Origin of the sequence: Aureimonas psammosilenae, from assembly GCF_009176975.1 — a bacterium.
GTDB classification, from domain to species: domain Bacteria; phylum Pseudomonadota; class Alphaproteobacteria; order Rhizobiales; family Rhizobiaceae; genus Plantimonas; species Plantimonas psammosilenae.
The window spans coordinates 165,640-219,645 of record NZ_WEZG01000006.1 but is presented as its reverse complement, the minus strand read 5'-3'; the positions used below and the strand labels follow the sequence as shown (position 1 = coordinate 219,645).

Genomic DNA, 54,006 nt, shown 5'->3' with positions numbered 1-54,006 from the left:
GAACAGATGGGCGCAGCCGGAGATGTCGAGAACGAGGCCTTGGGCACCGTCCAGCGCGACCAGCGGCGTGTAGCGGTCGCACCAGTCGGCGACGGCTTCCAGAAGCCGCTGCTCGGGCGCTTCCTCCCTTTGCCGGAAGTCGAAGCGGGGAAAGCGGGCGCGCGCTTCGGCAAGCCCCAGGCCCGGCTGCAGGCCCGCCGCCAATGCCGCCTCGCAAAGCGCGACGACCCGGTCGGCATTGCCGATCCGCTCGAACAGGACGAGCGGCGCGACGTCCTGGTTTTCAGCGCGCGTTGCCGAGCGCCACGACGTCCCGATTTCGCGCCGCCGGAGCCGATCCGTCGCGAGAAAGGCGAAATGGATGGCGAGCATCCGCGTCGGCGGGGCCGGTACCGGATTCGAAGCGGCGGTCATGGGCGTTCCATTCGAGGAGGAGACGATAAACGGGGGTGCCGCGATGTTTCTCGACATCGAGCGCGAAGGCGGGACGGCCGACAAAGGAACTGGGCGAGGCGAGGTCCGGCGGCGGGCGCGAGGGGCCGGGGGCGATCCGCAACCGCAAGGGGGCGGCGGTGGATTCCGGCTGCCCGCTTTGGCGCAGGAGAACCACCGGCGCGCCGCCGTCCCGGCCCCGCAGATGCAGCCGCCGCGTGCCTTCCAGCGCCAGCATCGCCGGATTGCCGCGTGCTTCCAGAACGGTGAGGGCGGGAAGGCCCGAGCGCGCCGCTTCCTCCGCCGCCCAGACCGCATCGGCAAGGCAGCGGGCGCGCACGCAAAGAAGCGCGGCCGGATCGAGACCCGCTGCCAGAAGGCCCGGCGCGTAAAGCCGCCCCGCTTCGCCGAAGCCGAGACCGGTGCCGATCCACAGAAGCGGGCGGCTTGGGCGGGCGGCGGCCAGAACGCCCAGCGCCAGAACGAAGCCCGTCGCCGCCCCCATGCCGCGCGTTTCACTGCCATGGATTTCGGCAAGACCGGGCTTCAAGGCCGCTTCCAGCGTGGCCGATGCGGAAGGCGCACGCCTTGCGGCGACCGGGCGGGCGGGTGCGGGTCCTTCCGCCTCCGTCGGGGTTTCCGGCAGGACAAGGCGGGCCGGCGCGCCCTCGATCCGCGCCACCGCCGCTCGAAGGCTCGCGATCAGGTCGGCCGGGGGCGCCCGTTTTGGTTTCGCCTTGTCGGCGCTCGACGAAGACGCCATGCTTCCTCCTTCGGCCGCACGCTTGTCGCGCCACGGCCGTTCTTCCTCTCGCCCGAGGCGCGGCAAGGAAGCCCTGCAATCGTCGTGAAGCTTGTTTACGCGATGCGTGTCGCACCGGAGCGGCAAACCGGCTTCATAATCTAAGACTGCGAGGCGCCCTCCTGTTGTTCCTGATATGTTCTTAAGGTTTCCAGAGCGGTCGGAAAGAGTCAAGCAGTCCTATCAAAGGAAAAATTTCCTGTTGATAGCCGTGGATAAGTTCGGGAACCGCCATCCGTCGCAACCTGCGCGCCCTTTGTCCCGTTCGTGCTTCATCACTTGGAGGAGGTTCGGGAACATGCGCAAAACCTTGGTCGTCGCCGCTCTCGTCGCGGCTGGATGCGGGCTTGCCGCCTGCAACAACGACACGCCCACATCGCGCGTCGGCAGCGGCGCGGGGCAGACCGACAATGCCGGCGCGCCGAGCGGGCGCGTCACCACGCAAGGAGAAGCGCAGCAGTCCGGCGCGAACTGACGCGAGCGTTCGCGGAAGGGTCTTAACCTCTTCTTGCGCGCTGGCGTGCTAGCCCCTTGGCGAGGTTTCCGGCGCGGCCGGAAGGCGGCGAGCGGCAAGCGGGTGGGCTGATGGCGGCAGGGCCGGGACGGGAAACGCGAATCGACCTGATCCGGGGCCTGTCCCTTCTTCTGATCTTCGCCGCCCATTGCAATTTCGGCTTCTCCCTCGCCATCCAGCAAAGCCGGGGCTTTGCCGACGCTTCAGAGCTTTTCGTGATGATGGCCGGCATGTCGGCCGCGCTCGCCTACGGACCGCGCGGGGAAGGGGGGAGCGTTCCCACGGGGCGTATCCTGAAGCGGGCGTTCCGCCTTTACGCGGTGCATGTGCTTCTCGTTCTGGCCTTGGCGGTGGTCGTGCTTCTGCCATCGCCGCTCCATTCGGCGAGCTTCTGGATCACCGATCCCGGCACGCTGGCCGTTTGGCAGGTCGAACCCATACGCCAGGAGCCGGGCGCCTTCCTGATCGATGCCCTGACGCTGACGGCTCTGCCGGCCGATCTCGACATCCTGCCGCTCTACGTCGCGCTCCTGGCTGTTCTGCCGCTCATGCTGCTTCTGGCCGGGCGTTCAGTCAAAGCGCTTTTGTTTCTGTCGGCCGGCGTTTGGCTTCTGGCCGGGGCGACCCATGCCGATTTCGCCAACCACGCCCAGCCGAGCGGGCAATGGTATTTCGACCCCCTGTCCTGGCAGTTCGTCTTCGTGCTGGGGCTTTCCTTCGGCATGGCGATCAAGGCCGGCCGTGACCCCTTTCCTTATCGCCCCTGGCTTTTCCGGTTCGCGAGCGCCTTCGCGCTCCTTAGCATCCCGGCCAATCTGGTTCTGCATTTCACGGATTGGGGGCAGCTTCTCGATGGCCAGGCCCATGCGCTCTACGCGCTTTTCCTGTCGAAATCCTTTTGCGGCGTGCTTCGCCTTCTCGACGCGCTTGCCGTGGTCTACCTCCTTTGGAACATCGAACTCGTGCGCCGCGCCTGCCATCTTCCCTGGCTGCAGCCGGTGCTGGCGGCCGGGCGTCACAGCCTGCCGGTCTTCGCGACGGGTCTCGTCCTGTCGACGGCCATCCAGGGGCTGATCGCCTCTCGGATCGAAGTTCCGCTCGGGCTCCAGATCGTACTTCTTCTTCTTGGCTGCGGCGTTCAGCTCGGCATCGCCAAGGCGTTCGACCGGCGTCGTACGGCCAAGGCCGCGCCCGCCCCGCGCCCTCGCGCTTCGGCTGCGCTATAAGCTCTCCGCCAAGATTCGAAGGAGGAGCGGATGGCGCAACACGACTGGAGCCGGCGGCATGCGCCGAGCCTCGACGAGATCCAGGCCATGGCCGAGGAGGCCTATGCCGGGCTGCCGGAGGAGTTCCGCGCCCTGTCCGGCGACATCCGCCTGTTTGTCGCCGATTTTCCCGAGGACGAGGTGGTGGAGGCGATGGACCTCGAAAGCCCCTTCGACATCCTTGGCCTTTTCGAAGGGCGGCCGATCGGGGAAAGCGACGTGCCGGGAACCGGCGAGATGTCCAACCGCATCCTCCTTTATCGCCGGCCGATCCTCGATTACTGGGCCGAGCACGAGGAAGCGCTGGGCGACATCGTTTCCCACGTGCTGATCCACGAGATCGGCCACCATTTCGGCCTGTCCGACGAGGACATGGAGGCGATCGAGGCGGGGGTGGAGTGAGGAGGCGGTAAAGCAGATTTCCGTCGCTTGCGCCCAAGTCGCAAATGGTACTATATAGCGGTACTATAACGATGAAGAGGAAACACCGCGCCACGCTTGAACTGATCTTCCATCGTCCCGTCAGCGGTTCGGTGAGATGGTCGGATATCGAGGCCTTGTTCGTGGAATTGGGAGCCGAAGTTTCGGAGCGGGAAGGATCGCGTATCGGCGTCTTTCTGTTTGGCGAGGTTCGCGTCTTCCATCGCCCGCATCCTTCTCCCGATACCGACAAGGGAGCCGTCGCGAGCATTCGCAAGTGGTTCGAGTCCCATGGAGTGATGCCATGAAGAACATCATGACCATCGATGGCGAGAAGGCTCTCGTCTCGTTCGATCCGGAACTCGCAATGTTTCGCGGCGAGTTCGCCGGCCTCAGCGGAGGTGCCGACTTCTATTCAACCAGCGTCGAAGGCCTGCAGGAGGAAGGACGCAAGTCCCTTGCCCTTTATCTGGAGCTTTGCCGTGAAAAAGGGATCGAGCCGCGCCGGCGGTTCTCCGGCAAGTTCAACATCAGGATCGATCCGACCGTTCATGCGGCAGCCGTGCAGGCGGCGGCCGCCAACGACATGAGCCTCAACGAATGGATCGGCGAAGCCATTGTCGAGGCCGTCGGGAGCAGCCGCTGATTGACCGATCACAATAGGTCCCGGCCCCGTCCGCAAGATCAGGCACCAACTCGCCCCCATTCAGCCGAGACCGCCCCCTGGGCCAGCCTTCGCGCCGCCCTGGCGCGCGGCATGAGCGAAGATTTCCTGGCCGGAGGCCGCGAACAGCCCGAGGAGCAACTTCGCAAGGAACTGGAAGACTGGACCGTTTGATGGTTTTGCCCCTTCGCGCGCTCGGTGTTAAAGCGGCGGGAGTTCATTCGAAGGCTTGAGGCCCATGCAGAAGTTCGATCACCTGACGGGCGTCGCGGCGCCGATGCCGGTTGTGAATGTCGATACCGACATGATCATCCCGAAGGACTATCTGAAGACCATTAAGCGCACCGGTCTCGGCAAGGGCCTTTTCGCCAACCTGCGCTATGCCGAAGACGGGTCGGAAATCCCGGACTTCGTTCTGAATAAGCCGGCCTATCGCCGGGCCGAAATCCTCGTCGCCGGCGACAATTTCGGCTGCGGCTCCTCGCGCGAGCATGCGCCCTGGGCGCTTCTCGACTTCGGCATCCGCTGCGTGATCTCGACCTCCTTCGCCGACATCTTCTACAACAACTGCTTCAAGAACGGCATTCTGCCGATCACCGTTTCGCCGGAAGTGCTGCAACTTCTTCTCGACGATGCCGAGCGCGGCGCCAACGCGACCATCTCGGTGGATCTCGAAAAACAGGAGATCCGCGGACCGGACGGCGGTGTCGTCCATTTCGACATCGATCCTTTTCGCAAGCATTGCCTGCTCAACGGCCTCGACGACATCGGCCTGACCATGGAAAAAGCGAAGGGCATCGAGGGCTTCGAGAACCGTCTCGCGACGGACCGGCCCTGGGTTTGACCATGCGGCGCCTCATCTCTACCGGCTCGCCCTTCGAGCGCGAGGCCGGGTATTCGCGGGCCGTCGTCCAGGGCGACTGGTGCTTCGTGGCCGGCACAACCGGCTACGACTATGCGGCGATGGCCATGCCGGACAGCGCCGAGGCGCAGGCCGAGAACGCCTTCGCCACGATCGCCAAGGCGCTCGACGAGGCCGGTTTCTCGCTCGCCGACATCGTGCGCATCAACTATGTCGTCACCGATCCGGCTTTCGCGGGCGACCTCTTCAAAGTCTCTGGCCGCTACTTGAGCGAGATCAGGCCGGCGGCGATGCTCATCGTCGCCGATCTCCTGAAGCCGGAAATGAAGGTCGAGATCGAGGCCACCGCCTTTCGCGGCTGAGTTTAAAGCCGTCGCGCCTTCGCGCGCGTCGGCTGGCGCACCTCGCCGAAGGCGGGCACCGGGCGATGCGTGGTGCGCGCCGGCATCGCGGCGTCGATGGGACAAGGGCGGTGCGAAAGGGTCATCGTCTCGTCCTCAAGCGGCGTTGGAGCGGATCAGGGGCTGGGTGAGGCGCCGGGCGATTTCCGGCCAGACATCCGGCTGCTTGGTTTGGGCGGGCGCGGGAACTGCCACCTCCGCCGCTACGAACCGCGACAGAAAGGCAATCGTCACGGCTTGCTGAAGCTCGCGTGCGTCCTTGGCGAGGCAGTAGAGCATCACCGTGAACTGCAGCTTGCCGAGGTCGGTGGTGGTCACGCTCACCTCGTGCCCGGGGCCGGCGATCTCGAGCCCAAGCTTGGCCGTCGTCATCCGGTGGAAGCGCGCGGCGCGGTCGGCGTCGGCGGTCAGCGCTTCGGCGGCGGCGGCATTCAGCACCTCCAGGGCCGCCGCGACGGGCACGGGAAATTCCGCCACGAGGCAAAAGCGGTGCGGCGCGAAATGGCGCGGCTGCGCCTCGACCCGCACCGTGCCGTTGAGAAGCACCGAGTTCGGCAATGTCAGCCGCCGTCCGGTCGACAGGTGGCCGAGGCCGTGCGGCGGCAGTTCCATGATGGTGGTCGAGAACAACCCGTGATCCACCACCTCGCCATGCATTCCGGCGATCTCGATCCGGTCGCCGACCTTGAAGAGCTGGCCGCCGAAACGCAGGATCGCGCCCGCCGCGCACATGATGAGTTCCTTCGTCGCCACCACGAGCGCCACCATCACGGCGGCGAGCGAGAAGACGAGGTTCTGGATCTCGCTCATCCAAACGGCCAGAAGCGCGAAGGCGACGAGGAGGTTGGCGACCGCGCGCACCGTGAAGCGGCGCTGGCGCGCGGCCAGCCTGTCCGCCTTTCGCGTCACCGCCCATTCGGCGGCCCAGCGGCAGGCGAACATCGCGAGGAGGATGCAAAGGCTGATGCCGATATTGTCGGCGACCTTCTGGGTGATGAAGTTCGGCATGGAAACGGCTCTGACCTGTCTCGACCCGCCCGGCGAAGCTTCCAGTGGCGGCAATGTTTTCCCTTTTGGAAACATCGCCTTGGCCGGAAACGCCTTCTGGATCGGATAAACCGGTTATGTGCCGCGAGGCTTAAGAAAGGCTTGCCGGATCGTGGCGCTTTTCAGGCATTCTCAAGGAACCTGCCGTCATCGGAATGAACGCCCGGCTTGCGCCCTTGCATGTCCGGCACTACGGGAAACGCGACATTTCGTTGTGAAGGAATTTGTCATGGCGCGCAGCCTCCTCCTGCTTCCCGGCGACGGCATCGGCCCCGAAGCGATGGCTCCGGTGGAAAGCCTGATCGCGTTGTTGAACGAGCGCGTGGGCGCCGGCTTCACGCTGGAGCGGGGCCTTGTCGGCGGCTCGGCTCTCGACGCGCATGGCGAAGCCATCTCGGAAGAGGACATGGAAAAGGCCATGACCGCCGACGCCGTGCTGTTCGGCGCGGTCGGCGGTCCCCAATGGGACGGGGTGCCTTACGAGAAGCGCCCGGAAGCGGGGCTTCTGCGCTTGCGCAAGGACTTGGAGCTCTTCGCCAACCTTCGCCCCGCCATCTGCTATCCGGCGCTGGCCGACGCCTCCTCGCTGAAGCGGGAACTGGTGGACGGGCTCGACATCCTGATCGTGCGCGAACTGACCGGCGGCGTTTATTTCGGCGAGCCGAAGGAGATCGTGGATCTTGGCAACGGCCAGAAGCGCGGCATCGACACGCAAATCTACGACAGTCACGAGATCGACCGCATCGCGCGCGTCGCCTTCGAGCTCGCCCGGACGCGCCGGAACCGCGTGACCAGCATGGAAAAGCGCAACGTCATGAAGTCCGGCGTTCTTTGGAACGAGGTCGTGACGCAAACGGGCCGCGACTACGCCGACGTTTCGCTCGACCATATGCTGGCCGATGCCGGCGGCATGCAACTCGTGCGCGCCCCCAAACAGTTCGACGTGATCGTGACCGACAACCTCTTCGGCGACATGCTCTCCGACATCGCCGCCATGCTGACGGGCTCGCTCGGCATGCTGCCCTCCGCCTCGCTGGGCGCCCCCGACGAGACCACGGGCCGACGTCGCGCGATGTACGAGCCGGTCCATGGATCGGCTCCGGACATCGCTGGCAAAGGCATCGCCAACCCGATCGCGATGATCGCCTCCTTCGCCATGTGCCTGCGCTATTCCTTCGAGATGATCCGGGAGGCCGACGCGCTGGAAGCCTCGATCGCCGAGGTGCTGGAGAGTGGCATCCGCACCGCCGACATCATGGCCCCCGGCTGCCGGCAGGTCGGCACGGTGGAGATGGGCGAGGCGGTCGAGAAGGCGTTTGCGGCGAAGCTTGCGGGTTGAAATTGTATCATAGAATGATACGTTAAACTCGGTGCGGCCGTGATCCTTTCGATGAAAGGCAAGTTCGTTGGAGAGATCGCGGCCGGACGGGCGCCCAAAGGTTTCCCGACCAATCTCGTGGCGAGCGCCGAGCGCAGGCTCCGCGCGGTGAACAATGCCGTGGTCTTGGACGATCTGCGCTCGCCGCCCGGAAACCGGCTCGAAGGGTTGAAGGGCGATCGACAAGGGCAGCATTCGATCCGCATCAACGATCAATGGCGGATCTGCTTTCGTTGGACCGAGGCAGGTCCCGAGGATGTCGAGATCGTCGACTATCATTGAGGCTGGACGCAAAGATGCTGACCTTCGCCAGACCTATCCATCCCGGTGAATATCTACGCGAGGAATATCTTGTTCCGCTGGGATTGAGCGCCGGCGCGCTCGCGCGTCATCTCAATCTTCCTCGGACGCGGATCGAGCGGATCGTGAAGGAGGAGGTCGGCCTATCCTCGGACACCGCCCTGCGGCTCGCGCGCTACTTCCGCACCACGCCTCAGTTCTGGATGAACTTCCAGCAGGCCTTCGACTTGGAAACAGGCGCGCGGGCCCTGGCAAAGGAACTGGAAGCGATCAAGCCGCGAGAGACCGAGCAAGCGGCCGCCTGAAACTCGGAGAGCTCGTATTGAAAAGCGAAAGCCGCCGGATCGCTCCGGCGGCTTGTCTCGGCGTCGAAGCGCTGATCGTCAGACCGCGTCGATGTCGTTGTTCTTGGTTTCCTTCACGAAGATCATGCCGATCACGAAGGTGATGGCGGCGATCACGATCGGGTACCAAAGGCCGTAATAGATGTCGCCGGTGGCGGCCACCATGGCAAACGAGGTGGTGGGCAGGAAGCCGCCGAACCAGCCGTTGCCGATATGGTAGGGCAGGGACATCGAGGTGTAGCGGATGCGCGTCGGGAACATCTCCACCAGCATCGCCGCGATCGGCCCGTAGACCATGGTCACATAGAGAACGAGCACGAAAAGGAGCAGCGTCACCATCACGGTGTTGACGCGCGCCGGATCGGCCTTGGCCGGATATTGCGCCGTGTCGAGCGCGGCCTTGAGGCTGCCGTCGAAGGCGGTTGCAGGCGTCGGCGGAACCGGGGTCGCGCCGGCGGCCGGGGCGGGCGTGGAGGCGGCCGGGGCGGGACCATGGCCGAGATTGACCTCGGTCGCGGGGGCGGGCGTCGCCGTATAGGCCGGGATCACCGTTTCGCCGACCTTGATCGAGGCAAGCGTGCCGGCGGGCGCGGCCTCGTTCACGTAAGGCACGCCGCGCTTCACCAGGGCCGCCTTGGCGATGTCGCAGGAGGTGGTGAATTTCGAGGTGCCGACCGGGTTGAACTGGAACGAGCACTCGTTCGGATCGGCCGTCACGGTGACGGGCGCGCGGGCGATCGCTTCTTCCAGCGCCGGATTGGCGAAGTGGGTGATGCCCTTGAAGAGCGGGAAATAGGTGAGGCAGGCGAGCGCCAGACCCGCCATGATGATGGGCTTGCGGCCGATCCTGTCCGACAGCGAGCCGAAGATCACGAAGAAGGGCGTGGCGAGAAGAAGCGCCGCCGCGATCATCAGGTTGGCGGGCTGCGCGTCGACCTTCAGGGTCTGCGTCAGGAAGAACAGGGCGTAGAACTGGCCCGTATACCAGACGACGGCCTGACCGGCGACGACGCCGAACAAGGCCAGAAGCACGATCTTGAGGTTGCCCCAGCGCGCGAAGCTTTCCGTCAGCGGCGCCTTGGAAGTCTTTCCTTCGGACTTCATTTTCACGAAGGCCGGGCTTTCCGAGAGCATCATGCGAATCCAGACCGAGATGCCGAGAAGCACCACGGACAGAAGGAAGGGAATGCGCCAGCCCCAGGCATTGAAGTCTTCCGCCGACATGGAAACGCGGCAGCCGAGGATCACCAGCAGCGACAGGAAAAGGCCGAGCGTCGCCGTGGTCTGAATCCAGGACGTATAGGCGCCACGTTTGCCGTGGGGGGCGTGCTCGGCGACATAGGTCGCCGCGCCCCCGTATTCGCCGCCGAGCGCCAAGCCCTGGAGAAGGCGCAGCACGATCAGGATCACGGGCGCGGCGAAGCCGATCGCCTCGTAGTTCGGCAGGATGCCGACGATGAAGGTCGACAGGCCCATGATGAGGATGGTGACGAGGAAGGTGTATTTGCGCCCGATCATGTCGCCGAGCCGGCCAAAGACGAGGGCCCCGAAGGGGCGCACCGCGAAGCCCGCCGCAAAGGCCAGAAGCGCGAAGATGAAGCCGGCGGTCGGGTTGACGCCGGAAAAGAACTGCACGGCGATCACCGCCGAAAGCGAGCCGTAGAGATAGAAGTCGTACCATTCGAAGACGGTGCCGAGCGAGGAGGCGAAGATGACCTTCTTTTCCTCGCGCGTCATGTTGCGCGGCGCCTCATAGGCCGGGTTCATCGTGACCACGCTTGTTCCTCCCAAGCACTCCACGGGAACATTCGGCTTGCCTGCCGTCCGCCCCGTTTTCCTCCACAGACCGCCTCTCCCAAGACCGCCGACGGCGCCTGCCTTATTTTGGCCAAACACCGCTCAGTCGATTGATACGGTTTCCGCGGCCCGTTTCCAGCGAAAATTTGAGAAATCGAAACAGGAAGCCGTGATAAATACCGAGCCCGGCAACCCTTCGCCCTTCCCTGCATTCATCTCTCCAAAGCCGTTTCAAGGAGAAGATCATGATCAGGGGTATCCTCAAGGCGCTTATCGTCGGTTGGATCAGCAAGAAGTTTCTGGAGCGCCGCGCCGATCGCGAGCCCGTGCGCCGCGTCTGAGGCTGAAGGCCGAACCGTATTTCATGGTGGCGGTCGCGTGGACCACGCGGTCGGCTTTTTCGTTTGCGCTTCAGGCCGCCGTGCCCCAGCGCGGGAAGGGATCGGGAAGCCCGCGATAACGGGCCGCCTCGAAAGCGCTGTCGTCGGCTCCGACGAGACAGGCGTCGAGCGCCGCGCGGATCGCCGCCTCGTCCATCGTCCTGCCGATGAACACGATCTCCTGACGCCGGTCGCCCCAGACCGGGTTCCAGTGCCTGCCGACGAGTTCGCGCCATTGTGCCACGTCCGGCCAGCGTTCCTTCGGCACCGCCACCCACCAGCGCCCGAGGCCCGATACGCGTGCGACCGCGCCCGCCAGCGAGAACTCGCCCACCCATTCGGGGCGCGTCGCCAGCCAGAAATGGCCTTTGGCGCGGATGAGGCCGGGCCATATTTCCTTGACGAAGGCGTCGAAGCGCAGGGGATCGAAAGGCCGGCGGGCGCGGTAGACGAAGGAGGAGATGCCGTATTCCTCCGTTTCCGGCACATGGGCCGCATGGCCGTAGAGTTCCTTGAACCAGAGCGGATGCCCTTCAGCTTTCTCCTCGTCGAAGAAGCCGGTGTCGAGCACGAGATCGAGCGGCACGCGCGCCCAATCCGTTTCCAGAACGAGGGCGTCGGCGTTCAAGGCCGCCACCACTGCCCGCACCTTGGCTCGCCGCGCGGCATCGACTTCCGAGACCTTATTGACCACCACGACATCGGCGAACTCGATCTGCTCCACGAGAAGATCGACCAGCGTGCGCGCGTCTCCTTCGCCCGCCGTTTCGCCCCGATCGGCAAGGAAGTCGTGCGAACCGTAGTCCTTCAGGAGTGCCGAGGCGTCCACCACCGTCACCATCGTGTCGAGCCGCGCGACATCCGACAGGCTGAAGCCCGCCTCGTCGCGAAAGGAGAAGGTCGCGGCGACCGGCAGCGGCTCGGCGATGCCGGTGCCCTCGATCAGGAGATGGTCGAAGCGGTTCTGCGCGGTGAGGCGCTTCACCTCCTCCATCAGGTCGCCGCGCAGGGTGCAGCAGATGCAGCCATTGGTCATCTCCACCAGCGTCTCGTCGGTGCGCGACAGGTCGGCGCCGCCCCCGCGCACGAGATCGGCGTCGATATTCACCTCGCTCATGTCGTTGACGATCACCGCGACACGGCGGCCCTCGCGGTTGTTCAGGATGTGGTTGAGAAGCGTCGTCTTGCCGGCGCCCAGAAAGCCCGACAGGACGGTGACCGGCAGGCGGGGACGCGCTTCCACCTCGTCGCAACGATATCGGCTCATGATCGGGCTCCAGAATATGTAACTTTATAACATTTAAACTGGTGCCTGCTGATTGGCAAGCGATCCCGCCGGTCGCGCCGGCCCATCCCGAAACTGAGGCGATTGACTTCCCACCCTCCCGCGCTCATAGGGATCGGTCATGACGACGCGCTTCGCCCCGAAAACCATCATTACGTGATCCCGCCGCCCCGCTTGTCTCCCCGGGGTGGGCGAGAAGCGCGCATCCGCGAGGTTGGGGGACGAGGGTGGAATAAGATGGGTTACAAGGTAGCCGTGGTCGGCGCGACGGGCAATGTCGGTCGCGAAATGCTGTCCATTCTCGACGAGCGCGGCTTTCCCGCCGACGAGGTCGTGGCGCTCGCTTCGCGGCGCAGCCAGGGCACGGAAGTCGCCTTCGGCGACAAGACCCTCAAAGTTCAGTCCCTCGACACCTACGACTTCTCCGACACCGATATCTGCCTGATGTCGGCGGGCGGCGACATTTCCAAGGAATGGTCCCCGCGGATCGGCGCCAAGGGCTGCGTCGTGATCGATAATTCCTCGGCCTTCCGCTACGATCAGGACGTGCCCCTGATCGTGCCGGAAGTGAATGCCGACGCGGTGAAGGGCTTCACCCGCAAATACATCATCGCCAATCCGAACTGCTCCACCGCGCAGCTCGTCGTGGCGCTGAAGCCGCTCCACGAGAAGGCCACGATCAAGCGCGTCGTGGTGTCGACCTACCAGTCGGTCTCGGGCGCGGGCAAGGAAGGCATGGACGAGCTGTTCCAGCAGTCGCGCGCCGTGTTCGTGTCCGATCCCGTGGAGAACAAGAAGTTCACCAAGCGCATCGCCTTCAACGTCATCCCCCATATCGACGTCTTCATGGAAGACGGCTCCACCAAGGAGGAATGGAAGGTGATGGCCGAAACCAAGAAGATGCTGGACCCGAAGATCAAGGTCACCTGCACGGCGGTGCGCGTGCCGGTCTTCATCGGCCATTCGGAAGCCGTCAACATCGAGTTCGAGAACCCGATCACCGCCGACGAGGCACGCACGATCCTGCGCGAAGCCCCCGGCTGCCTCGTGATCGACAAGAGAGAGAACGGCGGCTACATCACGCCCCACGAGGCGGCCGGCGAGGACGCGACCTATATCAGCCGCATCCGCGAGGATCAGACCTTGGAAAACGGCCTCAACATCTGGGTCGTGTCGGACAACCTGCGCAAGGGCGCGGCATTGAACGCCGTTCAGATCGCCGAGCTTCTCGTCAACCGCAAGCTGCTCGGCGCCAAGAAGGCCGCCTGATCGCTCGGGCTCGAAGGCGGCTCCCCAAGGAGCCGCCTTTTCCATCCTCCACGCGTTTTTCCAGCCGATAGATCATTTCCGATGCCGGACAGCGTTCTTCTTCTGCCCCCCGCTCACCCGCTCCGGGGCCGGGTCGCGCCGCCCGGATCGAAGTCGATCACCAACCGCGCCCTGCCGCTCGCGGCGCTGGCCAAAGGCACGAGCCGGCTGACCGGCGCCCTGAAGAGCGACGACACGCGCCATATGGCCACCGCCCTCCGCGCCATGGGTGTCCGCATCGAGGAGCCCGACGAGACGAGCTTCACCGTCACCGGAACCGGCCGGCTCCAAGCGCCGGATTCGCCCTTGTTTCTAGGCAATGCCGGCACGGCGACGCGCTTCCTCACCGCCCTTTGCGCCCTGGTGGAAGGCACCGTCACCGTTTCCGGCGACGAGCACATGCAGAAGCGCCCGATCAGGCCCCTCGTGGACGCGCTCACCCGTCTCGGCGTGAGCGTCGACGCGCCGACCGGCTGCCCGCCGGTGACGATCCACGGGCGCGGCTCCTTCACCGGCACCCGCGTCGTGATCGATGCCGGCCTGTCGAGCCAGTACGTGTCCGCCCTTCTGATGCTCGCGCCCGCCGGCGCGAACCCGATCGAGGTGGCGCTGGAAGGCGACGATATCGGCGCGCGGGGTTACATTGATCTCACCTGCGCGGCCATGCGCGCCTTCGGCGCGGCGATCAGGCAAGAAGGCGCGGCACGCTGGATCGTGCAGCCAAGCGGCTACCGCGCCGCCGATTTCGCGATCGAACCGGACGCCTCGGCCGCGACCTATCTCTGGGCGGCGGAGGTTCTGACGGGCGGCGCGATCGACATCGGCACCGCGCCGGAGCGTTTCACGCAGCCGGACGCGAAGGCTTACGACATCATCCGCCAGTTCCCGCAGATGCCCCCTGTCATCGACGGGTCGCAGATGCAGGACGCCGTGCCGACGCTCGCCGCGCTCGCCGCCTTCAACGAAACGCCGGTGCGCTTCGTCGGCATCGCGAACCTGCGCGTCAAGGAATGCGACCGCATCGCCGCGATGGCAACGGAGCTTTCGCGCCTGTCGCCGGGATTGGCGCGGGAAGAAGGCGACGACCTTCTCGTGTCCCCGGTGTCGCTCGACCGGATGGGAAGCGCCGCCATCGAGACTTATGCCGACCACCGCATCGCGATGAGCATGGCGCTGACGGGGTTGCGCGTGCCGGGCGTGCGTATCCTCGATCCCGGCTGCGTGGCCAAGACCTACCCCGACTACTGGCGCGACCTTTCCCGCCTCGGGGTCGAGATGGGGCGGAGCGAGGTTTGATTTTACTAAGCTGGCTGATTTTGCGATGATGGCGGGGGCCAGACATGTCCAGCAATTATGGCAGGGCATTGGGTACCCCTTCATGGGATCAACGGCGTAACATCCTCTAAAAAGCATGGGTTGGGGATGGACATCCGGCGGGGTTGTGTCTGTCGCGGCGTTCCCGCACGATACTCTAAATATGGCCTGATTCCGGAAATGATCTCACATGGATGCGCCTGACGCGAGAGCACCCTATAGTATACTTATCGACGGTCACTGGACGTTTCATAACTTAAGTGAATATCCAAAATTGATCGATCAGGTATACCTTGCTCTATATGCTCTGAGTGACCGATCAAGCGACCATATTATGTCTAGCTTTGGCGGGATTGAAAAAATCTCAGATGGTGGCGGATACGGAACTGTAAATTTCTATAGTTATTTACGAAGGAATTCGCCTGGAGAGGCGACATTAAAAGTGAAATCGATCAAATACAATTCGCCAGGCTGGATTGAAATAATTGCTGATGCACCCACGATTGCAAAGGTTGCAGCATCGGTTAGTTCAGTTGCTGCTTCTATTGGTGTTTGTCATCAAGTATATATGAGAATTAGAAAGGGAGTATTTGAAATACGAAAGCGTCAACGAGAAGACAGAAAAGAGCTTTTTGATTTGCGTCGCGAAGAAATAAAATTCCTTAAAGAAGGAGCGAAGCAACTGGACAGCATTATGAAGATTGGAGGGTTGGAAAAAGCTGAGGCTTCGACGAAAGATCCAGAGGCAACAGTCCAAATATATTTAGGTCTCTATCGTCGAGTTGAGCAGCTAGTCGACTATAAGAAATCAGGGAAAGCCGAACTACCTTAAGTTTCACCGGATAAGCCCCGTCGTCAGCGCGAGGCAGATGCCGGCGGACACGGCGAAAAGCGCCGCATCCGCGTAAGGGGTGCGATGGACGGCGCGCCAGGCGAGCCGCAGTCGCTCTTCGAAACCCTCGTTCATATGCCTTCGCCCCCGTCCACGGTGCCGGGCGTGCGGGGCACGGGCTTCCTTTCCGTGCGGTCCACCAGAAGGCGCAGGAAGGGCCGAAGCGCGAAATCGGCGAGGCCGAGCGCGAACGCGCCACCGAAACCGAGGCCGAAGAAGAAGCCGAGAACGCCGACGAGCAGCGCGCCGAGAAGGCGGAAGCGCACCACGCCCCCGACCCGCTCCGGGTGCCGGCGCGCATCCGTGCCGAGCCAGGCATGGCCGATGCGCTCGGCGGCGTTGTCGGGCGCCGTGGCGGGCGCTTCGATTTCCGTCTCAGCCGTTTCGCTGGGGGCGACATCCGCGCCGACTTCGCGCACCAGACCGAGCGCCACCGTCTCGTTGGACAGTTGGTCGATCAGGATAAAGGCGCCGAGCTCGCGGTTCTCGGCATAGGGCAGGCACACGGTGGGGCGATCGAAGGCGACCGTCACGCGGCCGATCTCGTTCATCAGAAGGGCGCTGGCGGGGCGCGTGCCGTAGGTGTGGATGTCGACGGCGGCGTCGAGCGAGCGCACGGAAGCCGGCGACTGGGACGTGCCAAGGCGCGCGACGAGGCGCGAGCCGGCGATCAGGGGCCGGTCCACCATCCAGAGGATCTCGGCCTTGACGCTGCGATGGGGCGCGGCGTGGTCGCCCGCCGCCACGATCACGTCGCCGCGCGAGGCGTCGATCTCGTCGGTGAGCGTCAGCGTCACCGCCTCGCCGGCGGCAGCCTCCGCGACCTCGCCGTTCGGGCCGAAGATCGCCTTCACATGGGCCGAGCGGCCGGACGGGAGCGAGGTCACGGCCTCGCCCGTGCGGATGCGCCCGCCCGCCACAGTGCCGGCGAAACCCCGGAAGTCGAGGTTCGGGCGGTTCACCCATTGCACGGGCAGGCGGAAGGGCTCGTTCTCCTCGTCCAGCGTCGTCGGGCGCACGGTTTCCAGATGGTCGAGAAGCGTGCGGCCCTTGTACCAGGGCGTGTTGGCGGACGGCGCGATGATGTTGTCGCCGTTCTTGGCCGAGAGCGGAATATAGGCGACGTCGGTGAAGCCGAGCGAGGGAAGGATCGCCTCGTAATCGGCGACGATGCGCTCGAACGTGGCCTGGTCGAAATCGACGAGATCCATCTTGTTGATGGCGATCACGACGCTTTTGACGCCGAGCATCGAGGTGATGAAGGAATGGCGGCGCGTTTGGGGCAGGATGCCCTTCCTCGCGTCCACCAGGATCACGGCGAGTTCGGCGTCGGACGCGCCGGTGGCCATGTTGCGGGTATATTGCTCGTGGCCGGGCGTGTCGGCGATGATGAAGGCGCGCTTTTGCGTCGAGAAATAGCGGTAGGCGACGTCGATGGTGATGCCCTGCTCGCGCTCGGCCGACAGGCCATCGACGAGAAGCGCGAAGTCGAGCCCGCCGCCGGTGGTGCCGAACTTCTTGGAGTCGCGCTCCAGGGTCTCCAACTGGTCGTCGAAAACCGCGCCGGCGTCGTAAAGCAGGCGGCCGATCAGCGTCGACTTGCCGTCGTCCACCGAGCCGCAGGTGATGAAATGAAGAAGGGAACTCGGGCGGGCCCCAAGGGCCGGGGTGATCGCCTCGCGATCCGGCGCGGGGCCGGCGAACTCGGCGTCAAGAATCCGGACTGCAGCGGAAGTCATCGTCAGAAATAGCCTTCCTGCTTCTTTTCTTCCATGGAAGCGCCGCCGTCGCGGTCGATCACGCGGCCCTGGCGCTCGGAGGAACGCGAGGAACGCATTTCCTCGATGATGGCGGGCAGGGTCGCGGCATGGGACTCGACCGCTCCGGTCAGCGGATAATCGCCGAGCGTGCGGAAGCGTACCATGCGGTCCTCGACCACCTCGCCGGGCTTCAACTCCATGCGCTCGTCGTCGCGCATGATGAGCGTGCCGTCGCGCTCCACCACCGGCCTCGGCTTGGCGAAATAAAGCGGCACGACGTCGATGTTTTCCAGCGCGATATAGTCCCACACATCGCCTTCCGTCCAATTGGACAGGGGAAACACGCGGAAGCTCTCGCCGGCGCGCTTGCGGGTGTTGAAAAGGTGCCAGGGCTCGGGACGCTGGTTCTTCGGTTCCCAGCGATGCTCGGCCGAGCGCAAGGAGAACACGCGCTCCTTGGCGCGCGACTTCTCTTCGTCGCGCCGCGCGCCGCCGAAGGCCGCGTCGAACTTGTATTTCGTCAGCGCCTGCTTCAGCGCTTCGGTCTTCATCACGTCGGTATGGACGCGCGAACCGGACGCGAAGGGGTTGATGCCCGCCTTCAGGCCTTCCTGGTTGGTGTAGACGATCATTTTCACGCCGAGCCGTTCCGGCAGGCGGTCGCGATGCTCGATCATTTCCCGGAACTTCCAGGTCGTGTCGACATGCATCAAGGGAAAGGGCAGGGGGCCGGGCGCGAAGGCTTTCAGCGCCAGATGCAGCATCACGGCCGAATCCTTGCCGATGGAATACAGCATCACGGGGTTCTCGGCGGTCGCCGCGACTTCCCGGATGATATAGATCGACTCGGCTTCGAGCCGTTGGAGGTGGGTCATCGGCTTCATTGGGTCGGTCCCTCGAAGGCGGCGTCGCCGTGGTTTGTGCCGGGAACGAGCTTGGCGCGGGTGACGCGCCCGTCGGCCTCGACATGGAGACCGCATTCGCGCAGCGTCTCCTCTTCCCACCACCAGCGCCCCGCGCGCTCCGGCTCGCCCGGCTTCACAGCCCGCGTGCAGGGCGCGCAGCCGATGGACAGGAAGCCTTGTGCGTGAAGCGCGTTCACCGGCACTTTCTCTTCCTCGGTGAAGACGCGGATTTCCTCGCGCGTCCAATCGAAGAGCGGATTGGCCTTCAGAAGGCCCCGACCCTCGTCCCAGCCGACGAACTCCATGCCCTGGCGGTTGGCCGACTGGTCGCGGCGAAGGCCGGTGATCCAGCCGCTCGCGCCTTCCAGCGCACGAGCCAGCGGCTCCACCTTTCGGACGCCGCAGCAGGCCTTGCGAAATTCCGGCGCGTAGTAAAGGCCGTCGATGCCCTGGTCGTTGACGAGTTCCTCCAGCGCCGCGCCGTTCGGATAAACCGCCCGGATGCGCCGACCGTATTTTTCCTCGGTTTCGCGCCAGACCGTGTAGGCCTCGGGAAACAGGCGGCCGGTATCGAGCGTCTTCACCTCGACGGGAAGCTTCTGCGAGAAGATCAGATGCGTGATCATCTGGTCCTCGATGCCCAGACTCGTGGTGAACACCACGCGGCCCGGCACGCGCTCCACGAGGGCCGCGAGGCGCTCGGCCGGCGTCAGATGCGGAAAGGCGGCATCCAGCTCATGCGACAGGGCGCGAAGGTCGGCACTCATTCGGCGGCCTTTCGCGCGGCCATGCGCTGTTCGAGGATGCTTTGCCCCTCGCCGTAGCCGTTCTGGTAGTAGGCGGTGACGATCGACTTCTGGCGCAGCCATTGCTCGGGCGGCTGGCGGGCGGCCATCTCGTCCGGCAGTTCGACCTCGTCGAAGCCGCAGGCCAGCGCGTCGTAGAACTCGTCGGCAATGAGTGGCCCGCGGGCTCGCAGCGTGCCTTGGAAGCCTGCGCGACGCAGACGCCGGGCGAGCGTGAAGCCGCGCCCGTCCGAAAAGCTCGGGAAGGTGACGGCGATCAGCGACACGCTACCCAGATAATCGCGCACCGCGTCGACGCCGATATCGTTGGCGAGAAGGAGCCCGATGCGCTCGTTGCGGCGATGCGTCAGCGCTTCGTCGATGACGGTGAGCGGCACGAGAACCGGCCCGTCCGTGAGCGACAGGTCGGCGCAGTCCTCCACCGGCTGATAGGCGTCGGGTCTGACGCCCTCGGCGCCGATCAGAAGGCTCATGCGAGTTCTCCCGCAGGCGTTCCCGTCTTCTCGGCGACGTAGGAAGTGAAGCTTTCCTTGAAGGGATCGAGCCCGGCGCGCTTCACCGTATCGATGAAGGTCTCGCCGTCCTGGCGCTCGATCATGTAGCGGGCGACCAGCGCCTCGATCGCGCCCGGCACGTCGGCGCCGTCGATGCCCGGCCCGACGCGCTCGCCAAGTGCCGCGTTCTCCGAAGCGTCGCCGCCCACCGTGATCTGGTAGTTCTCCTTGCCGGACTTCTCGATCCCCAAGATTCCGATATGGCCGACATGGTGGTGGCCGCAAGCATTGATGCAGCCGGAAATCTTGATCTGCAGCGGCCCGACTTCGCGCTGGCGCGCTTCCTCGCCGAAGGTCTTGGAGATTTCCTGCGCGATGCCGATCGAGCGGGCGGTGGCCAGCGCGCAATAATCCAAGCCGGGGCAGGCGATGATGTCGGTGACGAGCCCGGCATTGGCCGTCTCTAGTCCCGCCGCCTTCAGCGCCGCGAAGACTTCGGCCACATCGTCCTGGCGCACATGCGGCAGAACGAGGTTCTGCGAATGGGTGACGCGCAGCTCGTCGAAGGAATAGCGTTCCGCGATGTCCGCGAAGGCGCGCATCTGCGCATCCGTCATGTCGCCCGGAATGCCGCCAACCGGCTTCAAGGACACGGTCAGCGCGATGTAACCCGGCTGCTTGTGCCTAAAGCCGTTCTGTTCCACGAAGCGGTCGAGCGTGGGATCGGCGCGGCGCGCGGCGGCGAGCTTCTCGGAGGTTTCCGGCAGCGTCTCGTAGGCGGGCGGGGCGAAGTAGCGGGCGATGCGCTCCACTTCCTCCATCGGCGCGTTGATCGTCGGACCATCGAGAAGGGCGTATTCCGCCTCGACGCGGCGCACGAATTCTTCCGTGCCCGTTTCGTGGACGAGGATCTTGACGCGCGCCTTGAACTTGTTGTCGCGCCGCCCTTCCGCGTTGTAAACGCGCATGATGGCTTCGAGATAGGCGAGCAGCTCGTCCTTGGGCAGGAACTCGCGCACCACCTTGCCGATCATCGGCGTGCGGCCGAGACCGCCGCCCACCAGCACCTGATAGCCGATCTCACCCGTCTCGGGATGGCGCCGGACCTTCAAGCCGATATCGTGCGCCTTGATCGCGGCGCGGTCGTGCTCGGCGCCCGTCACGGCGATCTTGAACTTGCGGGGAAGCCAAACGAATTCGGGATGAAGGCTCGACCATTGCCGGATCAGCTCAGCGGTCGGGCGCGGGTCCTCGACCTCGTCCAAGGCGACGCCGGAGAACTGGTCGGCGGTGACGTTGCGGATGCAGTTGCCAGACGTCTGGATGCAGTGCATCTCGACATCGGCGAGGAGATTGAGGATCTCCGGCACGTCCTTCAGCTTCGGCCAGTTGTATTGCAGGTTCTGGCGCGTGGTGAAGTGCGCGTAGCCCTTGTCGAACTTCTCGGCGATCAGCGCCAGTTGGCGCAACTGCTTGGAGTTCAGCGTGCCGTAGGGCACGGCGACGCGCAGCATATAGGCGTGAAGCTGGAGATAAAGGCCGTTCTTCAGGCGCAGCGGCTTGAACTCGTCGTCCGACAGGGAGCCGTCGAGACGGCGTTCCACCTGGTCCTTGAACTGGGCAACGCGCTCGCGCACGAAGCGCTCGTCGAATTCGTCGTAGCGGTACATCGACTTATCCCTCGACGCTGGAGGTCGGGTATTCGTTGCCGAACTCGGCCTTCTTGCCGAAATCGGGATGGACGGTCGGGCCCTTCTGGCGGATGGCCTCACGGAAATGCAGCGCGACGGCCAGACCGTTCGCCTCCACCTTCACGGGCACGAGATAGGGATCGACGATGCGGTTGGCGCGAAAGTCCACGGCCGCCTCGACCTGCATGGCCTCGGCGGCTTCCGGATCGTGCGCGACGCGGGCGAGCGCCGGATCGCGCGTCCACCCGCCCTTGTCCGCGCTCAGGAACACGACGTCGCCTTCCAGAAGGTCGTTGGCCGACAGAACCACGGGCAAGGGCGGTCCCTTGCTTTTCGGCGTCGCCTTCGGTCCTGCCTTGATGTCTTTGGCCATGCCCGGTCTTCGATCCTTCAAAGGACGCGAAAAGGCTCGGGCTGCGAGCGCCCAAGCTTGTATCGCTTCTAAATAGGGGCAAGCCGCGAAGGTTGCGCCGCAAGGATTTTCCTATGAGGGGCGATCCGGGGAAGATTTTGCCCCACGAAGGGCGCGGTTGGCCCGACGGCCGAGACCCAAGCCCGGCGGATCGTTCGAATTCGAACCAATCCCGCAACACAAAATCGAGGCTCCCGGCCCTATGAGTCGAACCACCAGCAGGGTCCGGCGTTCGATGCCCGACCTATTCTTCTCCCCCGTGAAGGATGATCGATGATCGCCACAAGCTATTCTCTTTTCGGCGCCGTCGCCTTCATGCCGGCAGGCCCCACGCCTGCCGTGCAAGGCAGCGGTGCCGCGCGAGAGCGGAGCGAGGCGAGGGTGGTTCCCGCCCCCGCGCCCTCTTCCGACAAGCAGGAGGAACGGGAAGCCGCCCTTCAAGAGCGCTATTTCGAAGAGATGATCTCGTCGGCGGCCGATCTTCTCCTGCGCACGCAGAACGGTGCGCCGGGCTCGCGCTTCGGCCTTTGAACGGCGAGGGGGTGGCGGTTCAGATCGCCTCCCCCTTCAGGAGCCTCGGGGCAGGCCCGCGTGTGCGCCCCGCCGCCTCGCCGATGAAATAATCCTTCAGCGCCGGGGCGCGGTCCACCAGGGACAGGCCGAAGGAGCGGATGGCGCGAACCGCCGGATTGTCGTTGGCGAAAAGCGTGTTGAGGACATCCGTGGTGACGCCCATGCGCACCGTGTCGAAGCGCCGCCAGCGCTGATAGGTTTCCAACGTGTCGAGCGCCCCGATGTCGCGCCCGATCCGCGCCGCTTCCACCACCACTTCGGCCAGCGCCGCCGCATCCTTGAAGCCGAGATTGAGGCCCTGGCCGGCGATCGGATGGATGGCGTGCGCGGCGTCGCCGACGAGCGCCACGCGCGGTTTCACGAAGTCGCGCGCGACGGTCAAGCCCAGCGGAAAAGCGCGGGGAGCGCCTTCCACCTCGATCCGGCCGAGCTCGCGGCCGAAGCGCTGTTCCAGCTCGATCTCGAACAAAAAGGCGTCGCCGGCCAGAAGCCGCTCGGCGTCGCGCCGCGATTCCGTCCAAACGAGCGACGAACGGTTGTTCCGCAAGGGCAGGATGGCGAAGGGGCCGGCCGGCAGGAAATGCTCCACCGCGCGCCCGTTGTGGGGGCGCTCGTGTTTCACCGTGCAGACGATGCCGGACTGCCCATAGTCGCGCGTCACCGTGCGGATGCCCGCCATGTCGCGGATCGTGGACTTCACCCCGTCGGCGGCAATGAGGAGGCGCGCGCGAAGGGTGGTGCGGTCCCCGAGTTCGATCGCAAGGCACGCGGGCTCTTGAATGAAGCCCGACACCGCGACGCCCTGGCGGATGGCGATGCCGAGCGCGGCCGCGCGCTCGCGCAAGGCGCCGTTCACCGCGACGTTCGGCACCATGTTGGCGAAGGGCTCGCCGGGCGAGGCCTCGCCGCCGAAGGTGAGAAAGACCGGCCGCACCACGTCGCCGGTCTTGGAATCGGTGACGATCATTTCCGTGATCGGCTGGGCCTCGTGCTCGATCCCCTGCCAAACGCCGAGACGCGTCAGCATCCGTATGGCGGCCGCCGCGACGGCGGAAGCGCGCGTGTCGCGCCGCCACGCCTCGTCCGGCGCGGCGTCCACCACGAGAATGCGCAAGGAGGGCGCGGCATCGGCGATCGCCACCGCCGTGGACAGGCCGACATAGCCGGCCCCCGCCACCACGATGTCGAATTCAGCGCCAACCGACCCGCCGTCCTGTGTTGCGTCCGCCATTCGTTCCCAAGCCTCGATCATGCTTCACGGACACTTAGGTTGATCGCAAGAGCGTGGCAATGAACAGGGCGGCTGCTGGGGCGACGATGACGAGCATGGAAGGGTTGATCGCCCTTCTCGATCTGGAGCGGATCGAGGAGAATCTCTTTCGCGGCATCAGCCTCGATCCCGGCTGGCAGCGCGTGTTCGGGGGGCAGGTGATCGCGCAAGCGCTGGTGGCCGCGCAGCGCACCGTCCCGCTTGAGCGTCCCGTTCATTCGCTCCACGGTTACTTCCTGCGGCCGGGCGATCCCGAAGCCCCGATCCTCTACGAGGTCGAGCGCATCCGCGACGGCGGCTCCTTCACGACGCGCCGTGTCGTGGCCGTGCAGCGGGCCCAGGCGATCTTCACCCTGTCCGCGTCCTTCCAGGTCGCCGAGCCGGGGCTGGAGCATCAGGCGGCCATGCCGGCGGTGCCGGGGCCAGAGGAACTGCCGGGTGGCGAGGACCTGACCCGGCTGCTTCTGCAGAACGCGCCCGAGCCGATCCGCCGCTATTGGACGCGGCCCCGCCCGATCGAGTTCCGCCCCGTTCTTCTCGACCACTATCTGACGACCGACAAGCTCGAGCCGGTGCAGCGGATCTGGGTGCGCACGCTGACGCCGTTCACGGGCGACCCGGCTCTCGGTGCGGCGGTTCTGGCCTATCTGTCCGACATGACGCTTCTCGACACGGCGCTGTTCGCCCATGGCCTGTCGGTGTTCGATGCGCGCATCCAGGCGGCGAGCCTCGATCATTCCATGTGGTTCCATCACCCGGTCGATCTGTCGGACTGGCTGCTTTACGCGCAGGACTCCCCGTCTTCCTCCGGCGGACGCGGCCTGACGCGCGGCTCGCTTTTCACGCGCAACGGCGTGCTGCTCGCTTCCGTCGCGCAGGAAGGTCTGATCCGCCCGAAGCGCGGCGCAAGCTTTTCATAACGCTACCGCGTCCGATGCCGCCTGATTGCGCGGCATCTGCCTAAATCGGAAGCACAAGCTCGGTTTCCAGGCGAGGCTGGCCGGCTTCTTTCGCCCCCGCCACCCCTTCGATGCCCACCTTTCGCGCGGCGAAACCGCAAAATGCGGTGTTGGCGGGGCGGGCACCCTCAGTTGGCACGAAGCTTGGATAGGGGAGGACATGGCGTGTCGCGCGAAAGCACGGCGCGTGAGGGTCCAGAAGCGGGCGACCGGGGGTCGCCGCCCAATGTTCGAGGTTCGCGAATGAAGATCGTGATGGCCATCATCAAGCCCTTCAAGCTGGACGAGGTGCGCGAAGCGCTGACCTCGATCGGCATCCAGGGGCTGACCGTCACCGAGGTGAAGGGCTACGGCCGCCAGAAGGGCCATACCGAGATCTACCGGGGCACGGAATATGCCGTGAGCTTCCTGCCCAAGCTGAAGATCGAGGTGGCCGTGCCCGCCGAACTCGTGGACCGCGCCGTCGAGGCGATCGGTGTTTCCGCCAAGACCGGCCAGATCGGCGACGGCAAGATCTTCGTCTTCGGCATCGAGCAGGCCGTGCGCATCCGCACGGGCGAAACCGACGCGAACGCGCTCTAAAGACCACGCGCAAGAACTCCAAGGGGCTGACGAGTTGATGAACTTGAACTGGAAGAAAGCGCTATTCGCCGGCGGGCTGCTGGCGGGCATGGCGGCGAGCGCGGCCTTCGCGCAGGATACGGGCATCGCCGGTGTGACCACCACGACGGCCGCTCCCGCCGATGTGGTGGAAAAGGGCGACGTGGCGTGGATGCTGATCTCCACCGCCCTCGTGCTTTTCATGACCCTGCCGGGTCTCGCCCTTTTCTATGGTGGCTTGGTGCGCGCCAAGAACATGCTGTCGGTCCTGATGCAGTGCACGGTGATCGCCGGCGTCGTGATGATCGTCTGGGTGCTTTGGGGCTATTCCTTCGCCTTCGGTGGCGGCACTAGCTACTTTTGGGGCGGAACGGCCAAGATGTTCCTGGCCGGCGTTACCAAGGAAACCACGGCGGCGACCTTCACCAAGGGCGTGGTGCTGCCTGAATACGTCTTCATCTGCTTCCAGATGACCTTCGCCGTGATCACGCCGGCCCTGATCGTCGGCGCCTTCGCCGAGCGCATCAAGTTCTCGGCCGTGGTGCTCTTCACCGTTCTCTGGATCACGCTGGTCTACTTCCCGATGGCCCACATGGTCTGGGATGCGGCGGGCCTCATCTTCACCGGCACACATGCCAATGGCGTCGCGGCGATCGATTTCGCCGGCGGCACGGTGGTCCACATCAATGCCGGCATCGCGGCGCTCGTCGGCTCGATCCTCGTCGGCAAGCGCACGGGCCTCGGGCGCGACAACATGGCGCCCCATTCCATGACGCTGACCATGGTCGGCGCCTGTATCCTGTGGGTGGGCTGGTTCGGCTTCAACGCCGGCTCCAATCTGGAGGCCACCTCCGGCGCGGCGCTCGCCATGATCAACACCTTCACCGCCACCGCCGGCGCGCTTGTCGCTTGGTGCGTGATCGAAACCGTGACGCGCGGCAAGGCTTCCATGCTCGGCGCGGTGTCCGGCATGGTGGCCGGCCTCGTCGCCGTGACGCCGGCCTGCGGCACGATCGGCCCGGTCGGCGCCATCGTTCTCGGCGCCTTCGCCAGCCTCGTCTGCTACTTCTTCGTGGCGGTCGTGAAGCCGAAGCTCGGCTACGACGACTCCCTCGACGTCTTCGGCATCCACGGCGTCGGCGGCATCATCGGCGCTGTCGGCACGGGCATCTTCACCTCCACCTCGCTCGGCGGCACCGGCTATCTGGAAGGCGTGACGATGGGCGCGCAGGTTTATTCGCAGATCGTCGCGGTTCTGATCACCGTGGTTTACTGCGGCGTGGTGTCGGCCATCCTCTACAAGGTGGTGGACCTCGCGGTGGGCCTGCGCCCGACGGTGGAAGCCGAGCGCGAAGGCCTCGACCTCACCTCGCACGGCGAAGCGGCCTATCACGCGTCCTGATCCGGGAATAACTTTCAAGACAGGGGCAGGCGGGCGACCGTCTGCCCTTTTTCCGTTTCCGGTGGCGGAACGGGCCATATCCGCGTGGAAGGAATTCTTAGGGTTAAACGGGATTTAACCAGCGCACCCTTAAGGTCGGGAACGGACGATGCCCGGCCGCTCCCGGCGGCGGGGCCAAGGCATGAACTGAACGGGCGGTTGAAGCATGGCCACCACGACGATCGGCAGAAACGGGACGAAGCAGGCGGCTCGCGTGGCAGCGCCCGTTCCCGCGCGCGAAGCGCCGAGCTTCCTGCACCGGCAGATGGAAATCGCGGGCGGGGCGGGGCTCACGCTTCTCGGCCTTTGGCAGGCGCTCGCCTTCGCCACCTGGAATGTCGGCGATCCGTCCTGGTCGCAATCCAACGATAAGGCCGTCGAGAATTTCGCGGGCGCGTCCGGAGCGGTCATGGCCGACCTCGCTATGCAGTGCTTCGGCCTCGGCGCCGTGCTTCTGGCCGCTTTGCCGATCATTTGGGGGCTGCAGATCGCCCTTGGCCGGTCCGTCGACCGCATCTGGCGCCGCGCCTGGTTCGCCATCGGCGGCATCGTGCTGAGCTCCGCCGCGCTCGGCTGCTTCGCCGCCCCTGCCGGCTGGCCGCTGCCGATCGGCCTCGGCGGTGTGGCCGGCGACATCGTCCTGAAGCTGCCCGCCGCCGTTATCGGTTCCTATCCGACGGGCACGCTCGGGCTGATCCTCGCCGCGATCCTCGCCGCCCCCGCCGCCTGGCTGTTCCTCAACGGCGCCGGCCTCATCGACCGCGCGCAACCCGGTGTGCCGACCCTTGCGCGGGACGGACGACGCATCGCCGTGGAGGATGACGCGGAAGACGACGAGCCGCGCGAGAACCGTCTCGCCCTGGCGCTCGGCGCAGCCGCCCATTTCATTTATTCCGCGAAAGCCGCCTTCGGCCGCCGCCGCGCCGAGTTCTCGTCCTCGCGCCGCGATCCGGGCGAGTTCGCCGACGGCTTCCGCGACTGGCGCGAGGAAGACATCGAGGACGCCGCTCCCATCCGCGAAGCGCCGCGCCCGGCGCGCGAGATCCGCGTCGCCGCGCCCTATCGCGGCGGTTACGTCGACCCGCTGGCCGACGAGGACGAGGGCGCGACGCTGAAGGACGCGCCCGAGCCCTTCCATTTCGACGCGCCGCCCGCGCGCCGTCCGCGCCCTCAGGCCGAGACGCCGATGGTGCCCGTCGCCGCGCAGCGTTCCGAGCCGGCCTTCGCCGGGGAGGAGGACGATCAGGACGAGTTCCGCCCCTTCGCCGAGCGTCATGAGGTGGACGGCGAGGACGAGCCGTTCTTCGACGAGGAAACGGCTGAGCCGGACGAGGACGCCATGCCGGTGATGGTGGCGGACGACCGCGTCGCCCCGGCCGCCGCGCCCGAAGCCGAGACCGGCTGGCTCGGCGGGATCGCCGCCAACATCGTCGCCTTTCCGGGCAAGCGCAAACCGAAGGCCGAGCCCGAAGCCCGCCGCACCGAGCCTGCCATGCGCGCTCCGGCCCCGCGTCCCGAACCCGCGCCCCGCGCCGCCGCCCCGGCGCCATCGTCCGGCGTTCGCGTCGTGCCGGCCGCCGCCCCGTCGCGTCCCGCCGCGCCCCAACGTTCGGGTGCCGCCGCCGCGATGGCCTATGCCCCGTCGCGTGAACTCGCGCCCTTCGAACTGCCGCCGCTCGATCTTCTGGCCCCCCCGAAGGCCAAGGGCCGCGACGCGAGCCTTGCCCCGGAAGTCCTGCAGGACAATGCCCGCCTCCTTGAAGGCGTTCTCGACGACTTCTCGGTGAAGGGCGAGATCATCGAGGTGCGCCCCGGCCCTGTGGTGACGCTCTACGAACTGGAGCCCGCGCCCGGCATCAAGTCGAGCCGCGTCATCGGCCTCGCCGACGACATCGCCCGCTCCATGTCGGCGATCGCTGCCCGCGTCGCCGTGATCCCCGGCAAGAACGCCATCGGCATCGAACTGCCGAACGCCAAGCGCGAGACCGTGTATTTCCGCGAGATGATCGCCTCGGAAAGCTTCTCCGGTAACAAGGCCAAGCTCCCGCTCGCGCTCGGCAAGACCATCGGCGGCGAGCCGGTGATCGCCGATCTTGCCAAGATGCCGCATCTTCTCGTCGCCGGCACCACGGGTTCGGGTAAGTCGGTGTCGATCAACACCATGATCCTGTCGCTCCTCTACCGGATGACGCCGGCCGAGTGCCGCCTCATCATGATCGACCCGAAGATGCTGGAACTCTCCATCTACGATGGCATCCCGCACCTTCTCGCGCCCGTCGTCACCGATCCGAAGAAGGCCGTGGTGGCGCTGAAATGGACGGTCCGCGAGATGGAGGACCGTTATCGCAAGATGTCGAAGCTCGGCGTGCGCAACATCGACGGCTTCAACCAGCGCCTCGCCACCGCCGCCGAGAAGGGCGAGACCATCTCGCGCACCGTGCAGACCGGCTTCGATCGCGAGACCGGCGAGCCGATCTTCGAGTCGGAGGAATTCGACCTCTCGCCGCTGCCCTATATCGTGGTCGTCATCGACGAGATGGCGGACCTCATGATGGTCGCCGGCAAGGAGATCGAAGGCACCGTCCAGCGCCTCGCCCAGATGGCGCGCGCCGCCGGCATCCACGTCATCATGGCGACGCAGCGCCCCTCCGTCGACGTCATCACCGGCACGATCAAGGCGAACTTCCCGACCCGCATTTCCTTCCAGGTGACCTCCAAGATCGACTCCCGCACCATTCTCCAGGAACAGGGCGCCGAGCAGCTTCTTGGGCAGGGCGACATGCTCTTCATGGCCGGCGGCGGGCGCATTCAGCGCGTCCACGGGCCTTTTGTGGCCGACGACGAGGTGGAGGAGATCGTCAAGCACCTGAAGACGCAGGGCGTGCCGGACTATCTCGACGCGATCCTTGAAGAAGAGGACGAGGACGGCGGTTCGGCTCCGGCCGGCGGCAAGGGCGGCGGCTCGGGCGAGGACGTGTCGGGCCTGGAGGAATCCACCGACCTCTACGATCAAGCGGTGGCCGTGGTCCTGCGCGACGGCAAGGCGTCCACGTCCTATGTCCAGCGCCGGCTCCAGATCGGCTACAACCGCGCTGCCTCGATCATCGAGCGGATGGAGCGCGAAGGCATCGTCGGCCCGGCCAACCATGCCGGCAAGCGCGAGATCCTGGTGCCGACCGAAGAAGACAAGATGTGACGGGGAGGGGCCTCATCCGCCCCCGGCCGGTCGCTCAAACGGCGATCGGCCAGCTATTCTCGCGGCGCTCCACCACCCGTACCTCGTCGCCGACCTTCAGTATGCCGATCCCACGCGGCACCGCGTTCCAGCCGAACAGAGCGCCGGGCGCTTGGCTGTCGCCCGAGCGGCGCGTTTTTCCAAGCGTCGCCAGAGGTTCCTTGCCGTCGCGCTTCCCCTGATCCTGATCCACCGTGGTCACGGCGCAGCGCGCGCAGGGCTTCACGAGATCGAAGACCACACCGCCCGCCTCGATCGCCGCCCAGCCATCCTCGGCGAAGGGCTCGGCACCGTCGATCACGAGGTTCGGGCGAAAACGGTTCATCGGCACCGCTTCGCCCCCGGCCGATACGATGCGGCGGCTGAGTTCGCGAAGCGAGGCCGTGGTGGCGACGAGAAGGGGAAAGCCGTCGGCGAAACCGACCGGCACGTCGCGGTCCGTCCAGTCGCGCGACACGAGCCGGCGCGAGGCGTCGTCGAAGAAAACGAGCCGCACCGAACGGCCGAGCCAAGCCGTGATCGCGGCGCTGTGGTCCGCGCCGGCATGGGCGGCATTCACCTCGTCGCTCCAGACCGTGACGGACAGGCGCTCCTCGCCATCGGGTGTCGGCACGAAACGCTCGCCGGCATCGGGAAAGGAAAGGTGGAGCCCGTCCTCGTCGGGCAGGACGTCGAGAAGTGCCAGCGGCGGGAACTCGCGCTGCGACACGAAGCGCCCCGTTTCGTCCACCAGCATCCAGCGCCGGTCGCCTTCGAGGCCCGCCGGCGTGCTTGCGGATTCGTCGGGAAAAAGACCCCGCGCACCCTTGATCGGATAGATGCCGAGTGAACTGATCCGCATGCGCTTTCCTTCCAACCGGCCGCTCGCTTTCGCGAGTTACCATCCGGAACGGGCGACGCAACCCGAAATTCGGACGTGGAGCGCGGGACTCAGAGAAGCTTCTTGTTCGTGGTCAGCTTGGCCGCCGCCTGATCGAGTTCGGCGAGCTTGTCCTGAAGCTCGGGCGGCAGCACATATTCGACCTGCCATGTCGGGAGGCGCTGAAGAACGCGCCTGACATCCGACTGTACGCGGTGATCCGCCGAGCGTTTCGCAGCCTCGCGCATGGACGGTTTCCCTGGCATCTCGCCGGCCGGTTCTCGTTTGCCGCCAGCAACTTAGTTAGAAAGCGAATGACTTGCGGAACGGTTCCACCATTCATCACGCCTTGGCGATGACGCCATCGCTTCGTTTCGCAAGGATGTGATCGGAAGGCGAACCCGCTCGCCCTTCGCGCGGCGGGTTCCAAAGCCCTATTGAAGACGGATTCATGCGCCACCAATAGAAGGGGAAGAGACGTGGCAAGCCCCGTGCCATGCGGCGGGGTCAAGCTGCATCCTGTCCGACGAGACGCTTTGTTGAGGAAATGATGATCGATCGCACGACCCGCTTTCTTCGCCGCCTGACGGCCCGTCGCTTGGCGGCCGTGACGCTCGCTTCCTCGCTCGCGCTCGGGGCGGCGCTTTTGCCGGGGGCGGCGGTGGCGCAGGGGCGCGACGTCGCGGCGGCGCAGGCCGTCGCCGATCACTTCTCCTCCATCCGGTCCATGAGCGGTGATTTCGTCCAGTTCGACGACAAGGGCCGCCAGACCGAAGGCAAGTTCTTCATCGAGCGCCCCGGCCGCATCCGCTTCGACTATGCGGGAACGCCGGTGCGCGTCGTCGCCGACGGCAACAACGTCGCCGTCAACAACCGCAAGCTGAACACCTGGGACCTTTATCCCCTGTCCAAGACCCCGATGAAGCTGCTTCTCGACCAGCGCATCGACCTGTCGGCCGCCAATATTCAGGACGTGAAGCAGGACAAGGACCTCACCACCATCGTCATGGGCGACAAGTCGATCTTCGGCAATTCGCGCATCACCATGATGTTCGACCCTTCCACCTACGATCTGCGGCAATGGACGATCCGCGACGGGCAGGGCAAGGACACGACCGTGATGGTCTACAACGTCAAGAACGGCGTGTCCGTGCAGGATTCCCTGTTCAAGATCCCCTATACGGCGATCGCGCAGGGCCAGACCGGCAACAAGTGAGCGAGGCCACCGCTTCGCCACGGATCGACCCCGCCCGCGCCGAGCATTTCATTCAAAGCAACACGAGCCCGCTCGCGCCTCCCCATGTTCCCGAAGTGACACTGCGCCTTGCCGACGAGGCGCACGATCTCTGGCTCAGGACGGAAGAGGAACTGGCGGCGATCGGACTGCCGCCGCCCTTCTGGGCCTTTGCCTGGGCGGGGGGCCAAGGCCTCTCGCGCCATCTTCTGGACCGCCCCGAAACGGTGCGGGGCAGGACCGTTCTCGATTTCGCGTCCGGCTCTGGCCTCGTCGCCATCGCCGCCGCCAAGGCCGGCGCGCGCGAAGTCACGGCGGTCGACATCGATCCCTTCGCGCCCGCCGCCATGCGCCTCAATGCCGAGTTGAACGGTGTCACCTTCGACATCCGCCTCCTCGATCTCGTCGGGCACGACGTGGCGGCGGAGGTGGTGCTGGCGGGCGACGTGTTCTTCGATCGCGAGATGGCCGCGCGCATCGCGCCCTGGTTCGACAGGCTCGTTGAACAGGGGCACGAGGTGCTGGTCGGCGATCCGGGCCGCGCCTACCTGCCCAAGGATAAGGTGGAGCACCTGTCCACCCACGAAGTGCCCGTCACGCGCGCGCTGGAGGATGCCGAGGTGAAGCGCACGACGGTCTGGCGCTGGCGCGGCTGACGCTCCGCGCCCTCCGGCCCCACATGACAAGCGATTGACGAGACCCCCTGCCTGCACCAATTGGCATGCAACCGGCGGGAGGGGTGATGTCCATCAATCAACGCATAAAGGGTGGCTCTGCCGCCGATCTGTTTCCGACGCGCGTGCTGGGCCGGCCTGAGGTGCGCGATCTGCCGGCCGCGCCCGACAACACCGCCCGCCTGATCGGGCCGGGCATCGTCGCGGCCGGCGTCGGCCTGTCGTCCGGCGAGTTCATCCTGTACCCCTATATCGCGTCCCAGGTCGGCATGGCCTTCGTTTGGGCCGCGCTTCTGGGCGTGATGACCCAGTTCTTCCTGAACATGGAGATCGAGCGCTACACGCTCGCCACCGGCGAAACGGTGCTCACCGGCTTCAGCCGCTTCTGGCGGCATTGGGGGCTCGTCTTCGCGCTGATGACCTGCTTCGCCAATCTCTGGCCGGGCTGGGCGACGAGTTCGGCCACCATGCTGTCCTATATCGTCGGCGGCGAACCGCGCTGGATCGCTATCGCGATGCTGATCGTCATCGGCCTCATCCTGACGCTCGCGCCCGTGGTCTACGTGATCCTGGAGCGCCTTCAGATGGTGAAGGTGGCGGCGGTCGGCCTCCTGATCGTCATCTCGGCCTTCTTCGTGATCACCGCCGAGGACTGGGCCGCCCTTCCGCAGGTGGTCACCGGCGCCACGATCCCCTCGCAGCTCGGATTCGCGCTGCTTCTCGGGGCGCTCGCCTTCGCCGGCGCGGGCGGCGGCCAGAACCTCTGCCAGTCCAACTGGATTCGCGACAAGGGCTTCGGCATGGGCTCCTATGTCCCGAAGATCAAAAGCCTTCTGACCGGCGCCACCGAGGCCGCGCCCTCGACGGGCTTCGTGTTCGAACCGACGCCGGAGAACATGACCCGCTGGAACCGGTGGTGGCGTTTCGCCAACTGGGAACAGCTTCTGACCTTCGTGCTCATCACCTTCGTGACGATCACCTTCACCTCGCTGCTCGCCTATGCGACGGTCTACGGGCAGGAAGGCCTCGGCAATTCCGTCGCCTTCGTGCAGCGCGAGGGGCAGGTCCTCAGCGAACGGGTCGGCGGCTGGTTCGGCGCCTTGTTCTGGTTCATCGGCGCGTTCTCGCTCTTCGGAGCGGCGACCGGCATCGTGGACTACACGGCGCGCCTTGCCGCCGACGTGCTGCGCACCTCCTATCTCCGGCAGGCCAACGAGAGCCGGCTTTACTTCGGCATCGTCTGGGCGCTCGTCGCTATCGGCGTCGTGGTGCTTCTGGTGGGCCTCACCCAGCCTTTGGTGCTCCTCGTCATCTCGGCCTGCACCGGCGGTTTGATGATGTTCATGTATTCGCTGCTTCTTCTCGTTCTCAACCGCCGCGTTCTCGTTCCCGAGATACGGCCGGCGGCGTTCCGGGTCGCGGCGCTCGTATGGGCCTTCCTTCTGTTCGGCGGGCTGTCGATCCTGACCATCATCCAGCAGATCCCGAAGCTCTGGGGCGCGGGCTGATCTTCGAACCGGCGGGCGACGGCACGGCTTGCGTCGCCGCCCGCTCCTTCGCATAAGGTCCGTCTCTTCAGCCGGACGCTTCCATGCCCTTCACGCTCGCCACCTGGAACATCAACTCCGTGCGCCTGCGCATCGATCTGGTCGAGCGCTACCTCAAGACCCGCGCGCCGGACGTCCTGTGCCTTCAGGAAACCAAGTGCCCGGACGATCTCTTCCCGCGCGAGGCCTTCCACGCGCTGGGGTACGATCACGTCGCGATCCACGGCCAGAAGGGTTATCACGGCGTCGCGGTGATCTCGAAACACCCTTTCCGCGATATCGTGCGCCAGACCTTCTGCGGCATCGAGCACGCCCGGCACCTGTCCGTCAGGATCGAGGTCGGCGGCCGGGCCTTGCGCATCCACGACTTCTACGTTCCGGCCGGCGGCGACGAGCCGGACCCGGCGATCAACGACAAGTTCCGCCACAAGCTCGACTTCATCGAGGAAATGCGCCGCGTCACGGCCTTTGCCGAGCCGGACACTTCGGCGATCCTCGTCGGCGATCTCAACATCGCGCCTTACGAGACCGATGTCTGGAGCCACAAGCAGCTTCTTAAGATCGTCTCGCACACCCCCGTCGAGACCGAGGGGCTGCTTCTGGCCATGCAGGACGGGGCCTGGGCCGATCTCATTCGCGCCCGCGTGCCGATGGAGGAGAAGCTCTATACGTGGTGGAGCTACCGCTCCAAGGACTGGCTCGCCGCCGACAAGGGCCGTCGCCTCGACCATATCTGGGGCTCGGCCGATCTCGTGCCGCTCACCACCGCTCATGAGGTCCTGAAGGAAGCGCGCGGCTGGGACCGCCCCTCCGACCATGTGCCCTTGTCCGTCACGCTGAATCTCTGATCGTCGCCTCCAGCCGCGCGGCGAAAGCTAAAGGATCGCGATCGGGCAACGGCCGCCCGCAAGGAGCGAGCGGCCGGAATGCGTCGTTCTTAGTAGGCCGCCATCGGGCGGCCACCGCCGCCGCCTTCCGTCGGAATGATCGAGACCTCGACGCGGCGGTTCGCGGCGCGGCCCGCTTCGCTGAAGTTGTCGGCGATCGGCTGCGTTTCGCCATAGCCGCGCACGTCGAAGCGGCGGGCGTCGATGCCGACTTCGGTCAGGAAGTCCTCCACCGCCAAGGCGCGGCGGCGCGACAGGTCGAGATTGTAGTTGTCCGAGCCCTGGCTGTCGGTATGGCCGGCGATCTCCACCAGCGAGCGGTCGTATTTGCGCAGAACGAGGCCGACCGAGTTCAAGACCGGATCGAAGGCCGGCAGGATCTGGTCGCCGTCGGTCGGGAACGTGATGTTGGAGGGCATGTTGAGGACGATGCGGTTGCCGACGCGCGTCACCGACACGCCGGTGCCGCGCAGGTAGCCGCGAAGCTCCGATTCCTGGTTGTCGACATAGGCGCCGAGGCCGCCGCCGATCAGCGCGCCGACGCCGGTGCCGACCAGCGCCGCCGTGCCGGAATTGACGCCCGTCGCCTTGCCGACGAGGAAGCCGCCGAGCGCGCCCGCGCCCGCGCCGAGGCCGGCGCCCGTCGCCGTGTTGGAAAGCTGGGACTCGCCCGTATAGGGATTGGTGGTGCAGCCGGCGAGGATCGCCAAGGCGGCGAGGGCGGGAACGATCGTCTTCATCAAGGTCTCGTCAAAAAGGCTTGGCCGCTTGCCCCCTCGGCTCCGGCCGTCTGGCGATGTGGACAAGAACCGTGGCCGAATGTGGTTGACGAAAGCTTAAAGCCGCCGCGCCGGCCACCTGTTGCCGCCGGGTTACGCCGCCTCGATCCAGATGGTGTCGAGAAGGAAGCTGCCATCCGGCTCGATCGAGAATGCCTGTTTTGCCTCTTCCGGCAGAGCGTCCTGCAGATAGCGGATGGCCGCCACCGCGACGTCGGGCGTTCGCATCCGCGCCGTCCAGGTGGCAAAATCCATGCGCAGGCGATGGGCCTCCATCCGCCGGACGGTGAAGCCCGCTCGGCCGAGCATGGCCTGCCATTCGCTGCCCGAATAATCGCGCACATGGCTCGGATCGCGCAGGGCTTCCACCGCCTGGAGATGCGTGTCGAGAAGGGCGGGACCGGGCGAGGCTGCGTCCACCACGAGAAAGGGCGCGCCCCGCTTCAGAACGCGCCGCGCTTGGCGCAGGCCCGCTTCGACGTCGCTCCAATGGTGGGCGCTGAAGCGGGTGAGAACGAGATCCATGCTCTCATCGGCGAAGGGCAGCACCTCGGCGCGGGTCTGGACGGTCTCGATATTGCCGATCCCGCGCGCGGTCGCCGTCTGCGCCACGGCGGCCAGCATGTCGGGCGAGAGGTCGGCGGCCACCGTGCGCGCCGTGTGCGGCGCGACGCGATAGGAAACGTGGCCGCCGCCGCAGCCAAGATCCAGGGCGTTCGCCGGATGCAAGGCGCGCGCGATGTCTTCCATCCAGTCGAGATCGGCGCCCGAAGCGTGAACCGCGCTGGAAACATAGGCCTCTGCCCGCGCGCCGAACTGGCGGTCGACGACGGCGGAATGGTCTCTTGCCATGGATTTTCTCTTGTTTGACGTGTTGGCGAAACCGAGGTCGCATGGCGTCAAGAGAGGGACAATACGCCTCGTTATCCTGGTATAAGAAGTGCCATGGACGATCCGAACTTCCGGCGCGGCGAGCTCGGCGCATTCTTGCGGGCGCGGCGCGAGGCGGTGCCTGCCGCAGCATCAAGCTCCGGCGCGCGTCGACGCCGCACGCCCGGTCTCCGGCGCGAGGAAGTGGCCGATCTGTCGGGCATCAGCCCCGTCTGGTACGCACGCATCGAGCAGGGACGGGAGGTTTCGCCCTCGCCCGCCGCGCTTGCCCGGATCGCGCAAGCTCTGCGGCTCGGGCGGGCGGAGCGCCGGCATCTCTTCGCCCTTGCCGGCAAGGGCGATCCCGATGGCGAGAAACCCGGCGAAGGGGCGGCCCCGCCCATCCTGAAAGCGCTCGTGGAGCGGCAGGAGGAGCCGGCCTATCTCCTCGACCGGCAATGGAACGTCGCCGCCTTCAATCCTGCGGCAGTCACACTTTTCGGGTCCTGGCTCGGCGCGCCCAAGCCCAATCTCCTGCGCTTCGTTTTCCTCGACCCCGCCGCCCGCTCGCTCATCGTGGACTGGCCGGACCGCGCGCGCCGCCTCGTCGCCGAGTTCCGGGCCGATCAAGTTCGAAGCCTGAGCGAACCGGATTCCGCGTTTCTGGTGGAGGCTCTTCTGGTGGACGCGGATTTCGCGACATGGTGGCGCGAGCGCCGGGTGCTCGGCCGCGAAGGCGGCTTACGGCGCTTCCACCATCCCGAGCGCGGGGCCATCGCCTTCGAACAAGCGACGCTCGTGGCGCCCGAAGAGCCCGGCTTCAAGCTCGTCCTCCTGGCGGCGAGGCATGAGCGAGTTCAAGATCGGACGTGATGGCTAGCGAAAAGCGCCTGACGAGTTCGTCGCTTCGGGGCGAGTCATTCGTCCGGGCTGCCGATGCCGTCGCCCACCTCGAATCCATCGACAGATTGCGCGGAGGAAGGGCAAATCCTAGAAGGGAAAGACGCAAGACATTTCATCCGCAGGCGGGAGCGATCCCATGAAGCTTTCCGAACATGTTGCCCGCGATGGCATTTCGAACCGTCGGCATCCGGCCATGGTTGGGATCGTCGTGGCGAGTCTGCTTGCTGGATATTCCGGCCCGGCCGCTCCCGAAGAACTGGCCGGAGACGTCGTCCTGGCAGCCGACGCCAAGACGGTCACCTGGGCCGCGATCTACAGGAAGCCCGCGCCTGGGGGAGAGGACCCCTGGTACCATATCGAGGTCATCGAGAAGGATCGGGGCTCCGAGCCTTGGGTCTTTCGTCGGCTCGCCGCGCATATGGCCATCACGCCAACGGCGCTTTTGGCGAGCCGTTCCAATAAGCGTGCGAAAACCTACGGATACAAGAACGAGCAGTTCATCACCGCCTATCGGCAATGGCAGGGTCGATCACCGGAAATCCGGGACGGACAGGTTTGTCGAAGCACTGTCCTCGATTGCCTGAAACGGGTTCGAGAGGATTGACCCGGCCGGGTTCTCTTCAAAAGTTACCGAGAAGGCTTTCCACCTTGCGGATGTAATCGCTCGACTGGTTCATCTCCTCCTCGGCGGCGCGCAGATTCTTCTGCAACTGCTGGATCTGGAGCTTTCTGTCCCAGTTCTCGGCATTGGCCGCCTTCAACCGCTCTTCCGTCTGCTTCAAGCGAAGCTCCAAGCTGGCGATCTGGTCGCAATAGCGGATCTGGTCTTCCTCGACGCGCTTCAGGAACTGCCGGGCATCGCGCTCGATGGTGGTGAACTTCTGTTCGTAGTCGCGGATCGTGCGCGCCGCGCGCTCCACGAGAAGCATGGCGTTCGACCAGTCCTGGCGCACGAAGCCGCCGGTATAGACCGAAACCTGGCTGGGGGCGGACGCTTCTTCGGGCGTGGGCGACGCCATCGGCCGCTCGAACATGGACGCGACCGGGTTGGGGTCGCTCCATTCGTCGAAGGACGTTTCCTTGCCCGTGTCGTTCAGGGCGGTGTCCATGGTCAGATGCGGCCGATCGAGGAAAGGTTGCCGGTGATCGCTTCGTGCAGCTTGCCGAGCCATTCGTTGGCTTCGCGGGTGCGCGCTTCGGCGGCGTCGGCGCGGGCATTGGCCGCTTCGATCTCCTTCTGCGCCGCCATGAGCTGGGCATGAACGGCTTTCAGATCGGCAAGGTGCTGCTGGGTCTGCTCCTCGGCCGCGCGGCGCAACTGCTCGATGCGGTCTTCCCGGTAGCGGATCGCTTCGGCGGCTTCCTGGACGAGGGTGATGGCCGAGGCCCAGTCCGGGCGCGCCGGGGCGTCGCTCGCTTCGCCCGAGCGGGAAGCGGAGGGGAGCGGCACCGGCGCCAGCGCCAGGACGCGAGGCTGATCGTCGTTGTTCATGGGAGCCATCTCTTCGCTCGCGCCCCGCAGCGTCCACTCGACGCCCTCATAGAGTTCGTGTGACTTGGCGTTGGAGGTCATGGTCCGGCTCCCCTGATCTTCATCCCATCATACCCCGAAACGGGCGAGAACGGCGGTTAGAAATCGCCGCGTTCAACATTTGTTAGGGATTCTTCTTGGGGGAAAACGGGCTGACATTCGATGGTTCCACCGTTTGTCCGTCTTCGGCGCGCGCGTGATCGTCCTCGCCGACGACGCTGACCATCCGCGCGGCGCGGCGCAGCACCTCGTTCTGGCGCTGAAGGGCGACGCGATTGTCGCGCGCGATCTCCAGCGCGCCTTGCGCCAGCGTGCGCTCGGCACGCTCGCCTTCCAGTTCCTCCACCAGCCGCCGGTTCGCCGCTTCCAGGGCGATGCGGTCGCTTTCGAAGCGGGCCGTCGCGGTTTCCAGCCTGACGTTCAGGCTGCCGATGCGCGTCGTGGCGTTTTCCACGAGCGCGTCCTTGGCCGCCAGCGCCTTGTTCAGCATCTCGTTGCGCTCTTCGAGTTCTTTGCGCCCGCGCTGGTCGGTATGCGCGTCGGCAAGATACCGCTCGATCTCGGCCCGCGCGCTTTCCAGACGCCGCCCGAGCGTCGTGCGCTCCAGCGCCAGTTCCTTCAGCGAGCGCTCGGCGGCGCGCAGCGCATCGTCCTTTTCGCGGAAGTGGTTGCGGGTGGATTCGAGAATCTGCTCCGTGGTCGACAAACGGGCAGTCACCGCTTCCAGCTTCAGGCCGAGCGTCGCGCGCTCCGCATTGCCTTGCGCCAGCGCCGCTTCGCTGTCCGTTTCCAGCTTTTCGCGGAAGGCGACCTCGCCCGCCATCCGGGCTTCCAGCGCGGTGAAGGCGAGCTGCTGGTTTTCGCGCTGCTGCAGGAGTTCGGCGTTGCGCGCTTCCAGAAGCCCCAGCTTCTCGGCCTGCGTTTCCGACAGGATGCGTAAGCGGCGGATTTCGCCTTCGTTGACGACGCCTTGTTCCATTTCCCGGCGAAGACTGGCTTCCGCCCGGTCCAGCGCCTGCTCGTTGGCTAGATTCTCCGCGCGCTTGAAGCCGAGTTCGGCTTCCAGATGCTCGCGATGCTCGGCATCGCCCGCGACCTGCCGTTCCAGCGTTTCGATCAGCGACATCTTCTGCGACAGCAGGAGAAGGCGCTCTTCCGCGACCGCGGTCTGCGAAACCAGTTCGCCTTCCAGCTTGCCCTGCCGCGTGTCGAGATTGGCGTTCTCGGCCTGGAGCGAGGAGATGGCGTTGGACAGGCTCTCGACTTCGCGTCGCAGGTCCCGGCCATTGTGGATCTCGCGCGCCAGAAGCGCTTCGGTTTCCTGCACCCGCGCCTTGGCCTGCGGCAGTTCCATGAACATCGAGTCGAGCGGCTCGATCATTTCGTTGAATTCGTCGCCGAGGGATTTCAGCTCTTCCAGCCGGTCGATCATCCGGCTGAAGCGGACCCGCAGCATCTCGCTGCGCTGGCCGATGCCGTCCATGCCGACCGGCTTTTCGCTCGGCCGCCCGGCGAATGAAGGAGCGGCGGATTCCGGCCGTTCCGGCGCCATCCTGGGCGCCGCGCTCCGTTCTTCCGAAAGAGCTTCCGGAGCAGGTTTGCGACCGAAAATTGACCAGGATAAAGTCATGTGCTCTTCCCGGCTCGGCGTCGGGCCAAAAAATCGACGGAACACCGACATGGCGTCCGCCGGTGCTTCATGAGCTATTATGAATTCTTAATCTTCGCAACCGAAGCGGTTACGCGCCGGCAGGTTGCCCACGGCTTTCCTCCGGCCGAAATGGCGGTCCGGCGTGAACTGCGACAGGATGACTTATCAGCCGAACCGATCCTCCAGGGCCAGGATGTCGGCGGTCATGCGCGCCAGGTCCTCGGCCAGGATATCGTAGAGCTTGCCGGCGATCTCGGGATATTCCTCCAGCATCCGGCGGAACAAGGGCCGGGTGATGCGGATCAGATCGCAATCCGTCAGCGTCACGGCGGTCGCCGGGCGGCGCGTTTCGGTGAGAAGCGCCAGTTCCCCCAGAAGCGAGCCCGGCCCGAACCGGCCGACCGCAACCTGAACGCCGCCTTGCGGGCGCAGGAGTTCGACTTCTCCCGACACCACGACGAAGCCGGCATCGGAGCGCGCCGCCAGCCGAAACAGCGTTTCGCCCTGGCGAAGCCGCCGATGTTCCGATCCGAAGGCAAGCATTCGCAACTGGTCTCCTGAAAGACCAGCGAACAAAGGAACAGTCTCGAACACCGCGATGTCGCTTTCGAGGCTCATCCGGTGGTGATCGCTCCCCCTTCCGGCCGGCGCGGGACCATGGCTCTGCCCGCGCGGGCACGGTCCCGCAACATCGTCGGCACCGGTCCGAAGCGACCGGGGCCCTGGTGATTCTATAGCCTCAACGCCAGCCCAAGGAAATCCGCGAAGCGCTCATCCGGCTCGCGGATCAAGTTCGGCGCAAGCCTTTGGGGCCTTGCCTCAGGGCATCAGCTTGTAGCCGCCGGCTTCCGTGACGATCAGGCGGGCGTTGGAGGGATCGGGCTCGATCTTCTGGCGCAGGCGGTAAACGTGCGTTTCCAACGTGTGCGTGGTGACGCCGGAATTATAGCCCCACACCTCTTCCAGAAGCACGTCGCGGGTGATGACCCGGCGATCGGCGCGGTAGAGGTAGCGGATGATCGCCGTTTCCTTCTCGGTGAGGCGGATCTTGCCGCCCTTGTCGTCGAGAAGCACCTTCTGGCTCGGCTTGAAGATATAGGGGCCGACCTGGAAGGTCGCATCCTCGGACTGCTCGTGCTGGCGAAGCTGCGCCCGGATGCGGGCGAGAAGCACGGCAAAGCGGAAAGGCTTCGTGACGTAATCGTTGGCGCCCGCTTCCAGCCCGAGGATCGTGTCGGAATCGGTGTCCTGCGCCGTCAGGATGATGATCGGCGCCTTGAAGCCGGACTTGCGCAGGACCTTCACGGCCTCGCGCCCGTCCATGTCGGGCAGGCCGACATCCATGCAAACGAGGTCGATCAGCCCGGCGCGCGCCGCGGCGATCCCCTTCGTCGCGGTCGGCTCCTGGGAAACCGAGAATTCCTCGTGCAGCGAAAGCTGCTCGGCGAGGGTCTGTCTCAGGTCGTCGTCGTCGTCCACGATCAGGATGCTGCGTGCGCTCATGAACCCTTTGTCGCCTTCGCCTCGCGAAACTGCCATATGCCGCACGGCCAAATGCCCGGCGCCGTGGTGGCCTGATACTGCTATGCCCATAGATAGGGAGGATTTCCGGCGCGTCATGCTCAAGAATAGCCGAAAATCGACCATTCTCGTTCGCCGCTCGCCTTTGTCGCCGACGCGCGGGATCGTCCAGGCCGGCCCGTTGCGCCTGCCCGCCGCCATCGGGCGAAGCGGCATCGGCACGACCAAGCGCGAAGGCGACGGAAAAACGCCGGTGGCCACCATGCGGATTCTGTCCGCCTGGGCGCGGCCGGGCCGCATGCCGGGCCTCAGCACGGCGCTGCCCCTGCGCCGTTCCAGAGCTTGCGACGGCTGGTGCGACGCGCCCGAGCACCCCGCCTATAACCGACCCGTGCGGCTGCCCCATCCCGCCAGCGCCGAGACCATGCAGCGCGAGGACCGGCTCTACGATTTCGTGGTGGTGCTCGACTGGAACATCACATCCCGTGCACGGGGCCGGGGAAGCGCGATCTTCCTCCATATCGCGCGCGAGACCTACGCACCGACCGCCGGATGCGTGGCGCTTTCTCCCGCCGACATGCGCCGGCTCGCGCCGTTCCTGAAATGCGGAAGCCGGCTCAGGGTCATTTTATAATCATTCTGGAACGGGGCCTTCGACGCTTCGTTGAGTTTTCCTGACGGGACCTCCGTCCGACAGGGAGTTTCTTGTTCCATGAAACGTAGCGAGATCACCGATCATCCGACGGTCGAGCCCTATACCTCGCCTTCGGGCGGCTGGGGCTCGCTGAAGTCGGTGACGGAAAAGACCCTGGCCGAGGGGCTTTCCGTCGAGACCATGACGAAGATGCTCACCAAGCAGAACAAGGCGGACGGCTATATGTGCGTCTCCTGTTCCTGGGCCAAACCGGCCGAGCCGCATCTGGCCGAGTTCTGTGAGAACGGCGCCAAGGCCACCGTCTGGGAGGTGACCAAGAAACGGGCGAGCCGCGATTTCTTTGCGCGTCACCGGGTCGCCGAGCTTCGCGACTGGACCGACCATGAACTGGAAAAGGAAGGGCGTTTGACGACGCCGATGCGCTACGACGCCTCGCTCGACCAGTATGTGCCGGTGAAGTGGGAAGACGCCTTTCGCGAGATCGGGGCGGAACTGAACAAGCTCGACCCGAAATCCGCCGTCTTCTACGCCTCGGGGCGGGCCTCGCTCGAAGCCTCCTACATGTGGCAGCTTTTCGCGCGCATCTACGGCAACAACAACCTGCCGGACTCCTCGAACATGTGCCACGAATCGACCTCGGTCGGGTTGCCCAAATCCATCGGCTCGCCGGTGGGCACGGTGCAGATCGAGGACTACGACAAATGCGACATGATGTTCTTCTTCGGGCACAATACGGGGACGAACGCGCCGCGCCTTCTTCATCAGGTGCATGACGCCCGGAAGCGGGGCGTGCCGGTCGTCACCTTCAATCCGCTGCCCGAACGCGGTCTGATGCGCTTCAAGGACCCGCAATCGCCGGTGGAGATGCTGACGCCCGACGAGGGCGTGAAGATGTCGAGCGACTTCTTCCAAATTCGCCCCGGCGGCGACATCGCGGCGATGACCGGCATCGCCAAGGCGGTGCTCGATCTCGACGACGCGGCGCGGGAAGCGGGGGCCAAGCGCGTTCTCGACATCGACTTCATCGCCGAGCACGGCCACGGCTTCGCCGAGTTCGAGCAATATCTGCGCGACAGCCAATGGGCCGATATCGAACGCATTTCCGGTATCGCGCGCCACGATCTGGAGCGCGTCGCCGGCCAATATGCGCGGGCCGAGGCGGTGATCGGCAATTACGGCATGGGTCTGACCCAGCATCGGCACGGCGTCCAGAACGTGCAGATGCTGTGCAACCTCCTCCTCATGCGCGGCAATGTCGGCAAGCCCGGCGCCGGCGTGTCGCCGATCCGAGGCCATTCCAACGTGCAAGGGCAGCGCACGGTCGGCATCACCGAAAAGCCGGAACTGACCCCGCTCGACACCTTCGAGAAGCTCTACAGCTTCAAGGCGCCGCGCGAGGAGGGTCTCACCACGGTGAAGGCCTGCGAAGGTATCCTGAACGGTTCGGTGAAGGCTTTCATCTCGCTCGGCGGCAATTTCTCGCGCGCGGTGCCCGAAACGGCGCTGATCGAGCCGGCCTGGATGCGCCTCCGCCTGTCGGTGCAGATCGCCACCAAGCTCAACCGCAATCACCTCCTGCCGGGCGAGGTCACGTATCTCCTCCCCTGCCTCGGCCGCATCGAGGAGGACATCCAGGCGAGCGGGCCGCAGCATGTCTCGATGGAGGATTCCACCGCCTGCATCCACGGCTCGATCGGCTGGCGCAAACCCGCTTCGCCCGAACTCCTGTCGGAGCCGAAAATCATCGCGGAACTCGCCAAGGCGACGGTGCCTGGCCGCTCCACCATTCCCTGGGACGCGTGGGTGGCGAACTACGCGGTGATCCGCGACGAGTTCACTAAGGTCTGGGACGACTTCCACGACTTCAACGCGCGCTTCCTTCAGCCGGGCGGCTTCCACCGCGACCTGAAGGCCTGCCGGCGCGAATGGAACACGGAAACGAAGAAGGCGAATTTCCTCGTGCCGACCGGCATGGACGTCAATCCCGACATCCATGTCGATGGGAAGAGCATCCTGACCCTTCTGACGGTCCGCTCCAACGACCAGTTCAACACGACGATCTACGGCTATGACGACCGCCTGCGCGGGATCAAGGGCTCGCGGATGATCGTTCTGATGAACCGGGAGGACATGGAACGGATGGGCCTGAAGGACGAGGACCGGGTGGACGTGATGACCCATGCCGGCGACGGGGTGGTGCGCAAGGTCGAGGACTACCGCGTTCACGCCTTCTCGATTCCGAAGGGGGCGGTGGCGGGCTATTATCCCGAACTCAACCCGCTTCTGCCGCTCTGGCATCACGATTCGGAGGCCCATACGCCGGCGGCGAAAGCCATTCCGGTGGAGATCCTGCCCCGCCGGGCCGCCTGAACCTCCTTGTCAGGCGACGGCCGCCGAAACGCTGCGCGTGTCGGCGGCTTCGAGCCAGCGAACCTGGTTGCGCCCGCCTGCCTTGGCCGCATAAAGCCGGTTATCGGCGCTCGCCAAGGCGAGGGCGGGATCGTTCTCCACCATCGCCACGCCGATGCTCACCGTGACGGCGAGGCCGAGCGCGATACCGGACCAGTCATGCTCCTGGATCGCGATGCGGACCGCTTCGCAGAACGAGCGGGCATGACCCATGGTGGCGCAATCCACGAGAAGCACGAATTCCTCGCCTCCCAGGCGCACCGCGTGATGGGTCTCGCCGCACAGGGCGGTGAGGATGCGCGCCGTGCACTTCAGCACCTCGTCGCCGACGATGTGCGAATGACTGTCGTTGATGGCCTTGAAGCGATCGAGGTCGAGGATCGCCAGCGCGAAAGGCTTTCCCAGATGCGCGAGCTCGGCCACGAGCGCGTCGAAGCCGCGCCGGTTGAGAAGGCCGGTCAGGGGATCGATCCGCGACATGCGGGTCATGGTTTCGAGCTGCGCGCGAGCCTCGCCGACCATCTGGCGAATGCGGTCGTTCTCGCAGACGATCTCCGCGATGCGGGCGCGCTGCTGGGCCTGATGGCCGGCGGCGCGCGCATTGGTCTCGTGGAAGCGTTTGAAGTATCGCAGCGCTTCCTCGAACTGCCCGATCTCCTCGTGGATGCGTGAAAGATAGCGAAGGGCGTAGGCTTCCGAATCCTTCTGTTGCGTCCGCTCGGCCAGATCGAGCGCCAGTCGGCAGATTTCCTCCGCTTCCTCGAAATGGCGCAGATGGATGAGGACTTCGCTCTTGGTGTAAAGGAACTGGAGCTGAGAGCGGCAGCCGAGCGTGTCCCAGATTTCCCGGCAGCCGCTCAGGACCGCCATCGCCTCGGCTCCGCGCTCGGAGGTCATCAGATATTCGCTCTTGTTGCAGAGAGCGATCTGCAACCCCCAAAGGTCTCCCTCGGCGTTCGCGATCCCGACCGCCTCCTCGTTGATCCTCAGGGCGTCGGCCAGGAGTCGCTGCGCCTGCGCGTCGTCCTCCTCGCCTTTGCGGATCGAGGCGCGGTCGCACTCCACGCCGGCGAGATTGATGATCCACCAGCCGAGAACCACGGGCGGGCCGCAACGGGCGGCCGCGACTGCGCTCTCGATGAGTTCTCGCGCCCGCTCCAAGTGCTTGCAGTACCAGAGAACGACGCCGAGGACGTTTGCGACGAAACCCTTCACGTCGACGGGAAGTTTGTCGCTTTCGGCGAAGGCCTGGCTGGCGATTTCCGCCGCCTGTTCGGACAGGCCGCATTCCAGAAGGAGCCAAGCCTGCATGGCCTGCGCCCAGGCGATGCCGACATGGTCGCCGAGGCGAGCCGCGATGAAGCCCGCTTCCCGCGCCCGGCCGATCGCCGTCTCGGCTTCGCCAAGCTGGAAGCCGGCCCAGGCCATCAGCCGCAGGGCGACGCTGGTCCCGTAAATGTCGGCTGCTTCCTGCGCTTCTTTCCAGATCTGCTCCGCAAGAACGAGACACGACCTCGGTTGCCCATGGCAGGCATCGTGCCAGGACGCCTCGAGGCGCGCCTGGAAAGCCGAAGGGTGTAGAAACGCGCCGAACATCCGACCACCGAAACACGATCGGCGAACTTTCGCAGGACGACACTTAACGTCGCGTTAGAATCAACCCCATATTGCGGCTGCACACTTCAAATAGCCAGCGAAACGGTGCCGGGCGCTCTGTGGGCCCGGCAGGGTTCAAGGGCATAGTGGGAGCCTTGTCAGGCGTCCTTCAGCCGCTTGCTCTTGCCTTGAAGCTCGTCGATCAGCTTGGATGCGTCGCCCTTGGTCAGGTTCTCGTCGAAGGGCGTGTCGGTTTCCTCGCAGAGCGTCTTCAGATAGGAGGCCTGTGCGCCTGTCATCGGCTCGCCGCCCGTGGTCCAGTCGTCCGGGTCCTTTTCAGCGTTGGACGGCGCGGCGTTCTTCGGGTTGTCCATCGGTTCACTCCAAGAGGAATGTTCCGGTAATGTTCATGCCGCCGATCGGTTCCGGCGGCACGCCTTATTCAAACCCCGATCGTCTCGGGATCGAGGCCGCCCATCCGGCAGACGGTGCGGAACTCCTCTTCCCCGACCGGCTGCACCGACAGGCGGGAATTCTGCACGAGCACCATGTTCCGGCAATCGGGTTCGGCCTTGATGGCGTCCAGCGTCACCGGGTTCGGCAGATCGGCGAGGGCGCGCAAATCCACGCATTCCCACGTGCCCTCCGTCGCGGTGGAATCGGGATGGGCTTCGGCCGCCACCTCCACGATGCCGACCACGGCCTTGCCCTCGTTGGAATGGTAGAAGAAGCCGCGCTCGCCCACCTTCATCGCCCGCATGAAGTTGCGGGCCTGATAGTTGCGCACGCCGTCCCATTCCTGGCCGGCCTGACCTCGCGCCTTTTGTTTGTCCCAGGACCAGGAGGAGGGCTCGGACTTGAAGAGCCAGAACGCCACTTCAGCCTTCCGGGTTGTTGATGACCCAGTTCCAGCGGCGGATCGTGACGCTCTCGAAAATTTCTGCCTTGGCATAGGGATCGGCCTCGGCGATGGCGCGCGCTTCGCCTTCGCTGCCCGTATCCACGACGATCAGGCTGCCGACCGGCTTCTCGTCGGGGCCGAGAAAGGGGCCGGCGAATTTCAGCCGTTCGCCCAAGGCGTTCAGATGCGCCAGATGGTCGGTGCGCACCGCCGCCCGCGTTTCCTGCATTCCCGGCTTGTCGTCGCAAAGGATGGCGAAGAGCATGAGACCTCGATTCGTGTGTCTTGCCTTTTAGGGGTTAGCGACCGGATCGGTCCCGTTCAATCCGTTTCGCGCTTCAAGGGCCTGGAAAGTAAGAGGAGTTGCGCGTCGTCCACGGAAAGCCCACCGGACAGGATGGCGGCGACGGTCCGGATGAGGGGCGCGTCGATGTTTCTGTCCTCGGCGATCCGTGCCGCCACCCCGGCGGTGAACACCCCTTCCGCGAGCTTCAGGCGCGACAGGTCGTCGCCGCGCCCGAGCGCGAGCCCATAGGCGAAGTTGCGCGATTGCGGGCCGGAACAGGTGAGAACGAGGTCGCCGAGGCCGGAAAGGCCCACCAGCGTTTCGGGACGGGCGCCGAGCGCTTCGCCGACGCGTGCGAGTTCGCTGAGGCCCCGCGTGACGATCGCCGCGCCCGCCGAAGCGCCGAGCCCGCGCCCCGCGACGATGCCGGCGGCGATGGCGAGAACGTTCTTCAACGCCCCGCCCGCCTCGACGCCGAGGATGTCGGTGGAAGCGTAGATGCGGAAGGTTTCAGTGGAAAGCTCGCGCCCCAGGGCATCGGCGGTTTCGGCATGGGGATGCGCCAGCGTCACCGCCGTCGGCAACCCGCCCGCGACATCGGCCGCAAAGCTCGGGCCAGATAGAACCGCGATCCGTTCCGGCGAAACGTGACGCGCCGCGATCTGGCTGGCGAAGCAGCCCGTTTCGCGCTCGATGCCCTTGGCGCAGAGCACGAAGGGAACGCGCTCGCCGCTTGATTCCGCCAGTTCCGGCAGAACTGCCTGCAAGGTCTGCGCGGGCGTCACCACGAGCACGATCTGCGCGCCCGCCAAGGCGTGCCCGAGATCGCTCGTCGCCCTCAAGCTTTCCGGCAGGGCGATTTCCGGCAGATAGCGCGAATTGCGGCGATGCTCGTTGATTTCAGCGACCGTTGCTCGATCGCGGGCGTAAAGCCGCGTCGGGCGGCCGGCACGCGCTTGAAGCGCCGCCAGCGCCGTGCCCCAGGCGCCGCCGCCGATCACCGCCACCGCGCCGCTCACGCTTTCGCTCCCCGGCGGCCGAAGCCGACAAGCGGCGCGGCCTCCTCATCCAACGGCCAGCGCGGCCGCACCGGCGCTTCATACGGATCGAGAAGCCCGGCCTCGAAACGCTCAAGCCCCGCATGGGCGATCATCGCGCCGTTATCCGTGCAAAGAACGAGCGGCGGGGCGACGAGCCTGACGCCCGCCTTCGCGCCGGCGCGGCTCAGCGCGGCCCGGATCGCCCCGTTCGCAGCCACCCCTCCCGCCACCGCCAGAACCGGATCGGCGAGACCGGGAAATTCTTCGCGAAAGCGCGAGAGGGCTCGCGACACGCGGTCGAACACGCTGTCGGCCGCCGCCGCCTGGAACCCGGCGCAAAGATCGGCGATGTCATTTTCGCCCAAGGGCGCGGCGCCTTCCGCCGCAAGGCGCACGGCGGTCTTCAGCCCCGAAAACGAGAAGTCGAGTCGCTTCTCGCCGCGCATCGGGCGGGGCAGAGGGAAGCGCGCGGGGTCGCCCTGGCTCGCGCGTTTCTCGACGTTCGGCCCGCCCGGATGGGGGAGAGACAGGAGCTTCGCCGTCTTGTCGAAGGCCTCGCCGAGCGCGTCGTCGATCGTCGTGCCCCAGCGCTCGTAATCCCCGAGGCCGCGCACCAGAAGGATCTGCGTGTGGCCGCCCGAGGCCAGCAGCATCAGGTACGGATAGGCGACCGCGTCGGTGAGGCGCGGGGTCAGCGCGTGGCCTTCCAGATGATTCACGGCCACGAAAGGAAGGCCGGCCGCGCTGGCGATCGCCTTGCCCGTCATGGCCCCAACGATCAGCGCTCCGACGAGACCGGGACCGGATGTCGCCGCCACCGCCGACAGGTCGGACACGCAAACACCCGCATCGGCAAGCGCGGCGCGGATGATGCCGTCCAGCGCCTCGACATGGGCACGCGCCGCGATCTCCGGCACGACGCCGCCGAAGGCCGCGTGCTCTTCCACCTGACTGAGCACCACGTTGGAAAGGATCACGGGGCCCCCGTCGCTCCCGCGCCCCACCACGGCGGCGGCGGTCTCGTCGCAGCTCGTTTCGATGCCGAGGATGAGGGGGGAAGGAAGGGTCAACCGCGCTGCCATCTCAAGCGAAAATCGCAACGGAGATAGCGATTGCGGCGCGATTGCGCTACCGGAACCGCCATGAACAGCGACATGGGCGAGACAAGGAGCGGCGGATCGATGAGGAAGCGCGGCCCCATCCGCATCGGCACGCGCGGCAGCCAGCTCGCTTTGGCGCAGGCTTCCGAGCTTCGCGCCCGGCTGATGGCGGCGCACGGGCTGTCCGAAGCCGACTTCGAGATCCAGGTCATCACCACCGCCGGCGACCGCATCCAGGACCGCCCCTTGTCGGAGGTCGGCGGCAAGGGCCTTTTCACGCTGGAGATCGAGGGCGCGCTGATCGACGGCCGGATCGACCTTGCCGTGCATTCGGCCAAAGACGTCGCGACCGTTCTGCCGCAGGGCCTGCACCTTTCCGCCTTTCTGCCGCGCGAGGACGTGCGCGACGTCTTCATCGGACGGGGCGGGCGGCGCATCGCCGACTTGGCGCAAGGGGCGCTGATCGGCTCGGCCTCGCTTCGGCGTCAGGCGCTCTTGAAGCGGCTGCGGCCGGATCTGGAGGTCGTCAACTTCCGGGGCAATGTGCCGACGCGCCTCAGCAAACTGCAAGACGGTCAGGTCGAGGGCACGCTTCTGGCGCTCGCCGGGCTGAAGCGCCTCGTTCTCGACGGGACGGTGGATGGTGAGATCCTCGACCCGGACAGCTTTCCCCCGGCCCCTGGGCAGGGCGCCATCGCGCTCGAAACCCGCATCGGCGACCGGGAAACCGAGGCTCTGGTCGCGCCGATCCACCACGCGCCGACCGGCGTGATGCTGGGCGCCGAGCGCGCTTATCTCGCCACGCTCGACGGCTCCTGCCGCACGCCCATCGCCGCCTGGTCGCGGCTCCAAGGCGAGCGTTTTCTATTCTCCGGCACGATCCTGACGCCGAACGGCGAAGAAGCGCATCGCGAGGACGTGGAGGGCCCGGTGAGCCAAGCCGAAGCGTTGGGAGTGCAGGCGGCGCAAGCGCTTCTGGCCCGCGCCGGACCCGACTTCTTTTCCGGCTGGGCGCAAGATCACCGCCGGCCGTGACGCGCGTTCTACTTCTGCGCGACCGGGCGGCGGGCGAGGAAACGGCAGCGGAGCTTGCCGCCCTCGGCCACGAGCCGCTGCTTCTGCCGCTGCAGGAAATCGTGCCGCTGGACGAGCCGATGCCGGCCGGCCCCTTCGCCGGTGTCGTGGTGACGAGCCGCAACGCCGTGCCGGTGCTGGCGCGACATCTGGGAAAGGCAGGCGTTCCGGCGCTGGCTGTCGGCGAGACCACCGCGCGGCATCTGGAGGAAGCGGGTTTCACCGTCGCGGAACGGGGCGAGGGGTCGGGGGCCAGCCTCCTTCGTCCTGCCGCCCGGCTTGGCGAGGAACAAAAGCTGCCGCTGCTTCTGGCGCTCGGCCGCGTCAGAACCTCGGTTCTGGAAGACGGGCTGCGGGCTGCAGGCGTTTCCTTCACGCTTTGGGAAGCCTACGACACGCGCGCCCTCTCACCGTCACGGGGTGAAGTGGAGGCGGCGTTGAACGGCCGGCCCCCGGAAGTCGTCCTGATTCTTTCCGTCGGGCAGGCCGAAGGCTTTGCCGCGCTTGTCGCGGCGCATCCCGATCTCTTCGATCCGATCCCGCGAATTTTTTGTTTGTCGGGGCGGATCGTGGAGGCATTACCGAAGGAACTTGCTCCTTTCGCCTCGATTTCGCCCTCCGGGAATGTCTCGAAGCTTTTCACGGGCCTTGCCTAGCCTAGTTTGCAGAAGCCATATGCCATGCCGGCCGCCAGAACCGGCCGCCACGGAACGACGGGACTTGTGGACATGAACAATCCGCCGCGCCGATCGCGCCCGAAGAAGCCGGGCGAAACGATCGACTCCACCGCCGAACGGATCGGCACGACGCCGATCGTGCCCGAAACCGCCGATGCGCCAGGACGGGGAGAGCCGGACGAGGCTGCCCTCTCCGATCCCGAAACGCGTCTCGGCGACGCGGCGGGCGACGCGCCGCCCCGGCCCGAAGGCGTCAGCGTTCTCGGTGAACCCGAGCCCGGCGATCCGAATGCCAGCGCGCCGACCGGCGAGGCCTTGCGCACCGACGACCCGGTGACGAACCAAACGCCCGAGGCTGGCTTTGCGGCCGATGAAGGCGCCCTGCGGGACGAGACCGACAAGTCTGGGGCTGATTTCGGAGAAAGCGGAACCGTTTTCGCGGCCGACTCGCCCGAAGCGGCGAAGGCTTCGGAGGATGCGGACGCGCTGTCGCCCGTCGATCGCCCGGCCAACGGCACGGAAGCGGAGTTCGCCTCCGGCGAAGGGCTCGACCCCCATCGCAAGCCGGACGAGGCACAAAACGAACTCGACGCCGAGACCATTCTCGCCGCCGCCGAGCCGCACCATGCCGAGCCGCCCCGGCCGGACCTGAACTATCACGAAACGCCCGGCCACCATGCCAATCACCATGGGCCGGGGGCCGGCGCGCTTGTCGGCTCGGCGCTGCTCGGCGCGGCGCTCGCGCTTCTGGCCGGCGGCGCCCTGCAATATGCCGGCGTCGTGCCGGCCGTGCGCCAGGCCGACACGCAGCAGCTCGCCCAGCAATTCGCCCGGACCGGCGACGTGCAGCAGGTGACCACCGACCTCAACACCGTGCGCGGCGATGTCGAGCAGTTGAAATCGACGCTTTCGGCCGGCGGCGTCGCCGGAGCCGGTGCGGCGAGCGCCGATCTCGCGGCCTTGACCGACCGCGTGGGCGCGCTGGAAGGCCGCGTCAACAACAACCAGGCCCCTGCCGCGCCGACCATCGATCCGGCCGCGCTGAACGCCGCCAACGAGGCGGGAACGCAGGCGCGCGAAGCGGCCACACGGGCGCAACAAACGGCGGAGGCCGCGCAAGGCCGCGCCGACGAAGCGCGCCAAACGGCCACAACGGCGCAACAGGCCGCCGGCACCGCGCAGCAGGCGGCCGATGTCGCGCAGAACGCGGCGCGCGGCGCGATGGACGCCGCCAACGCCAACCGCGAAACCATCGCGGCCATCGAAAGCCGCATCGGCACGGTGGAAGCGGCGAACCGTCAGGCGGCTGTCGCCATTTCCGCCGCCGGCCTGAAGGCTGCGGTGGACCGGGGCGGGCCGTTCATGGCCGAGCTCGAAACCTACGCGACCGCCGCCGGGCCATCCCCGGCGGTGGATGCCCTGCGCAACTACGCGCCCGAAGGCGTGCCGACGCTCGTCGAACTCCAGGCTTCCTGGCCGGATGCGCGCGCAGCCGTCCTGAAGGCCCTGAATCCGCAGGACCCGAACGCCACTGTCGGCTCGCAGATCCTGTCCGGCCTGTCCGGGCTCGTGGCCGTCCGGCCGTCAGGTCAGGCGGCAAGCGGCAACGCGACCGGACCGGAAGCCGGCGTCGCGCGGCTCGATGCGGCTTTGTCCGCCGGCAACCTTCCCGGCTGGAAGGCCGAATGGGAAAACCTGCCGCAGGCCGCGAAAGATGCGGGCGCGGACTTCGCGCGCCGCCTCGACGCGCGGGCCGAGGCCGAACGCGTCCTCGGCGATGCCCTCGGCCAAGCCGTCAACACCATCGGGAAAGCCGGCTGATGCTGCGGATTCTGTCCTTTCTTCTGATCGTTCTCGCCGCCGCGCTCGGCTTTTCCTGGCTGCAGGATCATCCGGGCTCGATCTCGCTCACGCTCGGCAACAGCGTTCTCGATACGAGCTTCACCGTGTTCGTGGTGGTGCAGATCGCGCTGATCGCCGCTGTCTGCTTCCTCGTCTGGCTGGTGCGCGCCTTCTTCAAGACGCCGGACCGGGTGGGCCGCTTCTTCTCCACGCGCCGGCGCGACAAGGGCTATCAGGCGCTGTCCGCCGGCATCCTGGCGGCGGGCGCGGGCGACGCGGTGCTGGCCCGGCGCATGACGAAGCGCAGCCAGAAGTATCTGCCGGCCAAGAAGGAGCCGCTGGTGCGTTTCCTCGATGCGCAGACCGCGATGATCGAGGGCGACCACGACCGCGCGCGGGCCGCGTTCCAGGCCATGGAA

Annotated in this window: 59 protein-coding genes (2 of these 59 cut by a window edge); 30 read left to right on the top strand and 29 right to left on the bottom strand. The window is 65.9% G+C overall.

What is annotated here, in order from left to right; genetic code table 11:
* Together F9929_RS24460 and F9929_RS13365 are read right to left on the bottom strand one after the other, a co-directional pair.
* Positions 1 to 372, bottom strand: the start of a protein-coding gene (locus tag F9929_RS24460) for a Y-family DNA polymerase (RefSeq protein WP_235919285.1). Its footprint begins 1,179 nt before the window's first position; the window shows 372 of its 1,551 coding nt (coding positions 1–372); its start codon is at positions 370 to 372; its stop codon lies beyond the left edge, outside the window.
* The gene (locus tag F9929_RS13365; RefSeq protein WP_152047068.1) at positions 284 to 1,195 is read right to left on the bottom strand and encodes an ImuA family protein; all 912 of its coding nucleotides are present in this window, start codon (positions 1,193 to 1,195) and stop codon (positions 284 to 286) included. Before F9929_RS13365 ends, F9929_RS24460 begins: the two co-directional genes overlap by 89 nt.
* A gap of 337 nt (positions 1,196 to 1,532) precedes the next feature.
* On the opposite strand from F9929_RS13365, the gene F9929_RS24030 reads away from it, so the two are divergent.
* From F9929_RS24030 to F9929_RS13330, 7 genes are all read left to right on the top strand, one after another.
* Positions 1,533 to 1,709: a hypothetical protein gene (locus F9929_RS24030; RefSeq protein WP_193227751.1), complete on the top strand. Its 177-nt coding sequence runs from the start codon at positions 1,533 to 1,535 to the stop codon at positions 1,707 to 1,709.
* A 56-nt stretch (positions 1,710 to 1,765) separates the two neighbouring features.
* Positions 1,766 to 2,974, top strand: coding sequence for an OpgC domain-containing protein (opgC, locus tag F9929_RS13360; RefSeq protein WP_152047067.1), 1,209 nt, complete (start codon positions 1,766 to 1,768; stop codon positions 2,972 to 2,974).
* A gap of 30 nt (positions 2,975 to 3,004) precedes the next feature.
* Positions 3,005 to 3,415, top strand: a complete 411-nt coding sequence (locus F9929_RS13355) for a metallopeptidase family protein (protein ID WP_152047066.1) — start codon at positions 3,005 to 3,007, stop codon at positions 3,413 to 3,415.
* Between the two features lie 44 nt (positions 3,416 to 3,459).
* Complete coding sequence (locus tag F9929_RS13350) at positions 3,460 to 3,741, top strand: type II toxin-antitoxin system HicA family toxin (RefSeq protein WP_328595992.1); 282 nt, start codon at positions 3,460 to 3,462, stop codon at positions 3,739 to 3,741.
* Positions 3,738 to 4,079 (top strand): type II toxin-antitoxin system HicB family antitoxin, encoded by a 342-nt coding sequence (locus tag F9929_RS13345; protein ID WP_152047065.1) that lies wholly within the window; start codon positions 3,738 to 3,740, stop codon positions 4,077 to 4,079. The genes F9929_RS13350 and F9929_RS13345 overlap by 4 nt, the downstream gene beginning before the upstream one ends.
* Positions 4,080 to 4,335: 256 nt before the next feature.
* Complete coding sequence (leuD, locus tag F9929_RS13335; RefSeq protein WP_152047064.1) at positions 4,336 to 4,941, top strand: 3-isopropylmalate dehydratase small subunit; 606 nt, start codon at positions 4,336 to 4,338, stop codon at positions 4,939 to 4,941.
* Between the two features lie 2 nt (positions 4,942 to 4,943).
* Positions 4,944 to 5,321 carry a RidA family protein gene (locus tag F9929_RS13330; RefSeq protein ID WP_152047129.1) on the top strand — a complete coding sequence of 126 codons (378 nt, stop codon included), beginning with the start codon at positions 4,944 to 4,946 and terminating at the stop codon, positions 5,319 to 5,321.
* A 2-nt stretch (positions 5,322 to 5,323) separates the two neighbouring features.
* Here F9929_RS13330 and F9929_RS24700 read toward each other — a convergent pair whose 3' ends face one another.
* A complete protein-coding gene (locus tag F9929_RS24700; RefSeq protein WP_268915655.1) occupies positions 5,324 to 5,446 on the bottom strand; it encodes a hypothetical protein in 123 nt (40 codons plus the stop codon).
* A gap of 10 nt (positions 5,447 to 5,456) precedes the next feature.
* Positions 5,457 to 6,368 (bottom strand): mechanosensitive ion channel domain-containing protein, encoded by a 912-nt coding sequence (locus tag F9929_RS13325; RefSeq protein ID WP_152047063.1) that lies wholly within the window; start codon positions 6,366 to 6,368, stop codon positions 5,457 to 5,459.
* Positions 6,369 to 6,636: 268 nt separating this feature from the next.
* Here F9929_RS13325 and leuB point away from each other — a divergent pair, with 268 nt between their 5' ends.
* The 3 genes from leuB to F9929_RS13310 are packed head-to-tail and all read left to right on the top strand — an operon-like array spanning position 6,637 to position 8,390.
* On the top strand, positions 6,637 to 7,746 hold the full coding sequence (leuB, locus tag F9929_RS13320; protein WP_152047062.1) for a 3-isopropylmalate dehydrogenase: 1,110 nt from the start codon (positions 6,637 to 6,639) through the stop codon (positions 7,744 to 7,746).
* Between the two features lie 39 nt (positions 7,747 to 7,785).
* The gene (locus tag F9929_RS13315) at positions 7,786 to 8,067 is read left to right on the top strand and encodes a type II toxin-antitoxin system RelE/ParE family toxin (protein ID WP_407922232.1); all 282 of its coding nucleotides are present in this window, start codon (positions 7,786 to 7,788) and stop codon (positions 8,065 to 8,067) included.
* A gap of 14 nt (positions 8,068 to 8,081) precedes the next feature.
* Positions 8,082 to 8,390 (top strand): HigA family addiction module antitoxin, encoded by a 309-nt coding sequence (locus F9929_RS13310; RefSeq protein ID WP_152047060.1) that lies wholly within the window; start codon positions 8,082 to 8,084, stop codon positions 8,388 to 8,390.
* Between the two features lie 78 nt (positions 8,391 to 8,468).
* On the opposite strand, the gene F9929_RS13305 is transcribed toward F9929_RS13310, so the two are convergent.
* Both F9929_RS13305 and F9929_RS13300 read right to left on the bottom strand, forming a co-directional pair.
* Complete coding sequence (locus F9929_RS13305) at positions 8,469 to 10,196, bottom strand: MFS transporter (RefSeq protein ID WP_235919283.1); 1,728 nt, start codon at positions 10,194 to 10,196, stop codon at positions 8,469 to 8,471.
* 441 nt (positions 10,197 to 10,637) lie between these two features.
* On the bottom strand, positions 10,638 to 11,873 hold the full coding sequence (locus F9929_RS13300; RefSeq protein ID WP_152047059.1) for a GTP-binding protein: 1,236 nt from the start codon (positions 11,871 to 11,873) through the stop codon (positions 10,638 to 10,640).
* 255 nt (positions 11,874 to 12,128) lie between these two features.
* Between F9929_RS13300 and F9929_RS13295 the strand changes: the two genes are divergently transcribed.
* The 3 genes from F9929_RS13295 (at position 12,129) to F9929_RS13285 (ending at position 15,345) form a co-directional block, all read left to right on the top strand.
* Entirely contained in the window at positions 12,129 to 13,160 is a 1,032-nt protein-coding gene (locus F9929_RS13295) for an aspartate-semialdehyde dehydrogenase (RefSeq protein ID WP_152047058.1), read from the top strand.
* 81 nt (positions 13,161 to 13,241) lie between these two features.
* Complete coding sequence (gene aroA, locus F9929_RS13290) at positions 13,242 to 14,495, top strand: 3-phosphoshikimate 1-carboxyvinyltransferase (RefSeq protein WP_152047057.1); 1,254 nt, start codon at positions 13,242 to 13,244, stop codon at positions 14,493 to 14,495.
* A 208-nt stretch (positions 14,496 to 14,703) separates the two neighbouring features.
* Positions 14,704 to 15,345 carry a hypothetical protein gene (locus tag F9929_RS13285; protein ID WP_152047056.1) on the top strand — a complete coding sequence of 214 codons (642 nt, stop codon included), beginning with the start codon at positions 14,704 to 14,706 and terminating at the stop codon, positions 15,343 to 15,345.
* A gap of 3 nt (positions 15,346 to 15,348) precedes the next feature.
* Here F9929_RS13285 and F9929_RS24695 read toward each other — a convergent pair whose 3' ends face one another.
* From F9929_RS24695 to F9929_RS13255, 7 genes are read right to left on the bottom strand one after another with little or no spacing between them, the layout of a single operon-like run.
* The gene (locus F9929_RS24695; protein ID WP_268915654.1) at positions 15,349 to 15,480 is read right to left on the bottom strand and encodes a hypothetical protein; all 132 of its coding nucleotides are present in this window, start codon (positions 15,478 to 15,480) and stop codon (positions 15,349 to 15,351) included.
* Entirely contained in the window at positions 15,477 to 17,144 is a 1,668-nt protein-coding gene (cysN, locus tag F9929_RS13280; RefSeq protein WP_152047055.1) for a sulfate adenylyltransferase subunit CysN, read from the bottom strand. The genes F9929_RS24695 and cysN overlap by 4 nt, the downstream gene beginning before the upstream one ends.
* A gap of 2 nt (positions 17,145 to 17,146) precedes the next feature.
* Positions 17,147 to 18,049 (bottom strand): sulfate adenylyltransferase subunit CysD, encoded by a 903-nt coding sequence (cysD, locus tag F9929_RS13275; protein WP_152047054.1) that lies wholly within the window; start codon positions 18,047 to 18,049, stop codon positions 17,147 to 17,149.
* On the bottom strand, positions 18,046 to 18,837 hold the full coding sequence (locus F9929_RS13270) for a phosphoadenylyl-sulfate reductase (protein WP_152047053.1): 792 nt from the start codon (positions 18,835 to 18,837) through the stop codon (positions 18,046 to 18,048). The genes cysD and F9929_RS13270 overlap by 4 nt, the downstream gene beginning before the upstream one ends.
* Positions 18,834 to 19,349 carry a DUF934 domain-containing protein gene (locus F9929_RS13265; RefSeq protein ID WP_152047052.1) on the bottom strand — a complete coding sequence of 172 codons (516 nt, stop codon included), beginning with the start codon at positions 19,347 to 19,349 and terminating at the stop codon, positions 18,834 to 18,836. Before F9929_RS13265 ends, F9929_RS13270 begins: the two co-directional genes overlap by 4 nt.
* Positions 19,346 to 21,040, bottom strand: a complete 1,695-nt coding sequence (locus F9929_RS13260) for a nitrite/sulfite reductase (RefSeq protein WP_152047051.1) — start codon at positions 21,038 to 21,040, stop codon at positions 19,346 to 19,348. The genes F9929_RS13265 and F9929_RS13260 overlap by 4 nt, the downstream gene beginning before the upstream one ends.
* Before the next feature lie 4 nt (positions 21,041 to 21,044).
* A complete protein-coding gene (locus F9929_RS13255; protein WP_152047050.1) occupies positions 21,045 to 21,434 on the bottom strand; it encodes a DUF2849 domain-containing protein in 390 nt (129 codons plus the stop codon).
* A 312-nt stretch (positions 21,435 to 21,746) separates the two neighbouring features.
* Here F9929_RS13255 and F9929_RS13250 point away from each other — a divergent pair, with 312 nt between their 5' ends.
* Complete coding sequence (locus F9929_RS13250; protein WP_152047049.1) at positions 21,747 to 22,004, top strand: hypothetical protein; 258 nt, start codon at positions 21,747 to 21,749, stop codon at positions 22,002 to 22,004.
* Positions 22,005 to 22,023: 19 nt separating this feature from the next.
* On the opposite strand, the gene F9929_RS13245 is transcribed toward F9929_RS13250, so the two are convergent.
* Positions 22,024 to 23,277, bottom strand: coding sequence for a ubiquinone biosynthesis hydroxylase (locus F9929_RS13245; RefSeq protein WP_152047048.1), 1,254 nt, complete (start codon positions 23,275 to 23,277; stop codon positions 22,024 to 22,026).
* A gap of 59 nt (positions 23,278 to 23,336) precedes the next feature.
* Between F9929_RS13245 and F9929_RS13240 the strand changes: the two genes are divergently transcribed.
* The 4 genes from F9929_RS13240 to F9929_RS13225 all read left to right on the top strand — a co-directional run bounded on the left by F9929_RS13240 (position 23,337) and on the right by F9929_RS13225 (position 29,512).
* On the top strand, positions 23,337 to 24,236 hold the full coding sequence (locus F9929_RS13240) for an acyl-CoA thioesterase (RefSeq protein ID WP_193227750.1): 900 nt from the start codon (positions 23,337 to 23,339) through the stop codon (positions 24,234 to 24,236).
* Positions 24,237 to 24,518: 282 nt separating this feature from the next.
* Positions 24,519 to 24,857, top strand: a complete 339-nt coding sequence (locus F9929_RS13235; protein ID WP_152047047.1) for a P-II family nitrogen regulator — start codon at positions 24,519 to 24,521, stop codon at positions 24,855 to 24,857.
* 37 nt (positions 24,858 to 24,894) lie between these two features.
* Positions 24,895 to 26,277: an ammonium transporter gene (locus F9929_RS13230; RefSeq protein WP_152047046.1), complete on the top strand. Its 1,383-nt coding sequence runs from the start codon at positions 24,895 to 24,897 to the stop codon at positions 26,275 to 26,277.
* Positions 26,278 to 26,482: 205 nt separating this feature from the next.
* Entirely contained in the window at positions 26,483 to 29,512 is a 3,030-nt protein-coding gene (locus tag F9929_RS13225; RefSeq protein ID WP_235919269.1) for a DNA translocase FtsK, read from the top strand.
* A gap of 34 nt (positions 29,513 to 29,546) precedes the next feature.
* Here the strand turns inward: F9929_RS13225 and F9929_RS13220 are convergent, their stop codons facing one another.
* Positions 29,547 to 30,392: an MOSC domain-containing protein gene (locus tag F9929_RS13220; protein ID WP_152047045.1), complete on the bottom strand. Its 846-nt coding sequence runs from the start codon at positions 30,390 to 30,392 to the stop codon at positions 29,547 to 29,549.
* 89 nt (positions 30,393 to 30,481) lie between these two features.
* Complete coding sequence (locus F9929_RS24025) at positions 30,482 to 30,658, bottom strand: hypothetical protein (RefSeq protein ID WP_193227749.1); 177 nt, start codon at positions 30,656 to 30,658, stop codon at positions 30,482 to 30,484.
* Positions 30,659 to 30,957: 299 nt separating this feature from the next.
* Between F9929_RS24025 and F9929_RS13215 the strand changes: the two genes are divergently transcribed.
* The 4 genes from F9929_RS13215 to F9929_RS13200 all read left to right on the top strand — a co-directional run bounded on the left by F9929_RS13215 (position 30,958) and on the right by F9929_RS13200 (position 34,713).
* Positions 30,958 to 31,626, top strand: a complete 669-nt coding sequence (locus F9929_RS13215) for an outer-membrane lipoprotein carrier protein LolA (protein ID WP_152047044.1) — start codon at positions 30,958 to 30,960, stop codon at positions 31,624 to 31,626.
* Positions 31,623 to 32,300, top strand: coding sequence for a class I SAM-dependent methyltransferase (locus tag F9929_RS13210; protein WP_152047043.1), 678 nt, complete (start codon positions 31,623 to 31,625; stop codon positions 32,298 to 32,300). Before F9929_RS13215 ends, F9929_RS13210 begins: the two co-directional genes overlap by 4 nt.
* Positions 32,301 to 32,386: 86 nt before the next feature.
* On the top strand, positions 32,387 to 33,826 hold the full coding sequence (locus tag F9929_RS13205) for an Nramp family divalent metal transporter (RefSeq protein ID WP_152047042.1): 1,440 nt from the start codon (positions 32,387 to 32,389) through the stop codon (positions 33,824 to 33,826).
* An 83-nt stretch (positions 33,827 to 33,909) separates the two neighbouring features.
* Complete coding sequence (locus tag F9929_RS13200) at positions 33,910 to 34,713, top strand: exodeoxyribonuclease III (protein ID WP_152047041.1); 804 nt, start codon at positions 33,910 to 33,912, stop codon at positions 34,711 to 34,713.
* Between the two features lie 89 nt (positions 34,714 to 34,802).
* Here the strand turns inward: F9929_RS13200 and F9929_RS13195 are convergent, their stop codons facing one another.
* Entirely contained in the window at positions 34,803 to 35,492 is a 690-nt protein-coding gene (locus F9929_RS13195; protein WP_152047040.1) for an OmpA family protein, read from the bottom strand.
* Between the two features lie 132 nt (positions 35,493 to 35,624).
* Positions 35,625 to 36,383, bottom strand: coding sequence for a class I SAM-dependent methyltransferase (locus F9929_RS13190; protein WP_152047039.1), 759 nt, complete (start codon positions 36,381 to 36,383; stop codon positions 35,625 to 35,627).
* A gap of 93 nt (positions 36,384 to 36,476) precedes the next feature.
* On the opposite strand from F9929_RS13190, the gene F9929_RS13185 reads away from it, so the two are divergent.
* Together F9929_RS13185 and F9929_RS13180 are read left to right on the top strand one after the other, a co-directional pair.
* On the top strand, positions 36,477 to 37,274 hold the full coding sequence (locus F9929_RS13185; RefSeq protein ID WP_152047038.1) for a helix-turn-helix transcriptional regulator: 798 nt from the start codon (positions 36,477 to 36,479) through the stop codon (positions 37,272 to 37,274).
* Between the two features lie 166 nt (positions 37,275 to 37,440).
* The gene (locus tag F9929_RS13180; RefSeq protein ID WP_152047037.1) at positions 37,441 to 37,908 is read left to right on the top strand and encodes a DUF5086 family protein; all 468 of its coding nucleotides are present in this window, start codon (positions 37,441 to 37,443) and stop codon (positions 37,906 to 37,908) included.
* A 16-nt stretch (positions 37,909 to 37,924) separates the two neighbouring features.
* Here the strand turns inward: F9929_RS13180 and F9929_RS13175 are convergent, their stop codons facing one another.
* From F9929_RS13175 to F9929_RS13155, 5 genes are all read right to left on the bottom strand, one after another.
* The gene (locus tag F9929_RS13175) at positions 37,925 to 38,413 is read right to left on the bottom strand and encodes a hypothetical protein (protein ID WP_152047036.1); all 489 of its coding nucleotides are present in this window, start codon (positions 38,411 to 38,413) and stop codon (positions 37,925 to 37,927) included.
* Positions 38,414 to 38,415: 2 nt separating this feature from the next.
* Positions 38,416 to 38,877, bottom strand: coding sequence for a hypothetical protein (locus F9929_RS13170; RefSeq protein ID WP_152047035.1), 462 nt, complete (start codon positions 38,875 to 38,877; stop codon positions 38,416 to 38,418).
* A gap of 82 nt (positions 38,878 to 38,959) precedes the next feature.
* Positions 38,960 to 40,387, bottom strand: a complete 1,428-nt coding sequence (locus F9929_RS13165) for a hypothetical protein (RefSeq protein WP_152047034.1) — start codon at positions 40,385 to 40,387, stop codon at positions 38,960 to 38,962.
* A gap of 264 nt (positions 40,388 to 40,651) precedes the next feature.
* On the bottom strand, positions 40,652 to 41,104 hold the full coding sequence (locus tag F9929_RS13160) for a Crp/Fnr family transcriptional regulator (RefSeq protein WP_152047033.1): 453 nt from the start codon (positions 41,102 to 41,104) through the stop codon (positions 40,652 to 40,654).
* 201 nt (positions 41,105 to 41,305) lie between these two features.
* Entirely contained in the window at positions 41,306 to 41,989 is a 684-nt protein-coding gene (locus F9929_RS13155) for a response regulator transcription factor (RefSeq protein ID WP_152047032.1), read from the bottom strand.
* Between the two features lie 115 nt (positions 41,990 to 42,104).
* Between F9929_RS13155 and F9929_RS13150 the strand changes: the two genes are divergently transcribed.
* Positions 42,105 to 42,641, top strand: a complete 537-nt coding sequence (locus F9929_RS13150; RefSeq protein ID WP_235919267.1) for a L,D-transpeptidase family protein — start codon at positions 42,105 to 42,107, stop codon at positions 42,639 to 42,641.
* 78 nt (positions 42,642 to 42,719) lie between these two features.
* The gene (locus F9929_RS13145) at positions 42,720 to 45,032 is read left to right on the top strand and encodes an FdhF/YdeP family oxidoreductase (RefSeq protein WP_152047030.1); all 2,313 of its coding nucleotides are present in this window, start codon (positions 42,720 to 42,722) and stop codon (positions 45,030 to 45,032) included.
* A gap of 9 nt (positions 45,033 to 45,041) precedes the next feature.
* Here F9929_RS13145 and F9929_RS13140 read toward each other — a convergent pair whose 3' ends face one another.
* The 6 genes from F9929_RS13140 to tsaD all read right to left on the bottom strand — a co-directional run bounded on the left by F9929_RS13140 (position 45,042) and on the right by tsaD (position 49,976).
* The gene (locus F9929_RS13140; protein WP_152047029.1) at positions 45,042 to 46,667 is read right to left on the bottom strand and encodes a tetratricopeptide repeat-containing diguanylate cyclase; all 1,626 of its coding nucleotides are present in this window, start codon (positions 46,665 to 46,667) and stop codon (positions 45,042 to 45,044) included.
* Positions 46,668 to 46,825: 158 nt separating this feature from the next.
* Complete coding sequence (locus tag F9929_RS13135; protein WP_152047028.1) at positions 46,826 to 47,041, bottom strand: DUF3072 domain-containing protein; 216 nt, start codon at positions 47,039 to 47,041, stop codon at positions 46,826 to 46,828.
* A gap of 68 nt (positions 47,042 to 47,109) precedes the next feature.
* On the bottom strand, positions 47,110 to 47,544 hold the full coding sequence (locus tag F9929_RS13130; protein WP_152047027.1) for an EVE domain-containing protein: 435 nt from the start codon (positions 47,542 to 47,544) through the stop codon (positions 47,110 to 47,112).
* Position 47,545: 1 nt separating this feature from the next.
* The gene (locus tag F9929_RS13125; protein WP_152047026.1) at positions 47,546 to 47,833 is read right to left on the bottom strand and encodes a YciI family protein; all 288 of its coding nucleotides are present in this window, start codon (positions 47,831 to 47,833) and stop codon (positions 47,546 to 47,548) included.
* 56 nt (positions 47,834 to 47,889) lie between these two features.
* On the bottom strand, positions 47,890 to 48,873 hold the full coding sequence (locus tag F9929_RS13120) for an NAD(P)H-dependent glycerol-3-phosphate dehydrogenase (RefSeq protein WP_152047025.1): 984 nt from the start codon (positions 48,871 to 48,873) through the stop codon (positions 47,890 to 47,892).
* Positions 48,870 to 49,976, bottom strand: coding sequence for a tRNA (adenosine(37)-N6)-threonylcarbamoyltransferase complex transferase subunit TsaD (gene tsaD, locus F9929_RS13115; protein ID WP_152047024.1), 1,107 nt, complete (start codon positions 49,974 to 49,976; stop codon positions 48,870 to 48,872). The genes F9929_RS13120 and tsaD overlap by 4 nt, the downstream gene beginning before the upstream one ends.
* A 99-nt stretch (positions 49,977 to 50,075) precedes the next feature.
* Between tsaD and hemC the strand changes: the two genes are divergently transcribed.
* The 4 genes in view from hemC to F9929_RS13095 are tightly spaced (at most 24 nt apart) and all read left to right on the top strand, a layout consistent with a single transcriptional unit that may run on beyond the window.
* A complete protein-coding gene (gene hemC / locus F9929_RS13110) occupies positions 50,076 to 51,029 on the top strand; it encodes a hydroxymethylbilane synthase (RefSeq protein WP_235919265.1) in 954 nt (317 codons plus the stop codon).
* On the top strand, positions 51,026 to 51,724 hold the full coding sequence (locus F9929_RS13105) for a uroporphyrinogen-III synthase (protein WP_193227748.1): 699 nt from the start codon (positions 51,026 to 51,028) through the stop codon (positions 51,722 to 51,724). Before hemC ends, F9929_RS13105 begins: the two co-directional genes overlap by 4 nt.
* Positions 51,725 to 51,748: 24 nt before the next feature.
* The gene (locus F9929_RS13100; RefSeq protein ID WP_152047022.1) at positions 51,749 to 53,566 is read left to right on the top strand and encodes a COG4223 family protein; all 1,818 of its coding nucleotides are present in this window, start codon (positions 51,749 to 51,751) and stop codon (positions 53,564 to 53,566) included.
* On the top strand, positions 53,566 to 54,006 hold the beginning of the coding sequence (locus tag F9929_RS13095; RefSeq protein WP_152047021.1) for a heme biosynthesis protein HemY. It continues 1,131 nt past the right edge of the window; only the first 441 of its 1,572 coding nucleotides appear in the window; it begins with the start codon at positions 53,566 to 53,568; the stop codon falls past the right edge of the window. Before F9929_RS13100 ends, F9929_RS13095 begins: the two co-directional genes overlap by 1 nt.

Bases quoted from the DNA above. Each gene is read 5' to 3' on its own strand.
- F9929_RS13140 (WP_152047029.1), bottom strand. From the start codon at position 46,667: ATGTTCGGCGCGTTTCTACACCCTTCGGCTTTCCAGGCGCGCCTCGAG.
- F9929_RS13165 (WP_152047034.1), bottom strand. From the start codon at position 40,387: ATGGCGCCGGAACGGCCGGAATCCGCCGCTCCTTCATTCGCCGGGCGG.
- F9929_RS13285 (WP_152047056.1), top strand. From the start codon at position 14,704: ATGGATGCGCCTGACGCGAGAGCACCCTATAGTATACTTATCGACGGT.
- leuD (WP_152047064.1), top strand. From the start codon at position 4,336: ATGCAGAAGTTCGATCACCTGACGGGCGTCGCGGCGCCGATGCCGGTT.
- F9929_RS13305 (WP_235919283.1), bottom strand. From the start codon at position 10,196: ATGAACCCGGCCTATGAGGCGCCGCGCAACATGACGCGCGAGGAAAAG.
- F9929_RS13170 (WP_152047035.1), bottom strand. From the start codon at position 38,877: ATGACCTCCAACGCCAAGTCACACGAACTCTATGAGGGCGTCGAGTGG.
- F9929_RS13350 (WP_328595992.1), top strand. From the start codon at position 3,460: ATGGTACTATATAGCGGTACTATAACGATGAAGAGGAAACACCGCGCC.
- F9929_RS13145 (WP_152047030.1), top strand. From the start codon at position 42,720: ATGAAACGTAGCGAGATCACCGATCATCCGACGGTCGAGCCCTATACC.
- cysN (WP_152047055.1), bottom strand. From the start codon at position 17,144: ATGACTTCCGCTGCAGTCCGGATTCTTGACGCCGAGTTCGCCGGCCCC.
- hemC (WP_235919265.1), top strand. From the start codon at position 50,076: ATGAGGAAGCGCGGCCCCATCCGCATCGGCACGCGCGGCAGCCAGCTC.
- F9929_RS13295 (WP_152047058.1), top strand. From the start codon at position 12,129: ATGGGTTACAAGGTAGCCGTGGTCGGCGCGACGGGCAATGTCGGTCGC.
- F9929_RS24030 (WP_193227751.1), top strand. From the start codon at position 1,533: ATGCGCAAAACCTTGGTCGTCGCCGCTCTCGTCGCGGCTGGATGCGGG.
- F9929_RS24700 (WP_268915655.1), bottom strand. From the start codon at position 5,446: ATGACCCTTTCGCACCGCCCTTGTCCCATCGACGCCGCGATGCCGGCG.
- F9929_RS13125 (WP_152047026.1), bottom strand. From the start codon at position 47,833: ATGCTCTTCGCCATCCTTTGCGACGACAAGCCGGGAATGCAGGAAACG.
- F9929_RS13155 (WP_152047032.1), bottom strand. From the start codon at position 41,989: ATGAGCGCACGCAGCATCCTGATCGTGGACGACGACGACGACCTGAGA.
- F9929_RS13180 (WP_152047037.1), top strand. From the start codon at position 37,441: ATGAAGCTTTCCGAACATGTTGCCCGCGATGGCATTTCGAACCGTCGG.
- F9929_RS13185 (WP_152047038.1), top strand. From the start codon at position 36,477: ATGGACGATCCGAACTTCCGGCGCGGCGAGCTCGGCGCATTCTTGCGG.
- F9929_RS13365 (WP_152047068.1), bottom strand. From the start codon at position 1,195: ATGGCGTCTTCGTCGAGCGCCGACAAGGCGAAACCAAAACGGGCGCCC.
- F9929_RS13175 (WP_152047036.1), bottom strand. From the start codon at position 38,413: ATGGACACCGCCCTGAACGACACGGGCAAGGAAACGTCCTTCGACGAA.
- F9929_RS13355 (WP_152047066.1), top strand. From the start codon at position 3,005: ATGGCGCAACACGACTGGAGCCGGCGGCATGCGCCGAGCCTCGACGAG.
- F9929_RS13195 (WP_152047040.1), bottom strand. From the start codon at position 35,492: ATGAAGACGATCGTTCCCGCCCTCGCCGCCTTGGCGATCCTCGCCGGC.
- F9929_RS13265 (WP_152047052.1), bottom strand. From the start codon at position 19,349: ATGAGCCTTCTGATCGGCGCCGAGGGCGTCAGACCCGACGCCTATCAG.
- aroA (WP_152047057.1), top strand. From the start codon at position 13,242: ATGCCGGACAGCGTTCTTCTTCTGCCCCCCGCTCACCCGCTCCGGGGC.
- F9929_RS13225 (WP_235919269.1), top strand. From the start codon at position 26,483: ATGGCCACCACGACGATCGGCAGAAACGGGACGAAGCAGGCGGCTCGC.
- F9929_RS13205 (WP_152047042.1), top strand. From the start codon at position 32,387: ATGTCCATCAATCAACGCATAAAGGGTGGCTCTGCCGCCGATCTGTTT.
- F9929_RS13240 (WP_193227750.1), top strand. From the start codon at position 23,337: ATGAACAGGGCGGCTGCTGGGGCGACGATGACGAGCATGGAAGGGTTG.
- F9929_RS13135 (WP_152047028.1), bottom strand. From the start codon at position 47,041: ATGGACAACCCGAAGAACGCCGCGCCGTCCAACGCTGAAAAGGACCCG.
- F9929_RS13325 (WP_152047063.1), bottom strand. From the start codon at position 6,368: ATGCCGAACTTCATCACCCAGAAGGTCGCCGACAATATCGGCATCAGC.
- F9929_RS13235 (WP_152047047.1), top strand. From the start codon at position 24,519: ATGAAGATCGTGATGGCCATCATCAAGCCCTTCAAGCTGGACGAGGTG.
- F9929_RS13250 (WP_152047049.1), top strand. From the start codon at position 21,747: ATGATCGCCACAAGCTATTCTCTTTTCGGCGCCGTCGCCTTCATGCCG.
- F9929_RS13310 (WP_152047060.1), top strand. From the start codon at position 8,082: ATGCTGACCTTCGCCAGACCTATCCATCCCGGTGAATATCTACGCGAG.
- tsaD (WP_152047024.1), bottom strand. From the start codon at position 49,976: ATGGCAGCGCGGTTGACCCTTCCTTCCCCCCTCATCCTCGGCATCGAA.
- F9929_RS13270 (WP_152047053.1), bottom strand. From the start codon at position 18,837: ATGAGTGCCGACCTTCGCGCCCTGTCGCATGAGCTGGATGCCGCCTTT.
- leuB (WP_152047062.1), top strand. From the start codon at position 6,637: ATGGCGCGCAGCCTCCTCCTGCTTCCCGGCGACGGCATCGGCCCCGAA.
- F9929_RS13300 (WP_152047059.1), bottom strand. From the start codon at position 11,873: ATGAGCCGATATCGTTGCGACGAGGTGGAAGCGCGTCCCCGCCTGCCG.
- F9929_RS13100 (WP_152047022.1), top strand. From the start codon at position 51,749: ATGCCGGCCGCCAGAACCGGCCGCCACGGAACGACGGGACTTGTGGAC.
- F9929_RS13230 (WP_152047046.1), top strand. From the start codon at position 24,895: ATGAACTTGAACTGGAAGAAAGCGCTATTCGCCGGCGGGCTGCTGGCG.
- F9929_RS13345 (WP_152047065.1), top strand. From the start codon at position 3,738: ATGAAGAACATCATGACCATCGATGGCGAGAAGGCTCTCGTCTCGTTC.
- F9929_RS24695 (WP_268915654.1), bottom strand. From the start codon at position 15,480: ATGAACGAGGGTTTCGAAGAGCGACTGCGGCTCGCCTGGCGCGCCGTC.
- F9929_RS13255 (WP_152047050.1), bottom strand. From the start codon at position 21,434: ATGGCCAAAGACATCAAGGCAGGACCGAAGGCGACGCCGAAAAGCAAG.
- F9929_RS24025 (WP_193227749.1), bottom strand. From the start codon at position 30,658: ATGCGCGAGGCTGCGAAACGCTCGGCGGATCACCGCGTACAGTCGGAT.
- F9929_RS13260 (WP_152047051.1), bottom strand. From the start codon at position 21,040: ATGTACCGCTACGACGAATTCGACGAGCGCTTCGTGCGCGAGCGCGTT.
- F9929_RS13160 (WP_152047033.1), bottom strand. From the start codon at position 41,104: ATGAGCCTCGAAAGCGACATCGCGGTGTTCGAGACTGTTCCTTTGTTC.
- F9929_RS13200 (WP_152047041.1), top strand. From the start codon at position 33,910: ATGCCCTTCACGCTCGCCACCTGGAACATCAACTCCGTGCGCCTGCGC.
- F9929_RS13150 (WP_235919267.1), top strand. From the start codon at position 42,105: ATGCTCAAGAATAGCCGAAAATCGACCATTCTCGTTCGCCGCTCGCCT.
- cysD (WP_152047054.1), bottom strand. From the start codon at position 18,049: ATGAAGCCGATGACCCACCTCCAACGGCTCGAAGCCGAGTCGATCTAT.
- F9929_RS13190 (WP_152047039.1), bottom strand. From the start codon at position 36,383: ATGGCAAGAGACCATTCCGCCGTCGTCGACCGCCAGTTCGGCGCGCGG.
- F9929_RS13215 (WP_152047044.1), top strand. From the start codon at position 30,958: ATGATGATCGATCGCACGACCCGCTTTCTTCGCCGCCTGACGGCCCGT.
- F9929_RS13330 (WP_152047129.1), top strand. From the start codon at position 4,944: ATGCGGCGCCTCATCTCTACCGGCTCGCCCTTCGAGCGCGAGGCCGGG.
- F9929_RS13245 (WP_152047048.1), bottom strand. From the start codon at position 23,277: ATGGCGGACGCAACACAGGACGGCGGGTCGGTTGGCGCTGAATTCGAC.
- F9929_RS13220 (WP_152047045.1), bottom strand. From the start codon at position 30,392: ATGCGGATCAGTTCACTCGGCATCTATCCGATCAAGGGTGCGCGGGGT.